The sequence below is a fragment of the Leisingera aquaemixtae genome (assembly GCF_019801145.1).
GTDB classification, from domain to species: domain Bacteria; phylum Pseudomonadota; class Alphaproteobacteria; order Rhodobacterales; family Rhodobacteraceae; genus Leisingera; species Leisingera aquaemixtae_A.
Window position 1 is genome coordinate 165,705 of sequence record NZ_JAHVJQ010000005.1, and the last position, 56,246, is coordinate 221,950.

Below are 56,246 nucleotides of genomic sequence, written 5' to 3' on the forward strand. Positions count from 1 at the left end.
TATTCCGGCGCCGCGCACAGCACCCGGGCGCAATCGGCGATCTTGCGCATCTTCAGGGTAGAGTCGTGCGGGGTGCCGATAAAGAACGCCACATCCAGCCCGTCAGCCAGAATGTCGACCTTGCGGTCCGACATCCGCATCCGGATTTCGGTGGCGGGGTAGTCCTCGACAAAGCCCGGCACCAGCGGCGCGATGATGCGGCGGCCCACGCCCAGCGGCGCGGTCACCCGGATCACCCCGCGCGGCGCGGCGGAAAACTGCGAGACCACCGCCTCGGCGTCCTCAATCGATTCGAGAACCTTCTTGGCTTCGGCATAGAACAGCTGCCCGACCTCGGTCGGGGTCAGTGATCTCGTGGTACGGTTGAACAGGCGCACGCCAAGGTGCTTTTCAAGCTCCTTGATCCGCTTGCTGGCAACCGCCGGCGTCAGCCGCAAGTCACGCCCGCCAGAGGTGATGCTGCCCAGTTCGACGACTCGGGTGAAGACCCGCAGGGATTCCAGATATGACATGGTTCACAGACCTTTACGGGGCGTATCTGCCGCTTGCACAGCGCGGCGGCAGGCGGCAAACACGCCGGTTCCGGCACCTATTAGCCTAACCATTTTCAACAGGGTGTTGAAAGCCTTTCGCGATTGCAGCCGTTAACCGAGGCAGTCAGACAAGGTAAAAATGACATAAGCGGGCCAGCTCGGCCCAAGAGACATTCGGGAGGCCCCATGGCACATCAAACCGGCATACGCTTTCTTCTGAACGGCAAGGACATTGTGCTGGAGGACGTGAAGGCGACCACCACCCTGTTGGATTTCCTGCGCCTGGAACAGCGCCTGACCGGCACCAAGGAAGGCTGCGCCGAGGGCGACTGCGGCGCCTGCACAGTGCTGGTGGGCCGCCTGCAGAACGGCGCCCTGCGCTATGAGGCGGTGAACGCCTGCATCCGTTTCCTGGCATCGCTGAACGGCTGCCACGTGGTGACGGTGGAGCACCTGTCCGGCCCGAACGGCCGTCTGCACCCGGTGCAGCAGGCGATGGTCGAATACCACGGCAGCCAGTGCGGCTTCTGCACCCCCGGTTTCGTGATGTCGCTCTATGCGCTGTGGATGGAAAACCCGCAGCCGAATGAGGCCGAGGTGGAAACCGCCGTTCAGGGCAACCTCTGCCGCTGCACCGGCTATGAGCCGATTGTGAAGGCAGCACTTGCGGTGAACCAGTACGGCACACCGGCCAATGATTACCTGACCACCGAACGCGACGCCCTGACCGCCAAGTTGAAGGCAATCCAGCCCGAGGCCCGCGTCGTGACCGGCCCCGAGGACGACCGCGCCATCCTGCCGCTGGACGTGGCGGATCTGGCGCAGGTGCTGGCCGAGAACCCCAAGGCGACTATTGTGGCAGGCTCCACCGATGTCGGCCTGTGGGTCACCAAATTCATGAAGCCGATCTCGCCGGTGGTGTTTGTCGCCCACCTGGAAGAGCTGAAGGCGGTTGAGCTGACCGACGAGGCGCTGATCATCGGCGCCGGCGTCACCTATACCGAGAGCGAAGCGGCGATCCGCGATGCCTTCCCGCACCTGAGCGCCTACTGGGACCGCATCGCCGGCTGGCAGGTGCGCAACATGGGCACCATCGGCGGCAATATCGCCAACGGCTCCCCCATCGGGGACACCCCGCCGGTGCTGATCTCGCTGGGCGCCGAGGTGACGCTGCAGAAGAAAGGCGGCTCGCGCACCCTGCCGCTGGAGGATTTCTTCATCGACTACGGCAAGCAGGACCGCGAGCCGGGCGACTTTGTTGCCTCGATCCGCATCCCGCTGCGCCGCGACGGCCAGATCGACGCCGCCTACAAGATTTCCAAGCGCCGGGACGAGGATATCTCCTCGGTCGCCGCCGGGGTCAGCGTCACCGTGAAGGATGGTGTGATCACCGCTGCCCGGATCGCCTTCGGCGGCATGGCGGCAACGCCCAAGCGCGCTGCGGGCGCTGAGGCCGCGCTGGTGGGCCAGCCCTGGGGCGAGGCCGCGTTTGACGCGGCAGCGGAAGCGGTGAAGCAGGACTTCACTCCGCTCAGCGACTGGCGCGCCTCCGCGGAGTACCGCGCGCTTACGGCCAGCAACCTGCTGCGCCGCTTCTACCTGGAACATGATGCGGGAACCGCCGGTGCTGTCCGGCTGGCCGTCGCCTGAGGAGATTTTGAGATGAAAGACCATCAGACCATCAGCGGCGCCGTACACCATGACCGCCAGCACGACAGTGCCATCAAGCATGTGACCGGCCGCGCCGAATACACCGACGATATCGCCGAGCCCTATGGCACGCTGCACGCTTACCTTGGTGTCTCCACCGTGGCCCACGCCAATATCAAGGGCATCGACCTGTCTGCCGTGCGCGCCGCGCCCGGCGTGGTGGATGTGCTGACCGCCGATGACATTCCCGGCGTCAACGACATCAGCCCCACCGGCAAGCATGACGAGCCGGTGTTCCCGACGGAGAAGGTCGAGTTCCACGGCCAGCCGATGTTTGCGGTGATCGCCGAAACCCGCGATGCCGCCCGCCGTGCCGCCGAACTGGCGCAGGTGGACTACGAGGTGCTGCCGCACGCGCTGGACCCGGTTCAGGCGCAGGAAGCCGGCTATCCGATGATCACCGATCCGCTGAAGCTGGAGCGCGGCGATGTGGAGGCCGGCCGCAAGGGCGCTCCGCACCGCATCCAGGCGCAGATGACCGTCGGCGGCCAAGACCACATGTATCTGGAAGGCCATATCGCCTTTGCCGTCCCTGGCGAGGATGAAGATGTGACCGTGCATTGCTCCACCCAGCACCCCAGCGAGGCGCAGCATATGGTGGCGCATGTCCTGGGCGTGGCGAACAACGCGGTGACCGTCAACGTGCGCCGCATGGGCGGCGGCTTTGGCGGCAAGGAAAGCCAGATGAACCTGTTCTGCGCGGTGGCCGCGATTGCCGCGAAGAAGCACAACCGCCCCGTCAAGATCCGCCCGGACCGCGACCAGGACATGACCGCCACCGGCAAGCGCCATGACTTCGTGATCGACTATGACGTGGCCTTTGACGACGCGGGCCGCATTCAGGCGGTCGAGGGCGGCTTTGCCGCGCGTTGCGGCTATTCCTCGGACCTGTCCGGTCCGGTCACCGACCGCGCGCTGTTCCATGCGGACAACGCCTATTTCTACCCGAACGTGCTGCTGAAAAGCCGCCCGATGAAGACCAACACCGTCTCCAACACCGCCTTCCGCGGCTTTGGCGGCCCCCAGGGTGTGGTTGCAGCGGAGCGGATGATCGAGGAAATCGCCTATGCCCTCGGCAAGGACCCTCTGGATGTGCGTAAGGCCAACTTCTATGGCGAAGAGGGCCGGGATCTGACGCCCTACCATCAGAAGGTGGAGGACAACATCCTCGACCGGCTGATCACGGAGTTGGAGGAAAACGCAGAGTACCGCAAGCGCCGGGAAGAGATCATCGCCTTCAACAAGGAGTCGAAGATCATCAAGAAGGGCATTGCCCTGACGCCGGTGAAATTCGGCATCTCCTTCACCGCGACCTGGTACAACCAGGCGGGTTCGCTGATCCATGTCTATAATGACGGCTCGATCCACCTGAACCACGGCGGCACCGAGATGGGGCAGGGCCTCAACACCAAGGTGGCGCAGGTTGTGGCCGATGCCTTCCAGGTGGATTTCGAGCGTATCAAGATCACCAAGACCACCACCGAGAAGGTGCCGAACACCTCCGCCACCGCGGCCTCGTCCGGGTCGGACCTCAACGGCATGGCGGCGCTGGATGCGGCGGAGCAGATCATTGCCCGGCTGACCAAGTTCGCGGCCGAAAAACACGGCGTGTCCGAGGCGGAAGTTGAATTCCTGCCCAACCGCGTGCGCGTCGGCGGCGAGGTGATCCCCTTCGACACGCTGGTGAAAGAGGCCTATATGGCCCGCGTCCACCTGTCGGCGGCGGGGTTCTACAAGACACCGGAAATCCACTGGGACCGCGCGGCAGGTAAGGGCCAGCCGTTCTTCTACTACGCCTATGGCGCGTCCTGCTCCGAGGTGTCTGTCGACACTCTGACCGGCGAATACCGGGTGGAGCGCACCGACATCCTGCATGACGTGGGCCGCTCGCTGAACCCGATCCTGGACAAGGGCCAGGTGGAGGGCGCCTTCATCCAGGGCATGGGCTGGCTGACCACCGAGGAACTGTGGTGGGACGGCGAAGGCCGCCTGCGCACCCATGCGCCCTCGACCTACAAGATCCCGCTGGCCTCTGACCGGCCGCGCATCTTCAACACCCGGCTGGCCGAATGGTCGGTGAACAAGAAGCGCACCATCAAGCGGTCCAAGGCCGTGGGCGAGCCGCCGTTCATGCTGGGCATCTCGGTGTTCGAGGCGCTGTCGATGGCTGTTGCCAGCACCGCGGACTACAAGGTCTGCCCGCGCCTGGATGCGCCGGCCACGCCGGAGCGCGTGCTGATGGCGATCGAAACCCTCAAAGGGCAGGGCTGAGCCATGACCCGCCGCCTCTCCCTCCAGGACTTTCTGGCCAGCCACAAGCATGTGGTGCAGGTCGCGCTGACCCGCGTCCGCGGATCCTCCCCGCGCGAAACCGGCACCTGCATGTTTGTGGCGGCGGAAGGCCTGTGGGGGACCATTGGCGGCGGCCAGCTAGAATATATCGCCATCGACCATGCTCGGCGGATGCTGAAGCAGGATGTGATCAGCGACACGCTGGATGTGCCGCTGGGGCCGGAGATCGGCCAGTGCTGCGGCGGCCGCGTGGAAATGTCGCTGGCGCAGATGCGCCAGGCCGACCGCGACGATGCCATTGCCCGCCAGCAGGCCGAGGAACAGGCGCTGCCGCATGTCTATGTGATGGGCGCGGGCCATGTGGGCCGGGCGCTGGCGGATCTTTTCCAGCACATGCCGGTGCGCTGCATCCTGGTCGATCAGCGCGCCGAAGAACTGGCCTTGTGCAACGCGGATGTGGAAATCCGCCAAAGTGCAATTCCTGAGATCGACATTGCCACCGCACCCGCGGGCAGCGCCTTTGTCGTTCTCACCCATGATCACGCGCTCGACTTCCTGCTTGCTTCCGCTGCCCTGCAGCGCGGCGATGCAGGCTATGTCGGCCTGATCGGATCGGCCACCAAGCGGGAGAAGTTCCGCCGCTGGTGCCGGGACCATTGCGACGGTCTGGGAACCGACCGTCTCATCTGCCCCATCGGGGCAAGCGGTAGCCGCGACAAGCGGCCCAGCGTCATCGCGGCCTTCGTGGCGGCGGAAGTGATCGCTGATTTGACCTCTGAAACTGCCGCGTCCGCTCCATCACGGAGCACTGACCTGCCCCAAGCGGGTAAGCAACCGGACGCAGAGGGAGACACGGCTGGAGCAATCAGCCGTTAAGACTGCGTCCTCTTGACAGGAGGAGGCCGCCATGACCGGGCGGAGCTACACGTACAAACTGTTCGCGCGGAATGACTTCAGTGCATTCTGGGCGCTGTTCACCGACAACCTGATCAATCTGATCGTGCTTTCGGGCATCTGTCAGTTTGTCTTCAACATGCCTGCCGACATCGTGTTCGGCCGCATCGTGCCCGGCGCCGCAGTGGCGATCCTGGCCGGTATCGCGGTCTACACCTGGCTGGCCAAGCACACCGCCGAGAAAGAAGGCCGCGACGTGACCGCGCTGCCCTATGGCATCTCGACCCCGGTGATGTTCGTCTATCTGTTCGGCGTGATCGGGCCGATCTACTGGTCCACCAATGACGCCATGCTGGCCTGGCAGGTGGGTATCGGCGCGGGCTTCATGGGCGGCATCGTTGCCGGTCTTGGCGCCATCGTCGGCCCCTGGCTCAAGCGGGTGACGCCGCGCGCCGGCATGCTGGGCACGCTCTGCGGGATCGCGCTGGTGTTCATCGGCACCGTGCCGCTGGCAACGATTTTCGAAGATCCGTTCATCGGCTTTGCCTCGATGATCATCATCCTGTGGGGTCTGGTGGGCCGCCACCGGCTGCCGTTCAACATCCCCGCGGGCCTCTTGGCGCTGATCGTCGGCACCGTTGTGGCGCTGGCGATGGGCAAGGCCTCGGTCTCGATCGAGGGCGTGGGCGTCTACCTGCCGGTTCCCTACTTCGGCGACCTGGTTGCGGGCATCCAGCATCTGTTTGCCAACCCGGAGCTGTTCCTGGTGCTGGTGCCGGTGCAGATCTACAACTTCATCGAAACCATGAACAACGTCGAAAGCGCCGAAGCGGCAGGCGACCACTATCCGGTGGCCCTGTGCCAGGTGACCGACGGTGTCGGCACCATGATCGGTGCGGTCTTCGGCTCGCCGTTCCCGACCACCGCCTATATCGGCCACCCGGCCTACAAGCGGATGGGCGCGCGCTCCGGCTATATCATCGGCGTTGGCATCGTGATCCCCTTTGCCGCCTTCTTTGGCCTGCTGGCGTTCCTCAACACCCTGATCCCCGTGGCCGCTGCCGCGCCCGTGCTGGTGTTCGTGGCGCTCAGCCTGGTGACCAATACCGCGCATTCGGTGAAAACCGACCATATCGCCGCCGTGACCATCGCGATGATGCCGCATGTCTCGGCCTTCCTGGTGATCAAATGGGGCGCACTGGCAGGCGCACTGGGCGCACTAGGTGCCACCGGCATGGCCCAGCTGGGCGATCCGGAACTGACCGCAGCGCTGCTGCAGCAGGGCGCCCATTACGAGGGCCATCTGGCACTGAGCCAGGGTGCGATCCTGACCGGCCTGATCTGGGGCGCCATCGTCGCCAGCGTGATCGACGGCGATTTCCGCAACGCGGGCGGCTTTGCCCTGGCGGCTGCGGTGATGTCGCTGGTCGGCGTGATCCACTCTGCCAGCCTGCATTGGCCGGAGTTCAGCGGTGTCGCCATGGGCTACCTGATCGCCGCCGGCTTCCTGTTCATCTACCCGATCTTCCACAAGGCGGATGAGCACGAGGAAGAAAAGGACGACGGTATCAAGCCTCATGTGCCGCACCTGCCGGCAGGCGAATAATCCAACATGACACCCAAATGATAATGGGCAGGGGGCTGCGCGCCCCCTGCCTGCGAACCAAGGACATCAAAGACATGACATCGAAACAGACGCTGCTGCGCGGGCGGGTGCTTTCCTTCACCGCCGAACCGCAAGGGGCTGAGGACACCAGCGCCTATGAGTTCATCGAGGACGGCGCGCTGCTGGTCGCGGACGGCATGATCCTGGCCAAGGGCAGCTATGGCGATCTGGCCCAGCAGGCCGCAGAGGCGCAGGTGATCGACCACCGCCCGAACATCCTGATGGCCGGCTTCATCGACACCCATCTGCATTTCCCGCAGGTGCAGGTGATCGCCTCCTGGGGCTCGCAGCTCTTGGAATGGCTGAACAACTACACCTTCCCCGAAGAAACCCGCTTTGCCGACGCAGGCCACAGTGCCGAGATGGCCGGGCATTTCTTCGACCTGCTGACCAGCCACGGCACCACCACCGCAGTGGCCTACTGCTCGGTCCACAAAACCTCAGCCGAGGCCTATTTCACCGAGGCCGCCCGCCGCAACATGCGGATGATCGGCGGCAAGGTGCTGATGGACCGCAACGCGCCCGAGGGGCTGCTGGATACGCCGGTCAGCGGCTATGACGACACCAAGGCGCTGATCGCGAAATACCACGGCAAGGGCCGCGGCATGTATGCGATCACCCCGCGCTTTGCCATCACCTCCACCCCCGATCAGATGGAGATGGCCGGCGCGCTGGTGCAGGAACACCCGGACTGCTACGTGCAGACCCACCTGTCGGAAAACCACGACGAAATCGCCTTCACCGCTGAGCTGTACCCGCAGGCGCGCGACTATCTGGACGTCTACCAGTCCTACGGGCTGCTGACGGAAAAGATGCTGCTGGGCCATTCGATCCACCTGCAGCCGCGCGAGATCGACGCGCTGGCCGAGACCAAGGCCAAGCCGGTGTTCTGCCCGACCTCCAACCTGTTCCTGGGCAGCGGATTGTTTGACGACGCAGGCCTGCGCAGCCGCGGCATCACCAATGCGATTGCCACCGACATCGGCGCGGGCACCAGCTATTCGATGCTGCAGACCCTGAACGAGGGCTACAAGGTACTGCAGCTGCAGAACCAGAAGCTGCACCCCTTGCGTGCCTTCCACTGGATCACCCGCGGCAACGCCGTGGCGCTGGGGCTGGAGGACAAGGTCGGCACGCTGGAGGCCGGCACCGAGGCCGATATCGTGGTGCTCGATTCCCGCGCCACACCGGCAATGGACCTGCGGATGCAGCGGGCAGAAACCCTGTCGGAGGAGCTGTTCATCCTGCAGACCCTGGGCGACGACCGGTCGATTGCGCAGACCTATGTTGCCGGGAAGCCGATGAAAGGCTGAGCCTTCTTCCTGGCAGCCGGCCCCTTGTTGCCCGGCCGGCCAGAACACCGCCCGCGCCGCAGACATCCGTCTGCGGCGCTTTCTTATGCCTTTCATTTAACATAACTCACATTACAGGCAGGAATGCCAGGCCAGGCTCCGGGTGGAGCCTGGCCTGGGGACATCGCGGGCTGCCGCCGGTTTGCCGGTCCTGGCACGAGGGGATTGTGCGCGGCATCCCCGCCGGGGTGCTGATCGCCGCGCTGGTCTGGATGCTGCCGCGGGCCAACGGCTCTGAACTGGCGCTGATCGTTCTGTTCACCTGGCTGATTGCCCTGGGCGATTTCACCCATATCATCGCGGGCTCGGTCGAAATGGCCTTTCTCATGGTCCAGGGCGAGCTGGGCCTGTTCCCGGCGGTGTTCCGCTTCTTCCTGCCGGTCTTGCTCGGCAATGTGATCGGCGGCACGGCGGTGTTCACGCTGCTGACCTGGGCACAGATCCGGCCCGAGGTGAAAGAGGCTGAAGAACCGGAGGGGGACAGCCCGAACAGCTGAGCCGCCCTGGCACTGCAAACAGCGGATTCGGCATCCGGGCTTGCCCGGCGGCGGCCTGCGCCTGCGGGCTTCCTTGCTGCTGCTCAAACAGCGGCGGCAAAAAAACACGAAACCTCACGGAACCTTTTTCCGGGTCAGGCGTCTTACCTGTGATAGCAGCCTGTAACTGCTTCTGGACCCGTCCCCATTGGTCCGCCGACTTTGCCCCCGCAGCATTTCTGCGGGGGCTTTTTCCTTTGTGTTCAGACAGATGCGGAAAGCCGGTTTCGGCGGTTTCCGGCGCAGCCTTGGCAAAAGACGGGAACCAGCCCGCTTTGCCGTGCGTTGATCCGCCAATGCAACCCGAGAGGAACGAGTTATGAAACCTTCCGTTATTTTCGCCGCCATTGCCGCAGTTGTTGTGCTGGTGTTTGCAATCTACATGATCGACATCGATCAGACCGAGGAAACCCGCCTGCCTGACGTCGACGTCAGCGTCGAGGGCGGTCAGCTGCCCGAATTCAAGGCCGAAGTCGGCGACATCGATACCGGCACCAAAGAGGTGACCGTGACCGTCCCGACCGTCGACATCCAGAGCCCGGAAGAAGAGGCCGCCGAGGAAGGCAGCACGGAAGCCGCTGAAGAAACCGCGCAGGACACAGGTACGGAACCGGCTGAGGAAGACGCCACCAAGGAAAACTGATCCGGCCCCCGGACACAGACCGCAGTTTGCAAAGCCGCGCCCGCAGCGCGGCTTTGCCGTGTTCCGGCCCTATCTAACGACGGGAGAGCTGTCATAAAATCAGCCACTTGCCGGACTTCGGGAACCAAAGCCCGGCAGCCCGCGTTACCCTGCCACAGCGCCTAGCCGAAGGGAGAACACTATGGAATATGGTCTGATTGGCCTGCTGGTCCTGGCTGCCGACATCTACGCAATCATCCAGGTCCTGGGGTCCGGGGCTTCGACTGCCGCAAAAATCATCTGGGTGCTGGTCATCCTCATCCTGCCGGTGCTGGGGTTCATCGCCTGGCTGATCGCAGGCCCGCGGTCTTCCGCTGCGAGCATCTGAACGGCCCGTTCCTGACACCGCCCGGCCCGGCTCGCGCAGCCGGGCCGTTTTTCTTTCGTTGAGGGAACCCGCCGCCGCCCCGGCACGTTTCCCCAGTACACGCTCACCTGTGACAGCCCGACAGCAGAAAGGCATATGACATGACCGATACGTCCGAACTGGAACAGCAGGCCCGCCGCCAGGCCGCCGATCTGGGGCGCCGGGCCAAGGGTACCGTGGAGGAGAAGCTTCACGAAAGCGCAGCCGCCGCGCAGGCGCAGGCCGCCGCCGAGGCGGCCGCGTCCGCGGCGCAGGCCTTTGATCCCGGCAGCATGCAGGCGCAGGCGGCGCAGGCGGTGGCCGGCCGTCTGGAGGACGCCGCCCGCCAGGTGCGCAGCCTCGATCTGGAGGAAACCGTGCAGGAGGTCAGCGCCTTTGCCCGCCGCAACCCGCTGCTGTTCCTGAGCGCCGCCGCCCTGGCCGGCTTTGCCGCCACCCGCTTCCTCAAGGCCAGCGCGCCGGAGCCCGCCGGGCCCGCCGCCGCACCGATCCATCCGGAGGCGCCCCATGCCGGATCCTGACCTGCGCCAGGCCCCCGAGCTGTTCACCGAAACGCTCCGCCGCTTTGCCGCGCTGCTGCGCAGCGAGGCCGCCCTGGCCAAGGCGGAGCTGAAGGAAAACGCGGCCCGCGCCGGCACCGGGCTGGCGCTGATCGCCGGGGCCGCGCTGCTGGCCCTCGCTGGCGTGCATGTGCTGGCCGCGGCGCTGGTCGCCTGGATCGCCGCCGCGGGGATCGCCCCCGGGCTGGCGGCGCTGATCGTCGGCGGTGCGCTGCTGGCCGCGGCGCTGGCGCTGGTGCTGGCCGGCCGGGCGCGGCTCAGCCGCAGCGCCTTGCTGCCCTCGCGCACGCTGCGCAATGTCAAACAGGATGCCGCCAGCATCAAGGAGGCCGCCGATGCCCAGCACTGACACCCTCGAACAGCAGGTCGAAGCCGACCGCCGCCGCCTCGCCGCGTCGCTGTCCGGCCTGACCGGCGCGGTGGCGCCGCAGGCCGCAGCGCAGCAGCTGGCCGCCGCCGCCAGCGGTTATGGCGGCGCATTGGGCCGCCAGGCCATGGCCGCCGCCCGGCGCAACCCCGCAGGCCTGGTCCTGGCGGGCGCCGGGCTGGCCTTGATGTTCACCGGCACCGGCCGCCGCCCGCGCCGCACGGAGCCCGCCGCCGCGGCGGTGCCGCCCGCGGCGGCCATGAGCGGTTTTGACGCCCGCGTTGCGGCGGCGGACGCCGCCATCAGGAAGGAGATGACAGGAATGAGTGACGAAAGCTTCCGCACCAGCAAGATGCGCGAGACCCTGAACGCCGGCCTCGATGCGCTGCCAGACGCGGCCCGCAAGCGGGTGCTGGCGGCACGCACCGCCGCGCTGCAGGCGCAGGAAAAGGTCGAGGCCCACGCCGCCAAGGCCGCGGCGCGCGGCCGCAGCTTCTATGACGACAACCCGCTGGCCGCAGGCGCCATCGCGCTTGGCCTCGGCGCCCTGATCGGGGCGCTGCTGCCCGCCACCCGCCGCGAGGACGAGCTGCTGGGCGCGCACCGCGATGCGCTGGCCGCCAGGGCCGAAGCCGCCCTGCGCGAGGAGATGGACCGGCTGCACCGCGAGGCTACCGGCCGGCTGGACGCCGCAGGGACATAGCCTGCGGCGCCCCCTGACTCGCGTTGAGCCATCATGTCCCGCAAACCGGAGCCAGCGATGACAGCACCAGAAAGCCGCCAGCAGTCGTATTCCGCCCCGAAATCCGGCCTTTTCAGCCTGGCCCGCGGGGTGTGGTCCCGGCAGGCTGACGCCGACGCCGGGCTTCTGGCTGCGGGCATCGCTTTCTACGGCCTCCTGTCGCTGTTTCCGGCCATCACCGCAGGCGCGGCACTGGCCGGGATTGCGCTGCCGCCCCGCGTTGTGACCGAGAACTCCGAGGCGCTGGCCCTCATACTGCCGGCCTCGTGGAACGCGCCAAGGAAATCCGCTGGCGCCTCTGCAAGGATTGCTAAAGCCGGCGCGGCGGCGTGCCGAACGCAAAGGCCGGCAGCCGCCGGACACTTCCGGCACTGCAGGGCCTCGTCGCTGCGTCCCGGTGAAAATCCTGTACAGTTGCATCTATGGACATTTCGCATTTTTTTGAGTTTGCCCCGTATCACGTCATGCTGGCTGCGGCGGGCGGCGTGATCATCCTGGCCCATTGGATGCCCAGACTGGTCTCCACGCGGGAGCCGGCCGCGCCGCCGCTGCTGATCCTGCTGGGGATGGCAGCCTACTGGCTGGTGCCGGACAGCCCGGCTGCGCCGGACCCGCGCCTGCACCCGAAACCCTGGGAGGTGGTCAGCGAGCTGACGGTGATCGTGGCACTGTTTGCAGCCGGGCTGCGGCTGGACAGCCTGCGGCCCTGGAGGCGGTGGGGCGCAACCCTGCGGCTGCTGCTGATCGGCATGCCGCTGACCATTGCCGCGGTTGCCCTGCTGGGGTGGGGGATCGGCGGCATGACCGCGGCGGGGGCAATCCTGCTGGGCGCCGTGCTGGCCCCGACCGACCCGGTGCTGGCAGGCGACGTGCAGGTCGGCCCGCCGATGGAGGGGGACGAGCACCCGGTGCGATTCACCCTGACAACCGAGGCGGCGCTGAACGACGGGCTGGCGTTTCCCTTTGTCTACCTGGGCCTGATCGTGGCCTTGCAGGGACTCGACCCGCAGGGCTGGCTGCTGGACTGGCTGGCAATCGACGTTGTTTACCGGATTGCCGCAGGCGCCGCGATGGGGATCTGCGGCGGCTGGGTGCTGGGGCAGGTGCTGTTTGTCTATCCCGCCCATGCTGCGCTTGCCAACACCGGCTCCGGCGTGGTGGCGCTGGCCGGGGTGCTGCTGTGCTACGGCTCCACCGAACTGGTCGAAGGCTACGGCTTCATCGCGGTGGCGGCGATGGGGCTGACCCTGCGCCGGATCGAGAACGAACACCGTTTCCACCGCCGCCTGCACGACTTCTGCGAGACCATCGAGCACGCCCTGACGGCGCTGCTGCTGGTGGCGCTCGGCAATGTGCTGCCGGTCATTCTGGGCGACCTGTCGCCGGCCCTGGTGCTGATCGCGGTGCTGCTGATCGTGTTGATCCGCCCGCTGGCCGGCTGGCTGTCGCTGGCCGGCTCGCGCATCACCCGCCGCGACCGTCTGGTGGTCTCCGTCTTCGGCGTGCGCGGCATCGGCTCAATCTACTACCTGTGCTATGCCGGCGCCCACATTGAATTCGTGAACGAGCCGGAGCTGTGGTCGCTGATCGGGCTGACCATCCTGCTGTCGACCATGCTGCATGGCTTCACCGTCGGCCGCGCCATGGATGAGATCGCCAAGTAGGCAGGCGGCGGCACCCCTGCCGCCGCCCGCCCCCGCGGCACCGCCAGGCGGCGCCTAGGTTTGCGCCCTGTACTGCTCCACCGGCAGGCCGCCGATGCCCCAATCCGCAAGCGCCACCTCGTCGATCACCACAAAGGTCGTCGCCGGGCTCTTGCCCAGCACCTCCTGCAGCAGGCTGGTCACGCCGCCGATCAGCCGCGCCTTTTCCTCGGTCGAGGGGCCGGTGCCGTCCGGTCCGCCCTCCCGTGTCACCTTGATGTTCACATAGGGCATGGCTCAGTCCTTTCGCGGCAGATAGGTGAAGGCCTTGGTGACGATCCGCCATTCGCCGGCATGGCGCACCAGGGTCAGGAAATCGAGGTAGTCGCGCCCCATCATGCTCATCCGCGCGGTGACGCGGGCGATGCGGGGGCTGCCAAAGGCGATCTCCAGGATCGCCTCGTCGCGCGGCTCGCCGCGCCCGGCAGGCGGCGCGCGGCCGTCGACCCGCGCCATGTAGGTATCGAGATCCAGGTACAGCTCATCCCCTTCGGTCGCGCAGACATAGGAGAGCTGTGGGTGGAAGACGCGGCGAAGCATGGTGCTGTCGGCCTGATGGAGCCCCTCGAAATAGGCCTCCATCAGCGCAGCCACCTGGGCATGATCGGCGGCGGTCACTGGATCAGCCCTTCCGCCTTCATCGCCTTCCGCGCGGCAGGCCGCTCGGCAACCCGCGCCGCCAGCGCCGCAACGGCGGGCCAGCGGCTGAGGCCGATGCCGGTGAAATTGGCCCAGTTGGCAACGGCAAAGAAATAGGCATCCGCAACCGAGAACCGCCCGTCCACCAGCCAGTCGCGGCCGTCCGACAGCATTGCCTCGGCCCGGTCGAAGCGGGCGGCTACCGCCAGCTTGGCAGCGGCCTGTTCCGCCTCCGTGCTGCCTGCGCGGAACAGCGGCCCGAACGCCTTGTGCATTTCCGCCGAAATCCAGTTCAGCGCCTCGTGCAGGCGGGTGCGCGCCAGGGTGCCCGGCTCCGGCGCCAGCCCGGCTTCCGGGTGGCGGTCGGCGATATACTGCAGGATCGCTGCGCCTTCGGTCAGCACGGCGCCGTCCTCCAGCTCCAGCGCCGGCACATAGCCGTTGGGGTTGATCTCGGCAAAGTCGCGGCCGCTTTCTGTGCGCCCCTTGTCCGTATCGACGGCCTCAATCTCAAAGGCGGCGCCGGTCTCATACAGGGCAATATGGCTGGCCAGCGGGCAGGCTCCGGGTTTGTAGTAAAGCTTCATGGTCAGTTCTCCTGTTGACATGATGGCTTTTGCTACCCCGCACTCTCATCTATTGATAATATTGAGTTCTCACCAACATGATCGAAAAATAGCATCATTATGAAACACGACCAGCTCCTCGCCTTTGAGGCCATCGTGCTGACCGGCACCTTCCGGCAAGCCGCCGAACGGCTGCACAAATCGCAAAGCGCCGTCAGCCATGCCATCCGCCTGCTGGAGGAGGAGCTGGAGCTGACCCTGTTCTCGCGGGACGAATACCGGCCCCGGCTGACCGCGGAGGGGGAGGTGTTCTACCGCGAAGCCACCCGCGTTCTCGGCCAGATGCGGGCGCTGCAGGCAACCGCCGCCCGGCTGCGGGCACGGGAGGAGGCGGAGCTGTGCCTTGCCGTCACCGCAACGCTGCCGCTGGACATTCTGCTGCCGGTGCTGGAGCGAACCGGCCAGGCCTACCCCGCCACCCACATCCGCCTCAGCACCGAAATGATGGGCGGCCCGATCGCCCGGCTGATGGAGGGCGCCGCCGACCTCGCCATTGCCACCCTGGACGGCGTCCCGCTGGAGGAGGTGGAGACCCGCAAGATCGCCGAGGTTGTAATCCGCCCCGTCGCCGCCCGCGGGCTTGCCAGACAGCTGGGGCCGGGTCCGCATCCCCTGCAGGAGATGCAGGCCCTGCCGCAGATCGTGGTGGCTGGCACCGGCGGCCCGGACAGCAGCCAAAGCCGCGACCTGCTGCCCGGCGGGCGCAAATGGACCGTCTCCGACTTCGCCGCCAAACGGCAGGTGATCCTCGCCGGGCTGGGCTGGGGCGGCATGCCGGAACATCTGATCCGCCGCGACCTCGAAGCCGGCACGCTGGTGCCGCTGCAGGTGGAGGGCTTCCCGCCGCGCCGCTCGGAGCTTTTTGCCCTGCGCCGCCGCGACCAGGCGCCCGGGCCGGTGGCCGCCAGCCTGTGGGCGCTGCTGACGGAGGCTGGCCAGTGACACCGGCCGCGGCCGGCAGACAGCGGGCGGATTCCCCGGATATCAGCGAAAACCTGCCGCGCACAGCTGCCGGGCCTGCAGCGATCCCGCGCAGCGCAACGCCGGGTCAAAAAGACCGCCCGGCAATAATTGACAAAATTAGTAAATTATAATACCCGCCGCGCTCGAAGGAGTTGCGGATGTTTTACGAGCTGGCCAATTTGCGCGCATTCGGCGCCCGTCCCTGCCTGATCGCGGCGGACGGAACCACATTGTCATATGCCGCGCTGGCGGATGCTGCCGAACAGTTTGCCCGCCAGCTGCCGCTGGACCGGCGGCTGATCGCAGTCGAGGCCGCAGCCGAACCGGACGCCATCACCGCCTATCTCGGCGCCCTGGCTGCCGGCCATGCGGTGATGCCGCTGCCGGCCGGGGATGAGGCAACCGCGGCACGGCTGGAAGAACGCTTCCGCCCCGCCGCCAGCTTCCGGCGCGCAGGCGGCAGCTGGCAGCTGCTGTCGCATTCCCACGATCCCGCCGCGGTGCATCCGGACCTGGCCCTGCTGCTTCAAACCTCCGGCAGCACCGGCCACGGCCGCGGCGTGCGCCTGTCCGGCACTGCGGTGGACAGCAACGCCCGCGCCATTGCAGATTACCTGGAGATCCGCCGCCAGGACCGCGCCGCGCTGATCCTGCCGCTGCACTATTCCTACGGCCTGTCGGTGCTGCATTCGCATCTGGCGGCCGGCGCCAGCCTCTGGCTTGCCCCCGGCTCGGTGCTGGATGCCGGTTTCGCCGCTGCGCTGGCGGCCTCCGGCGCCACCAGCCTGGCCGGCGTTCCGCATCATTTCCGGCTGCTGGAAAGCGCAGGCCTGTCGCACACGCTGCCCGAAAACATCAAGACCCTCACTGTTGCCGGCGGCGCCATGGAACCGGATCAGGTCCGCGCCTGGGCCACCCGGATGCAGGCCCGCGCCGGCCGTTTCTTCGTCATGTACGGCCAGACCGAGGCCACAGCCCGGATCAGCTACTTGCCGCCGGAACAGGCGCTGGATGCCCCCGGCGCGGCCGGCCGCGCTATCCCCGGCGGCCGCCTGCTGCTGCGCGGTGCGGGCGGCAGGGAAATCACCGCGCCCGAGGGCGAGGGCGAACTCTGCTATCAGGGCCCGAATGTGATGATAGGCTATGCTGAGGACAGCGCCGATCTCGCCAAGGGCGCGGAACTCAGCGAACTGGCCACCGGCGACCTGGCCCGGCGCGATGCCAGCGGCCTCTACCACATCACCGGGCGGCTGTCGCGCATGTCCAAGATCGCGGGCCTGCGCATCGGCCATGACGCCATCGAGCGCGCCCTGGCCGCCCAGGGGCACGAGGCCGCGGTCTGGGGCGATGATGCCCGCATCTCCATCGCCATCTGCGGGCCGCAGGACGGCATCGCCGCGCTGGCGGCCCGGCTCACTGGCGTCGGCCAGCAGCATTTCACGGTGCTCCCGCGCAGCTCGCTGCCGCGGCGCGCCAACGGCAAGATCGACTATCCGGTGCTCAAGTCGCAGTCCGCCAAGCTGCAACCGGCCAAGGGCGTGCTGGCCGCCTACCAGGCCGCCTTTGCACCGCAGACCGTGGGCCGCAACGACAGCTTTGCCTCGCTCGGCGGCGACTCGCTGCGCCATGTGGAGCTGTCGCTGGCGCTGGACGAGGCCCTGGGCGGCGCCCCCGCGGGCTGGGAAGAGATGCCGGTCAAGGATCTCGAGCAGGCCGCCCCGGCGCCCTCCGCCAGCCTGCCCTTCGATCTGATTGCCCGGGTGATTGCCATCCTGGCGGTGGTCACTGCGCACCAGACCTTCTGGCCGGTCTACGGCGGTGCTGCCGCAATGGTGATCCTGATGGGGATGAGCGTCGCAGGCTTCCGCTGGGAGGCGCTGAAATCCGGCAGTATGGGCAGCTTCTTCAAGCCGGTGGCGGCGGTGCTGATCCCCTATTACCTGATCCTGGCGGGCTATGCCGCGGCTTGGGAGCAGGTGCCCTGGGTCTCGGTCTTCCTGACGGGGAACTTTGCCCTGACCACGCCTGAAACCCATCTGATGCTGCCCTATCTCTACTGGTTCATCGAGGCCTATCTGCAGATGACCCTGCTGGTGGCGCTGCCGTTTGCGCTGCCGCCGGTGCGGCGCTGGCTGGTGCAGCAGGGCGCTTTCCGCACCGGGCTCTGCTTCCTGGCATTTGCTATTGCCATCCGTCTGGCCGCACCGGAAATCTGGCAGATCGGCGGGCGGGCGCAGTTCACCGTGCCCTGGGTCTTCTACCTGTTTGCCCTCGGCTGGTGCATCACCGCCGCCGATACGCTGGGGCAGCGGCTGATGGTGCTGGGGGCGGCCTGCGTGATCATGCCCTCAGCCGCCTATCTCGGCGGCAACTGGTACGGCGGCTGGATCAAGTACATGTGGCTCCTGGCGCTGATTGCCGGACTGCTGTTCATCACCCGCCTGCCGGTACCGCGGTTTGCCGCCCGCCCGGTGATGCGGCTGGCGCAGGCGGCCTTCCCCATCTACCTGCTGCACCGCTTCGTGCCGGAGCTGCTGATGCCGATGATCGGGCTGGAGGGCCGCAGCCCGCTGAACGATGCGCTGGCGATCTTCGGCGGCATCGCCCTGGGCCTCGCCGCTGCCGCGCTTCAGCGCCAGCTGGTGCAGGCCTGGTCCAACGCCCGCAACCGCCGCCAGCTAGAAATGGCGCAGGCCTAAGACGCTGACGGCAGTGCCCGGCCCCGGGTGGGTGCGAAGCGCCCTCCCGTGGGAGAGGCCGGGCGGAACATTTTGAACCGCTTAAACCAGCGCCGACACCGCCCTGCCGATCCGGCTCAACGCCTCGCGCAGTTCCGCCTCGGAGGTGGCATAGGAAATCCGGAAATAAGGCGAGATGCCAAAGGCGCGGCCCGGCACCACCGCCACATGGTGCTGGTCCAGCAGATAGGCGCAGAAATCCGCATCTGTCTCCAGCACCGCGCCCTCTGGCGTCCTCTTGCCCAGCACGCCTGCGCAATTGGCGAATGTGTAGAACGCCCCCTCCGGCACCGGGCACGCAATCCCCTCCATGGCATTCAGTGCCTCCACCACCAGATCGCGGCGCGCCTGGAAACTGGCCCGCCGCTCTGCCAGCACTTCCTGCGGGCCATTGAGCGCCGCCGCAGCCGCCGCCTGCGAAATGGACGAGGGATGCGAGGTCGATTGCGACTGCACCACCTTCATCGCGTCGATCAGCGCCTTCGGCCCGCCCGCATAGCCCAGCCGCCAGCCGGTCATCGCATAGGCCTTGGAGACGCCGTTGACCGTCAGCACCCGGTCTTTCAGCCGCGGTTCCAGCTGCGCGGGCGCTGCAAACTCAAAGCCGCCATAGGTGATGTGTTCATACATGTCATCGGCCATCAGCCAGACATCCGGGTGCCGCAGCAGCACCTCCAGCAGCGGCTGGTAATCGCTGGCGCTGTAGCCCGCGCCAGCCGGGTTCGATGGCGAATTCAGCAGCAGCCAGCGGGTGCGCGGGGTGATCGCCACCTCCAGCTGCTCCGCCGTCAGCCGGAAGCCGGTATCATCGCCGCAGGGCACCAGCACCGGCTCCCCGCCAGCGATGCGGATGATGTCGGAATATGAGGTCCAGTAAGGCGTCGGCACAATCACCTCATCACCGGGGTTGAGGCTGGCCATGAAGGCATCAAACAGGATCTCCTTGGCGCCGGTGCCGGCGATGATCTCATCCAGCGCATAGTCCAGACCGTTGTCGCGCTTGAACTTGGCCTGGATGGCCTGCCGCAACGCCAGCGTGCCGCCGAGCGGAGTGTATTTGGTCTCCCCTGCCCGCATCGCGGCAGCCGCGGCTTCCTTGATGTGGTCCGGCGTGTCGAAATCCGGCTCCCCCGCGCCGAGGATGATCACCGGTGCGCCCTGCCGCTTCATCTCCGCGGCCTTGGCGCCGATGGTGAGGATTTCCGAGACTTCAATAGGGTCGAGACGGCTGGCGCGGCGGAACTGGGCCATGGCAAAGGCTCCCTGCTGGTTTTGGCAAAGCCAGAATGAAACGAAAGCCGGTCTTGAAATACCAGCCCATTACGACACGACTAATTCCAGATTGTCATGGTACATGCATAAGCCACTTAGGGCTGCACCTGCCTGGGTAGGTGCGAATGCACCTGCCGGGGGGGCAGGCAGGTGCAGCCCGGCCTGTCGGCCGGGCAAAACATCTCAATCTCACTTCGAACGCAATTGCTTCTTTAGCCACCTTTCGAATTTCTGCACCGCCTCCGGCACAACCCCTTGCGGACGCACGAGAAAATAACGCTTGCGCGACTCCAGCGCTGGCCCCGGGATGCGCATCAGATCGCCTGCCGCGATCTCCCGCGCCACCATGTCATAAGGCACGATCGCCGCGCCCAGGCCCGCCGTGGCGGCTGCAATCACCATCGAGTGCTGGTCGAAATAGCGCCCGTCCTGCCGCGGCGCGCCCGCCAGCCCTGCGCGCTCGAACCACTCCGCCCAGGAGCCCGAGCGGCTTTCCAGGTGCAGCAGCGGCGCCTGCGCCAGATTGCCCCCCTGCTCCAGCTGATGCGCGGCAAAGAATCCGGGCGCGCAGACCGGCACCATTTCCTCGCCGAAAAGCGGGGCCATATGGGTGCCGGGCCAATTATCCAGCCCGTAGTGCACCGCCAGGTCAAAGTTCTCGCGGGCAAAATCAAATGGCTCCAGCCGGGTGGAAAAGCTCAGCTCCACCTCCGGGTGGCGGGCAAAGAAATCCGGCAGCCGCGGGATCAGCCAGAGGTTGGCAAAAGCGGGCAGCACCGCAATCCGCAGGGCCGACCGCCCCGCCCCGGCCGCCGCTGCCTTTTGCAGGGTGGCGCGCAAGCCGGCCAGATCCAGCTCCAGATCGGCCGCCAGCCCCTGCCCGGCCGGCGTCAGCACCACCCCGCGGCCCGCCCGCTGGAACAGGTCGAATCCCAGATCGGCCTCCAGCTCCTTCACCTTCTTGCTGACCGCGCTCTGGGTCAGCCCCAGTTCCTCCCCCGCGGCAGTGAAGCTTTGATGCCGCGCGGCGCTTTCAAAACAGCGCAGATGGGTCAGGCTCGGCAATCGCATGTCAGGTCTCCTCCAGCTGCGCCATCAGCCACTCGCGGAACTTGATCAGCGGATAGTCCTCCGCCTGATCCGCGGGCCAGACCAGGAAATATTCACCCAGACTCACCGCCTCACCCTCCATCGCCAGCGCCAGCCGCCCTTGCGCAATCTCGTTCTCCGCCAGGAAGTCCGGCAGCAGCGCCACCCCCAGCCCATGCACCGCCCCCTGCGTCATCGCAGACGACTGATCAAACAGCATCCCCCTCAGCTTGGCCGCAGGCACATCATGCAGATGAAACCATTGCTCCCAGCAGTCCGGATGCGTCTCCAGATGCAGCAGCGGATAGTCCAGCAATTGCGCCGGGCGGGACACCGGCCCCGCCATCAGCCCCGGCGCGCAGACCGGCAGCACATGTTTCGGCATCAGGGGCAGATACTCCACCCCCGGCCAGTCGCGGGTGCCGTAGTGGATCGCGGCCTGCGCCGTGCCCCCGTCAAAGCTGAACGGCAGATTGTGGGTGTGCAGGTTCACGGTGATGCCGGGATGCGACGCGGCAAACCCCTTCAGCCGCGGCGCCAGCCAATGCAGGCCAAAGGACGGCAGGATCGACAGGGTGAAACTGCCGCCATCCGGATTCGCCCGCAGCTTGACCGAGGCCTGCGCCAGCCGGGTCAGGATTGCCCTAGCCTCCTTGGCAAAGCCCGCCCCCGCCGGCGTCAGCTGCATCCGCATCTGGTCGCGGGCAATCAGATCGACCCCCATCTGCTCCTCCAGCTGCTTCAGCTGGCGGCTGATGGCGCTTTGCGTCAATGACAGATCCTCCGCCGCCGCCGAGGCGCTGCCCAGCCGGTCCACGGCCTCCAGCGCCAGCAGCGACGGGATTGAGGGCAGAAAGCGGCGCGGGGCAATCATATGATCTTTGCTCATGGCTTCAGGATTTAGTTTCAATAGCAATCCGCGCCCGACGGTGCAATTTCTATATCAGACCGACGCCCGGCGGGACATTGATGCAAAGCGGGCTAAAGTTTTGCTCATGACCTGCCCTCGCATCATAAGGACTCCGACATGCCCCATTCCGACATCCTCGCCGCTGCAGGCCTGACCGAGGCCGAACTGACCGGCGGCAGCCTGACTGTCACCACGCCGGTGGACGGCAGCGAAATTGCCCGCCTGAAAACCCACACCGCGGCAGAGGCCGAAGCGCAGATCGCCGCTGCCAAGGCTGCCTTCAAATCCTGGCGCCTGGTGCCGGCTCCGCGCCGCGGCGAGCTGGTGCGCCTGCTGGGGGATGAACTGCGCAAAGAGAAGGAAAACCTGGGCCGCCTTGTCACCCTGGAATGCGGCAAGATCTACCAGGAGGGCCTGGGCGAAGTGCAGGAGATGATCGACATCTGCGACTTCGCGGTGGGACTTTCACGCCAGCTCTACGGCCTCACCATCGCGTCTGAGCGCCCCGGCCACGCGATGCGCGAGAGCTGGCACCCGATGGGCACCTGCGGCATCATCACCGCCTTCAACTTCCCCGTCGCCCCCTGGTGCTGGAACGCGGCGCTGGCGCTGGTCTGCGGCGATCCGGTGATCTGGAAACCGTCGGAGAAAACCCCGCTGACCGCCCTTGCCGTGCAGAAAATCTGCGAGCGCGCCATGGCAGCCTTTGGCGATGACGCGCCCGAGGGCCTGATCCAGGTGCTGATCGGCGAGCGGGACCTGGGAGAGGCGCTGACCGCCTCCAAGGATGTCGCCATCATCTCCGCCACCGGCTCTGTCCCGATGGGCAAGGCGGTCTCCGCGGACATGTCCAAACGCCTCGGCCGCACCATTCTGGAGCTGGGCGGCAACAACGCAATGATCGTGGCGCCCTCCGCCGATCTGGAAATGGCCCTGCGCGCCATCGTGTTCTCTGCCGTCGGCACCGCCGGCCAGCGCTGCACGTCGCTCCGCCGCCTGATCGTGCATGAGGACATCTATGACCAGCTGATCCCGCGCCTGATCAAGGCCTACGAGGGCCTGCCCATCGGCGACCCGCTGGCCGACGGCACGCTGGTCGGCCCGCTGATCGACCGCCATGCGATGGACGCGATGCTGCGGGCGCTGGAAAAGGCGCAATCCGAAGGCGGCACCGTGCACGGCGGCACCCGCGCGCTGGCGGACAGCCACGGGGATGCGGCTTATGTGCACCCGGCCATCGTCGAAATGCCCGCCCAGACCGCCATCATGCACACCGAAACCTTTGCCCCGATCCTTTACGTGGTGAAATACTCCGGCCTGGACCAAGCCATTGAAATGCAGAACGAAGTGCCCCAGGGCCTCTCCTCCTGCATCTTCTCCACCGACGTGCGCGAAACCGAATATTTCCTCTCGGCAGCGGGCTCCGACTGCGGTATTGCCAATGTGAACATCGGCCCCTCCGGCGCGGAAATCGGCGGCGCTTTCGGGGGCGAGAAGGAAACCGGCGGCGGCCGCGAAAGCGGCTCTGACGCCTGGAAAGGGTACATGCGCCGGCAGACCAACACCGTGAACTACTCACGCGAGCTGCCGCTTGCTCAGGGGATCAAGTTTGACATCTGATCTGGCGTCCTGCCTCTGGCACCAAACCTGCCAGGAAAACCCCGCCTTCCCGGAGCTTTCCGGGGAGGCAGAGGCCGATCTGGTGGTGGTCGGCGGCGGCTACACTGGCTGCTCCGCGGCCTTGAAAGCCGCGGAACTGGGCGCCTCGGTCCGCCTGGTCGAGGCTGATGAAACCGGCAGCGGCGGTTCGGGGCGCAACGTGGGGCTGGCCAATGCCGGCCTCTGGCTGCCGCCCGAGGACATCAACGCCGCACTGGGCGCAGGGACCGGCAGCCGCCTTTCCCAGCTGCTGGCCGGCGCACCGGCACTGGTGTTTTCGCTGATCGCCAAACACGCCATTCAATGCGAGCCGGAAAACAACGGCACCCTGCACTGCGCCCATGCGCCTTCAGGCCTGAAGGACTTGCAGCGCCGCCACGCCCAACTGACAGCTATCGGCGCGCCGGTGGAACTGCTGTCGCGCGAAGACGCCATTCAGCGCACCGGATCCGGCGCCGTGCACGGCGCGCTGTTCGACCCGCGCGCAGGCACCATCCAGCCGCTGGCCTACGTCCGCGGCCTAGCCCGCGCTGCCGCCGCGGCTGGCGCGCAGCTGCATGAGCGTTCCCCCGCCACGGCCATCAGCCGCGAAGGCAGCAGTTGGCATGTGGCGACGCCCAAGGGCAGCATCCGCGCCAAGCACCTGATCATGGCGACCAACGCCTATGCCCGCGACATCACCGGCTACAGCGCGCCGCAGGTCATTCCAGTGCATTACTTCCAGGCCGCCACCGACCCGCTGCCTGGCCCGCTCCTGGACAGGATCCTGCCAAACAAGGAAGGCTGCTGGGACACCGCGCTGGTGATGTCGTCGTGGCGGCTGGATCAATCCGGGCGGCTGGTGATCGGCGGCATGGGCGCGCTCAATCACTTCGGCAGTGCCCTGCACCGCAGCTGGCTGCCGCGCAAACTGGCAGCGCTGTACCCGGAATTGAAAGATGCGCGGCTCCGCAGCCACTGGCACGGCCGCATCGCCATGACCTCCGAACACCTGCCCAAGATCCTGGACCTGCAGGGCGGCTATGCCTGTTTCGGCTACTCCGGCCGCGGCATCGGCCCCGGCACCCTGTTCGGCGCCGCCATGGCCGAGGCGCTGCTGACCGGTGACAGCGCCTGCCTGCCGGTGCCGCCCGCCCAGGGCCACAGCCTGCCCTTTGCCGGACTGCGCAGCGCCTACTATGAAACCGGCGCCACCCTGACCCATCTGATCAGCAACAGATGAAAAAGGCGGGCCAAATGGCCCGCCCGGAATGATCAGCAGCCGGCAATCGCGGAGCCGATCTCCTGCAGCAGCGCCGGATAAAACTGCGGCCCCGGCTCCAGCCCCGCCCCCAGCGGATCCAGCACAGCGGTGCCAGCCGCGGTGCCGTCCAGCACGGTGGCAACCAGCCCCGGATTGAACTGCGGCTCCGAGAACACGCAGGCCACTTTCAGATCCGCCACTACATCCCGGATTTCAGCAACCCGCGCCGGGCTGGGCTTCACCGCATCGCTCAGCGAGATCGCCCCGGCTGCTCTCAGCCCGAAGCCCTGCTCGAAATACTGGTAGGCATCGTGGAACACGATGAACGGCTTGGTCCGGAACGGCTCCAGCACCGCCGAGACGCTTGCCACGGTTTCCGCGATCTCCTGCTTGCCGGCTTCGGCATTGGCCCGGTAGGCCGCCGCATTGTCCGGGTCGTGCTCCGCCAGCTCTTCTGCGATCACGTCCAGCCACACTTGCGCATTTGCGGGCAGCAGCCAGGCATGCGGATCAGCGCCTTCATGGTCATGCCCATGGGCATCGGCGCGGTCTTCGTGGCCCTCGTGGCCTTCCTCTCCGGCATGGTCTTCGTGATCATGATCCTCGTGGCCGTCATGATCCGCATGATCGTCATGTCCATCGCCATGCTCAGCATGGTCTTCGTGCTCCGCGTGATCATCGTGATCGCCGTGGTCTTCATGCTCCTCATCATGCCCATGCGCCTCGAACCGGGCCCCTTCGCGGAACGGCAGCACCACTGTGCCCTCTGCCGCCAGCAATTCCACCCGGTGCGCGTCGCCGGCCAGTTCCTCCAGCGGGCCTGCCAGCCAGGGGGTCAGCGGTTCGCCCAGCCAGAACACCAGATCCGCCTGATCCAGCGCCCGCGCTTCGGAAGGGCGCATCGCATAGCCATGCGGCGACGCACCCGGCGGCACCACCAGCGCCGGTTCGCCCAGCCCCTGCATCACCCGCGCCACCAGCCCGTGTACCGGCGCGATATCCGCCGCCACCTGCGGCACCTCCGCCACGGCCGCCCCTGCCCCGGCCAGCAAACCCGCCGCCGCTGCACCACTCTTCCACATGCCAGCTCTCCGCATTTCACGCCCCATGTAATCTTATAACATCACGCCGCTTGATAAACGTCATAACATAACATATCAAGAGGCAAATCCGCCGCCGCCCAGAAGGACCCCCGCATATGGATTCCATCGGCTTCGCCCCGCACGACCACACCAGCTGCATCCAGGACGGCATCGCCGCCGTGGATGCCCAGTGCCGGGCAGAAGGCCTGCAATTCACGCCGGTCCGGCGCCGGGTGCTGGAGATTCTCCTGCAGGAGCACCGCGCGCTGGGGGCCTATGAAATCCTCGACCGGCTGCGCGAAGAGGGGCTCGGCTCGCAGCCGCCTGTCGCCTACAGGGCCTTGGATTTCCTGGTGAAAAACGGCTTTGCCCATAAGATCGAGCGGCTCAACGCCTTCATCGCGTGCACCCATCCGGGCGAGAGCCACGCGCCGGTCTTCCTGATCTGCCGCGCCTGCGACGCCGTGGCCGAAGCGCAGCGCGAACCCACCCAGGGCCAGCTCGGCCAGGCCGCCCGCGACGCCGGCTTCGTGATTGAGCGCGCGGTGATCGAGGCCGAGGGCCTTTGCCCCAAATGCCAGGGGAAACCGGCCGCATGACCAGCCTGATTACCCTGGACGGCCTCACCGTCGCGCATGGCGGCAACACGGTTCTGTCCGGTGTCAGCCTGTCGATTGCCCCCGGTGAGATCGTCACCGTGGTCGGCCCCAACGGCTCAGGCAAGTCCACCCTGCTGCGCAGCGTGATCGGCGCGCAGAAACCGTCCCGCGGGACCGTCACCCGCGCGCCGGGGCTGCGGATCGGCTATGTGCCGCAGAAGCTGCACATCGACCCAACCCTGCCGCTGACGGTGCGCCGCTTCCTCAGCCTGCCGGAGCGGGTGTCCGACGCCCGCGCCGCGGAGGCATTGCAGCAGGCCGGCGCCGGCGATCTGGCGGCGCGGCAGATGTCGAGCCTGTCCGGCGGCCAGTTCCAACGGGTGCTGCTGGCCCGGGCCCTGCTGTGCAATCCGCAGCTGCTGATCCTGGACGAAGCCACCCAGGGCCTGGATCAGCCCGGCTCTGCCGCTTTTTACCAGCGCATCGAGAAGGTCCGCCAGGAGCTGGGCTGCGCGGTGCTGATGGTCAGCCACGAGCTGCATGTGGTGATGGCGGCCTCGGACCGGGTGATCTGCCTCAACGGCCATGTCTGCTGCGAGGGCGCGCCGGAGCATGTTGCTTCCGCCCCGGAATACCGGGCGCTGTTCGGCACCGGCACGCAAGGCGCCCTGGCGCTTTACCGGCATGAGCACAATCACAGCCATGATCACGACTGCAAACACGATCACCACCATGAGGCAGCGGAATGACCCTGCTTGACGATTTCCTGATCCGCGCCGCCCTGGCCGGCATCGGCGTGGCGCTGGCTGCGGCCCCCTTGGGCTGTTTCGTGGTCTGGCGCCGGATGGCCTATTTCGGCGATGCCACCGCGCATGCCTCGATCCTCGGCGTGGCGCTGGCGCTCAGCTTTGATGTCTCGGTCTTTGCCGGCGTTCTGGCCACCGCGCTGGCGATGGCCACCACGGTTTCGGCGCTTGCTGGGCGCGGCTATGCGATGGACACGCTCCTCGGCGTGCTGGCGCATTCCTCGCTCGCCTTCGGCCTGGTTGCCGTCTCCTTCCTGCAGGGGGTGCGGATCGACCTGATGGCCTATCTGTTCGGCGACATCCTGGCGGTGGGGCGCGCCGATCTGGCGGTGATCTGGGGGGGGGCGGTTTTGGTGCTGGCACTCTTGTGGTGGCGCTGGTCCGCATTGCTGACCGCTACGCTGAACCCGGATCTGGCCCATGCAGCCGGCATCGACCCCAGGCGCGAGCAGATGGTGCTGACCATTGCGCTGGCGCTGGTGGTGGCGGTGGCGATCAAGGTGGTGGGGGTGCTGCTGATCGCGGCGATGCTGCTGATCCCGGCCGCTGCCGCCCGCCCCTTTGCTGCCACCCCGGAGCGGATGGCCGCGATCGCGGCGCTGCTGGGCATGCTGGCGGCCGTTGGCGGCCTGCAGCTGGCTTTTGCGCTGGACACCCCGGCAGGCCCCAGCATTGTCTGCCTGGCAGCGGCGCTGTTTGCCGCCTCCAGCCTGGCCGGGCTGCTGCTCCAGCGCCGCCGCGGCTGACCGCCGCCGCGCCGGGCTTGCGCTTCACCTCAGCCCAGGCCGCCCGGCCGGGGCCGGCCGCTCAGCTGCCGGTGCGCTGCAGGTCTTCGGTGCCCGTCCACTTGCTGATCGCTTCGGTCAGCGCCTTCTTGTTGATCGGCTTGCTCAGGAAATCATCCATCCCGGCCTGCAGGCATTTCTCCCGGTGGGTCTGCAGCGCATTGGCGGTGAGCGCCACGATCGGGGTTTTGCGGCTGCCGCTCTCGGCTTCGATGCGGCGCATCTCGGCAGTCGCCTCGATGCCGTCCATCTCCGGCATCATCATGTCCATCAGCACGATATCCGGCCGCGCCGAACGGAACTGCGCCACCGCTTCCATGCCGTTCTTGGCTATGCTGATCTCCAGCGGCGCATCCTTCAGCATCTTGGTGACCACCAGCTGGTTGGTGCGGTTGTCCTCCGCCAGAAGAACTTGCAGCAGCCGGCTCGCCGGCTGATCCCCGGCATCGGCGCCGTCCGCGGACACCGCCTTTGGCGCAGGCAGGCTCAGCACCCGGTCGAGCACCTGCCGCAGCTGCACCGCCCGCACCGGCTTGAGCGCGAACTCGCAGGCGCCGATAGCCTCGCAATCCGCCCGGCTCAGCGCGTGCTCCACCGACGACAGGATGATCAGCGGCACGGCTTCGAACCCCGGCATCGCCCGGATCCGCCCGGCCAGGGCGCGCCCGTCCATCGCCGGCATCTGGAAATCGAGGATGACAAAGTCGAACCTGCGCCCGTCCAGCTGCGCATCCGCCAGGATCTCCAGCCCCTCATGCGCCGAGGCCGCCAGAGTGCAGGACACGCCCCAGGCGCTCAGCCGTTCCGACAGGATCACCCGGTTCAATTCCAGGTCATCCACCAGCAGGCCGTTCAGCCCGGCAAAACTGTGCCGGCCGCCAGCCGGCTGCGCCGCCACCGGACCGCCCGCCTGCAGCGGAATCTCGATGGTGAAGACAGATCCCTTGCCCGGCTCCGATTCCACCTGCACCGATCCCCCCATCAGCGACAGCAGCCGGGAGGAGATCGCCAACCCCAGGCCGGTGCCCTCGAAGTTGCGGGTGGCGGCATTGTCGGCCTGCTCGAAGGCGCGGAAGATCTTGCCGATCCGGTCCGGCGCGATGCCGACCCCGGTATCGCGCACCCGCAGCCGCAGAAGATGCCTGCCGGTGTCCTGGCGCTCTCCCGTCACCTCGATATAGACATAGCCTTCGCGGGTGAACTTGACCGCATTGCCGGCCACATTGGTGATCACCTGGCGGATCCGGCCGGCATCGCCCTCAAACACTTCCGGCAGGGCCGGGTCGTAGCGCATGGTGATCTCGACCCCCTTCTCCGCCGCTTTCGGCGACAGCAGCGTCACCACGTCCTCGACCGCGGTCTGGAGGTTGAACGGGGCGATGCTGAACTCGACCTTGCCCGCCTCGATCTTGGAGAAGTTCAGGATGTCGTTGATGATGGTCAGCAGCGCCGAGCCGGATTTGGCGATGGTTTCCGCATACATCTTCTGGTCTTCATCCAGGTCGGTGTCCTGCAGCAGCTCCGCCATGCCGATCACCCCGTTCATCGGGGTGCGGATTTCGTGGCTCATATTGGCGAGGAATTCCGACTTCGCCCGGTTGGCGATATCCGCCACCTCGCGGGCCTGCTCCATCGCAAATTCGCGCTCGTCGCGCTCGGCAAAGGTTTCCTCAAGCACCCCGACCGAGAAATCCAGCGCCCGGAATTCGCGCGAGGCATACCAGGGCAGCCGCTGCGCCGGGCTGCGCAGGCCGGAGATCGCGTCCGACATCCGCTTGTGGATCATCTGCAGCGGGCGCAGCGCCAGCACATGCACCAGCAGGAGCACCAGCAGCGACAGCGCCAGCACCGGCACCACCGTCCAGATGATGATCTGGCGCACCTTGGCGGCCACCAGCACCTCGCCGTCCCGGGTCGACCATTCCACCACCATGGTGCCGAAGGCCGCGCCCTCCAGCTCGATCGGCCGCTCATACATCACCCGGCCGCCGTCCGGCTGCGCCGCCGGCGCCTCCGCCGAGGCCAGCAGCTTGCCCGCCGGGTTGCGGATCTGGATCGACACGATCTGCGGTTTGCGGCTGACCGCTTCGATCAGGCCGGTTTCCAGCACCGGCACGTCTTCGACGATGATCGATTCCAGCATCAGCCCGCTCAGCAGGGACACCGTGAGGTCGGCCTGCTCCGCCAGCTGCTCTTCCAGCCGCTGCACCTCCTGGCGCTGCGCCAGGTCGCCGACCGCAAAACCGACCGCCGAGGCTGCCAGCAGCAGCGACAGCACAATCTGAAACAGGATGCTTGTACGTTTCATGGTGTCACGCGGCGCCTCAGAAGGCCAGGCTGCGCTCCATCGCCCGGCGGATGATGTCATAATCCTGGTCTTCGCCCAGCAGGAAGCCGTTCCGTGAAATCCTGCGCACGATCTCCTCATGCTCGGAGGACAGCATCACCCTGCGCATTGCTTCCAGCACATTCTCCGGCATGTCCGCCGAAGCCAGCCAGGGCTTGGTGACATTGTCGAAGGAGGCCAGCACCCGGATCGGCACCCCCTTGGCAACCAGCTTCTTGTAGGTGCTCTCTTTCAGCGCGCCGGCCGTGTACCGGCCTGCGCCGACCGCTTCCCCCACCAGGTCGTGGCGGCCGAGATAGGCGAACTCATGCAGGTCCGCACTGCTGATTCCAGCTTCCAGAAGGTATTCCTGCGCCAGGTAGCGCCCGATCGTCGACAGTTCATCCCCGAAGGCAAAGGTCAGCCCGGCCAGTTCCTCGACCGACTGCACGCTGCTGTCGTGGTGGACCACGATGACCCCCTTGAACCGCTTCTGGCCGTTCTTGGATTCCATCGCGATAATCCGGATGCCCGGGTTTTCCTTCATCACATGCACATAGGAGGCGGGGCCGAAACGGGCGAAATCCACTTCGCCGCTGGCCAGCTGGCGGATGCCCTCCTCGTATTCCTTGGCGATCTTCAGCCGGATCGTCACCGGCTCGCCCAGCTCCTCGCTCATCCGCCCGGACAGGTAAGAGAGGAACGGCTGGTATTGTTTGACCGTTGCGGTTGGTTTATCCGCCGCATAAGTTCCGAAAACCAGGTCCGTCCCTGCCAGGGCGGCACTGGGAAGCAATGCCGCAAGCCAGGCAGCCAGCAGCGCACCGGAAATTGCCGGCCGCAGCCGCTTCCGGAAAAGCTCAATGATACCAAAGGTGCACTCAAACAGTTTCACGAGTCTAGCCTCCTGACTGACTTCGGCAGGCACGGCAGACACGCCGCACCCCTTGGTTACATGGCACATAGTTGAAAATACAATGTTAACGCACCTGCAATTCTCGGAAAAATTTTGCGGTTCTTTTATTCTTCGGCCTCTATATTAACCCTTCTGAAAGGTTTTCGTAATCTTTTAGGCAAATTCGCCATAAATTAAGACAAACACTCAGCTGGCCCGACAGGAACCACCGTGAAGACAACCCTATTGCATGCCCGGACCGCCCGGTCCCTCCGCCGCTCAGCACAACTCCTTGTGCTCACGCCGCTATTTGCGGTCCTCCCGGTTGCGGCGCTGGCCATCCCATCTCCAGAACTTGTCATCGGCTCGGTCTCTTCACTGTCGCAGGTCCTGGCCGTTGGTATTGCCATGATTTCCGGCCTGGGCGCTGTCATTGCGGCGAAACTGGGTTTTACCCCTAAGCCGGGCAACACGCCGCGCCGCTACCCGGTCAAGCTGATATCCGTGCTGGTCCTGGCGGCCATGGCACTGGCGGCCGGGAACTATTGGCAGTATTCCTCGCATGCGCAGGCTGAGCTGGCAAGGCTGCAGGCCACTTTGACGCGGCCGGCGCAGTTTGACGGCACCACCATCAAGGACGCGTCGCTCAAGGAGACCAGCTTCTCCAAGCAGGAGGACCATCCGCTGGCGATGAGCACGGCGGACGCGGCGGCGGCGCTGGAGGACGGCTCCACCCTGTTCTACGACATCCGCGAAACCGGCGAGAATGCCATGGGCACCCTGCCCGGCGCCACCCATATCCGTTTCCCGGACTTCGTCCAGAGCCAGCCGGTGCAGCCCGGCCAGAAGGTCGTTCTGTTCTGCCACAACGGCAACCGCAGCTCGGAAACCTGCGCCAAGCTGGCGGCAATGGGCATCGACTGCAGCTTCATCGCCGGCGGCATCGAGAAATGGATCGTCGAGGGGCGCGAGTTCTCCGACAAGGACGTGCAATCCCTCTCCGACCTGCGCGCGATCCCGGAATACCCGGGCAAGGACGTGCTGCTCAGCACCGCCGACTTCGAAGCGCTGCTGACCACCGAGGACCTGCAGATCGTCGACACCCGCTATCCCGGCGACTTTGAAACCGGCCACCTGCCCGGCGCGATCAACATCCCGATCCGCAAGATGACCACCGCGGACCTGATGGCGCGCATCGCGGAGCTGGACCCGAACAAGCCCACCATCGCCGCCTGCTACGACCGCCGCAGCTGCTTCATGAGCCAGGTGCTGGGGCTGGAGCTGTCGCAGCAGGGCATCGACTTCCGCGGCCGTTACACTCTGCCGTGGGAATACTTCGTCGCGCCCAAGCCGAAACCGCATGTGCAGGCCTGGCTGGCAGATCAGCAAACCGGCCTCTGGGACAAGGCGATCTCGGCGCTGGCCACAGCGCTGCTGTGGGTGCATGAGCGCAGCCATATCCTGCTGGGCCTGCTGGCGCTGTCCATCGCGACCCGCATCCTGGTGCTGCCGGTGGCGCTGAAATCCGAACGCGACCAGATCGTCACCGCCGAAACCGCGGATGAAATGAAGGCTCTGAAGGAGAAACTGGTCCACGACCCGGTGCGCAAGGCGCGCGCGGTGCAGGCGTTCTACAAGGACAAGGGCCTGACCCCGATGAAGAACCTCACCGCGCTCTTGTTCCTGCCGGTGATGATGCTGGGCGTTTCCGCCGCGCAGGAGGCCAGCGCCAGCCTGCAGACCCCGTTCCTGTGGATGGCCGACCTCGGCCTGCCCGACCCGCTGTTCATCATGCCGGTGCTGTTCTGCGCGCTCGCCGCTGTCTACCTCTTGTGGGCCGTGGCCAAGACACCGCGCCAGAAAACCCTGTGGATGGTGCTGGGCATGCCTGCGCTCTTTGCCATGGTGTTCAGCCTGTCGGGCGCCGCCAATACCTATCTCTGCTTCAGTCTGACGCTCCTGCTGGTGCAGCGCGCCTATGTCACCGGCATGCACCGCCAGCTGGGCGAAGCCATCGCCTTGCGCGCCCACAAGCGCCGCCTTGCCAAGCTGCCGCGCGGCGTGATCCCGATGGGCTACACCGAGGAGCTGGAGCATGCCGGCAACAAGGCCCTGCGCCTGTCGATCCTGCGCAATGCCGGCCTGCCGGTGCCGGGTGGCGTGATCGTCCGCTCCGACGCAATCCACGATTACCGCGAAATGTCCGACGCTAAAAAGGACGCCTTTGCGGCACAGGTCTTTGCCCTTGCAGGCGGCAAGCCGGTTGCCGTGCGCTCCTCCGCCAGCAACGAGGACGGCCACGACCAAAGCTTTGCTGGCGTCTTTGAATCGGTGCTCGACGTGACTGCAGAGACCATGCGCGCCGCGCTGGATGAAGTTGTGACCAGCTTCTCCTCGGAACGCGCCGCCAGCTACTCCGGCGAGGGCGACAGCACCGACCAGGGCAATATCGTGGTGCAGGAAATGGTGCAGGCGGAATACGCCGGCGTCCTCTTCACCCAGGACCCGATGGCCCCCGGCATGTGCATGATCGAATGGGTCGAGGGCTGCGGCGAGGATCTGGTGTCCGGCCGCGTCACCCCGACCTCCCTGCGCTTTGGCCGCTACACCGGCCTGCCCGCGTCCGAAGATCAGGACCAGACGCTGAACATGGCGCCGCTGCTGGCGCTTGGGAAACAAATCGAGGACACCTTCGGCTGCCCGCAGGACGTCGAATGGGCCTATGCAAACGGCCAGTTCCAAATCGTCCAAAGCCGCGACATCACCACCCTGAGCCTCGGCACCGAGCAGGAACAGGTCCGTCTGGGAGAATGGCGCGATCTGCTGGACCGCTATGCGGACGCGGACCCGGATCAGACCATCCTGGAGCAGGACGAGATGTCCGAAGTCCTGCCCCGCCCCACCCCGCTCTCCTTCTCGCTGATGAGCGAGCTGTGGGCGCCGGGCGGCAGCGTTGACCTGGCCTGCCGCGAGCTGGGCGTGCCCTATGGCCTGCCCGAGGGGCGCGACGGCCATCTGGTGAACCTGTTCGGCAAGACCTACGTCGATGTGGCGCTGAAACAGGGCATGACGCTCAAGCTCACCGCCGCCAAGGCCAAGCAGCTGCGCAAGCAGGCGCATCCGATGATCACCCGCTTCCGCAGCGACGTGATGCCTTCCTTGCGCGATAAGCTGGCGATCTGGCAGGCCGTGGATTACGCCGCGCTGCCCCAGGACAAGCTGCTGGAGGCGATCTCCACCCTCAAGGACATGTTCATCCGCGAGGTCTATCTGGAGGCCGAGAAGATCAACATCCTAGCAGGCTTCACCATGGGCGAGGCAGGTTCGGCGGCGGCCGGCGACCCGGCCCTGCGCGCGCATCTCATGCACGCGGAACTGCCCAACGCGCCCTCCAGCCTGCTGGCTTCCTGCACCGGCAAGGATGCCCAGACGCGCGCCATGCAGCTGATGGGCCACCGCTCGATCTTCGACTACGAGCTGTCCTCGCCCCGCTACGCCGAGGCGCCGGCGCTGCTCCACTCCCTGCTCGACAGCGCGGTGGAGCCGATCGGCGCGGTGCCGGTCCCGGCCAACCTGCCGGATGAGCTGGACGATACCATCGGCATCGCCATCGCCTATCAGGACCTTAAGGAACAGGCCAAGCACGAAGCCCTGCGCGTCGTCGCCGAACTGCGCCGCGCCCTGCTGGCGCTTGGGAAAACCAGCGGGCTGGATGATCTGGTGTTCAGCCTGACCTTCGCGGAGGTGCTGGACAGCAACTGGTCCAACCCGGCCCCCCTGCGCGACCTGGCTGAGGCGCGGGCAGAGAAGGAAGCGCTGCGCAAGAAATCCGCACCGACAGATGTCACCCTCACCCTGCGCGACTGCGAGCTGTTGTCGCTCGGCGCCCAGGCCCAGGCGGGCGACGGCACCATGGGCGGCACCTGCGTCGCGGGCAGCGGCAGCGCCACCGCCCGGGTGTTCTGGATGGAGGACGACAGCTGCATCGACCCCGCTGCCTTTGCAGACTTCCAGGACGGCGACATCCTGGTCTGCCGCATGGTCAACCCGGCCTGGCTGCCCTACGTCCAGCGCTCTGGCGCGGTGCTTTCCGAGGTCGGCGGCTGGCTCAGCCACATGGCCATCGTCGCCCGCGAAAAGGACGTGCTGATGCTGGTCGCCTGCAAGGGCCTCGACAGCCTCGATCACGGCGAGCGGGTGACCATCAGCGAAGACGGCTCGATCCAGCCGCTGGAAGAAAAGGGCCTCAAGGTGGTTTCCGCCTGATCCACCCGGACAAGTTAGAAAAGCCCGCAACGACTGGTTGCGGGCTTTTTTTACGTAGGGTGGGCGATTCCGCCCACCATTCCGCTCCTCTTGCAAGTATGGCAAAGATTGCCATATCCTGTTCCAGCGAAAGGAGCCTGCCAATGGCCACAATGAACGTCTCCCTGCCGGACCAGATGAAAACTTGGGTCGAGGAACAGGCCCGCGCCGGCACCTATGCCAATTCCAGCGACTATGTCCGCGATCTGATCCGCCGCGACCAGGCCCGCGCCGCCGCCATAGCAGAACTGCAATCCGCCATCGACGCTGGCCTCGCCAGCGGCCCGGCGGAGGCGCTGAGCGCCGAAGATTTCAAGGCCGCCATGCGCCGCAATGGCTGAGCCGCGCTGGCGGATCCGCCCCGCCGCCCGCACCGACCTTGCCGCTATCTGGCGCTATGGCAGGGACACCTGGGGCGAAACACAGGCCGATGCCTATACCGACAGCCTGTTTGCCCTCTTCGACCTGCTGGCAGATTTCCCCGAAATGGCCCGCGAACGGGATGAGTTCACTCCGCCGGTCCGCATCCACCCCACAGGCGCGCATCTGGTGATCTACCGCCTGCAGAACGGCCGCCCAGAGATCATCCGCATCCTGCACGCCCGCCAGGACCTGATGGCTTTCCTCTCGGAATAACACCCGTTCCGTCCTTGCCATTTTCCGCACATCTGCTCTGATACGGCGCATGGACCCGCATCTCGACCCCAGGAAAACCGCCCGGCTGATCCAGCACCTCAAGGACCGGATGGAGGAACTCCCGCCCAAGCTCAAGGCGGCGGCGAAATACGTGATCGACAACCCCGGCGACTTCGGCCTCGATACCGTGCGCACTTCGGCTGAGAAAACCGGCATCAGCGCCAACGGCTTTGTCCGCCTTGCCCAGCACCTGGGCTATGACACGTTTGAGGCCTTCCGCGCCCCCTTCCGCGCCGCCCTGACCACTGCGCATGAGGCAGACCTCGGCCAGGACTGGCTTGACCGGATGCAGGACGAAGGCCCCGCAGGCGCACTGCAGGCCGCCGCCGCGCGCAACCAGCTCAACATCACCTCGCGCTCTTTGCGGCTGATGACGGCAGAGCGCACCCAGGCCATCGTGGACACCCTCACCGCCGCCCGCCGCAGCTATGTCACCGCCACCCGGTCGTCTTATGCGCTGGCCTATTACTTCCACTACGTCGGCCGCATGGCGCTGCCGGCGCTGGAGCTGGTCCCCCGCCACATGGGTGCGGCGCTTGACGACCTCGTGGACATTGGCCCCGAGGACTGCCTGATCGCCATCACCTTCGCCCCCTACTCCGCCGGCACCATTCAGGCGCTGCGGCTGGCAGGCGAACGCGGCGCATCGGTGATCCTGATCTCCGACAGCGAGGTCATCGCCCCCGGCATCCGCACCGACCACGTGCTGGCCGTGGCCGCCAACTCGCTGCACCCGTTCGGCGCCATCGGCGGCGCCATGGCAGTGCTGGAATGCCTGCTCACCCATCTGATCGGCGCCGGCGGCGAGGACGCCCGGCGCCGGATTGAGGCCTATGACGCCCTGCGCCAGGACAGCGGCGCCTATTGGAGCGGCCCGAAACTGCCGCGGATTGGGCGGTAGCTCCCCGGCAGCCGCTTGAAAAAGAGTTGCAAGCCTCCATGTCCGCGAGTCTTATGCCTGCTCAACAGGCGGAGGGCATTCCCATGGAATTGACGATGGCACTGGCGCTTGCGGGCGCAACAGCGGTTCTGGTTGCGGTTCCGGGGCCGAATGTGGCGCTGATCATCGCCAATACGCTGGCCCGCGGCTTCCGCCTTGGGGCGGTCACCGTGCTTGGCACCACCGCGGGCGTGGCCCTGCAGCTTGCCGCGGTGGTTCTGGGTCTTGCCGCGGTGCTGGAATTCGCCGCCTCCGCCTTCCTTTGGCTGAAATGGGCCGGCGTCGCCTATCTGCTCTATCTCGGCGTGCACTCCTGGCGGCAGGGCGTTGCCGGCATGGAAGAGGCCAAGGCCAGCCGCAAACCGCGCCGCACCATCTTCTGGCAAGGCCTGCTGCTGGCCCTGATCAACCCGAAAACCCTGCTGTTCAACGCCGCCTTCCTGCCGCAGTTCATTGCGCCCGGCGCCGGATCAGCGGCCCTGCTCACCGCAGCGGCGATCTACCTGGCAGTGATTTTCGCAGGCGACATGATCTGGGCGGCCTCCGCGCAATCCGCCCGGCCCGCAATCCTGAGGCTCGGCCGCCTGCGCCACCGCCTGACCGGCGCGCTGTTCATCACCTCCGGCCTCGGCCTGGCACTGGCCCGCACAGACCGCTAAGGCAGCCCCTGCGCTCAGACATCGCCGTCAATGAACGGGTTCTGCGCCTCATACGCGTCCCGCGTTGTCCGCTGGTGATCCCCTTCCAGCCGCACCGCCGCCATTGCCCGGTCGGCATAGATCTCCGACCTGAGCGGCCAGCCCAGGGCAGCATCAAACAGCCCCGGCATCAGGTCGTAGGGCGCGCCGTCCTCATCCACATCCCGCATCCACAGGTGCGAGCCGCAAGTCGCGCAGAACGCGCGCTCGGCAAAGGCGGTGGATTGATACCGCACCGCCGGCCCCTCAACCGTCACCGCTTCCGCAGCCGCCTCGAAACACAGGAAAAGCCCGCCGGTCCAGCGCTGGCACATGCGGCAATGGCAGGCCCCGGCGCGCGGATCATGCGCCCCTTCAACACGGATTTTCACAGCGCCGCACAGGCAGCGGCCTTCCAGAACATCACTCATCACAGACCTCCTCGCCGTCACCGGCAAGGATACAGCAATCCGGAACAAAGCGGGAGATCGCGCCCGGATCAGAGCCGCAGGTCCGCCTCCTCCGGCGCCAGCACGTATTTCAGGTCATAGACCAGCGCACCCTCGGACCCCAGGGCCCGGACCGCTTCTGCCCCCATCGCGCGGAATTCGGAATGCGCCACCGCCAGCACCACCCCGGCATAGGCCCCCTGCCCCGGCTCCGGCACCAGCGAAATGCCGTATTCTTCCTGCGCCTCTTCCGGGTCGGCATGGGGATCGTGCACATCCACCACCGCGCCGTATTCCTCCAGGCTGCGCACCACGTCGATCACCCGCGTATTACGCAGGTCCGGGCAGTTCTCCTTGAACGTCAGCCCCATTACCAGCACCCGCGCGCCGGCCACCGGCAGGCCGCGCTTCAGCATCGCCTTGACCATCTCGCCCGCAGCATAGGCGCCCATGCCGTCGTTCAGACGGCGGCCCGCCAGCAGGATCTCCGGGTGATAGCCCAGCTGCTCCGCCTTGTGCGTCAGGTAATAGGGGTCCACGCCGATGCAGTGCCCGCCCACCAGACCGGGGCGGAACGGCAGGAAATTCCACTTGGTGCCCGCCGCTTCCAGCACCGCCTGGGTATCAATCCCCATCCGGTTGAAGATCTTGGCCAGCTCATTCACCAGCGCAATGTTGATATCCCGCTGGCTGTTCTCGATCACCTTGGCCGCCTCGGCGACCCTTATGCTCGCTGCTTTGTGAGTGCCGGCCGCCACCACCTCGCGGTACAGCGCATCAACCCGCTCCGCCACTTCCGGCGTCGAGCCTGAGGTGACCTTGACGATATCCTTCAGCCTGCGCGCCTTGTCGCCGGGGTTGATCCGCTCCGGGCTGTAACCCGCAAAGAAATCCCGGTTGAAGGCCAGGCCGGAGCGCGCCTCCAGCACCGGCACGCAGTCTTCCTCGGTGGCGCCGGGATAGACGGTGGATTCATAGATCACCAGATCGCCGGGTTTCAGCACCCCGCCCACAATCGCCGAGGCCGCCAAGAGCGGGCTCAGGTCCGGGCGGTGGCTGGCATCCACCGGCGTCGGCACGGTGACGATGTAGATGGAGCAGTCCGCAATCTTCGCCGGGTCGGAGGTAAAGCGCAGGAACTCCGCCGCGGCCAGTTCCTCCGGCTCCAGCTCCCGGGTGCGGTCCTCGCCCTTGCGCAGTTCGGCAATGCGCGAGGGATCAATGTCAAACCCCACGACCTCCCGCTGCTGCCCGAACGCCGCCGCCAGCGGCAGCCCCACATAGCCGAGGCCAATGACACAGATCTTGTCTTGCGCGCCGCTCATGCCCGGCTGCTCCTTGTTCCGCGGGGCCTATCACGCCAAGCCCCCTGCCCGCCCACATAATGCCTTGGCCCCAAAGGGTTCAACCGCAGGCGTGCCGTTTCCGCCTCACGCCTCCACAACAATGGCGGAGACCTCGCCATCGACATCGCGGCAGGCGGCCAGAAGCCGCGGCATCAGATGCGACATCACGTAATTGGCATGGAACCGGCTCGGCGCCTTCAGCACCAGCCTGCCCCCTGCCCTGCCCGCGCGCTCCAGCCCCTGCACCCAGGAGGCATAGTTGGCGGGATCCTCCGCGTGCAGCACCGCCTTCGCGAGGCTCCACTCATGGCCGTCAGACACATCCGGCGCAGGCGGCACCGCACCGGGGCGCAGGGGCACCACATTCGGCGCAGGCTCATCCGCACCTTGCATCCGGTGCTCGAAGTCCGGACCAACAGCCCCCCAGCGCTCTTGCGTGTCTGCCAGCAGCCGCTCCAGATCAATCCCGTATTCGGTGACCCGCCCGCGGGCGCCCTGGCGTTTCACCACCAGCCAGCCCCAGCCGCGCAGCTTGGCCATCTCGCGCTTCACAGTGCGCTCGTCCACATCCCACAGCCGGGCAATCTCCCGCTGGCCGACGGCCAGTTCATCGCGCTGCCAGTTGTAGCGGGCGGTCATCAGTGTCATGAAACGCAGAACCAGCTTCTGCGCCCCCTTGCCCTGGCCAAGCGCATAAGCCCCCATCGCCGTGAGGATATCATACTTCAGTGCAGAGGCGTTGCGCCCCGCAGGCCGTTTGGCAAGCATTGCTGCCCCCGTTTCTCCCTCCCTGCCCTCCTGGGCCGGGATATGCTGCCTCAAGTGCTCCCGGAGAGTTTGCCGGGAATTACGCTGGCCGGTTTTGCTCCGAACTCAACGCTATTCGTTTGTTGTATCCGATTTGCGTCCGGAATTCCGATTCTGTCAAGCGCCGGCGGGAATTGAATTCAGCCCCAATCCCTTTTTCGAAAGAAAAATTGGTATCAATGGTATTGGGGGACATCTTGGGTGACCCCTATTTGCGCCAAAATGTCCCCCAATCTGCTGTGTCCCGGTCCCGGGTGTCCCCCTAAATCTGGGAGGCAACCACCAGAAAAACCCAATGAATCGAATCGTTTGGCCTCAGCCTTCCGAATCGCCCTGCGCCTTATTTCACTGGGCCTTCCGCAAATGTGTCCCCGCGGGGACAGGACGCTCTTTCCGACCATATTAGCTTTTGCGTTTTTTGCAAATTCGGCGTAAATGAATATTGAGGCTGAATTAGCGTCCGCAAGAAAATGGACGCCGCCAAATAACAACAACGTGCAAGGCCAAGGAGCAGCGATGTTTACGCACGAAGACCTGTCCAAAATGCAGGCCCAATCCCTCAAGATGCAAAGCTGGATCCGCCAGCAGACCTTCTCCCCCGAGATGGAAAAGACCCTGCGCCGGTTCTCTTCCTGGGAAGTGGCGGAGCTGATCTTCCGCGTCAACCAGTCGACCCTGCGGGGACGGCTCTCCACCGACCCCTCGCTGCCGCAGGGCCATGTCGAGGAGGACGGCCGCCAGCGCTGGTACTCGCTGGAGGAGATCAACGAGCTGCGCCGCCGCATCAAGATCAACCGCAAATCGCTGCTGCCCAAGCGCCCCGCGGGGAAACGGGCGCTGCGGGTGGCGATCTCCAACTTCAAGGGCGGCGCCGGCAAGTCCACCGTGGCGCTGCACTTCGCCCACGCCGCGGCGCTGGACGGCTACCGGGTGCTCTGCGTCGACTTCGACCCGCAGGCCACCCTGTCGCATTCCATGGGCCTCAGTGACGTCACCGAGGATTACACCGTCTGGGGCATCATGGCCCGCGATCTGGTGCGCGAGACCGAGCGGATGAACGCCTCGCTGCAGGGCGCGGAATCCGGCACCTCCCTGCCCCAGCGCCAGCTGCCCGACGCGATCACCGGCATGGGGCTGCAGGATCTTCGCACCAGCGACTTCGTCAAGCCGACCAGCTGGCCGACCATCGACATCATCCCCTCCTGCGCCAATGCGGCGTTTGTGGAATTCGCGTCCGCCCAGTACCGCCACCTGAACCCGGAATGGTCGTTCTTCGCTGCGGTCTCCCGCTACCTCGACCAGCTGCCGGCCGAGGATTACGACCTGATGATCTTCGACTGCCCGCCTGCGATTGGCTACCAGTCGATGAACGCGGTCTTTGCCGCCGACATGCTCTATATCCCCTCCGGCCCCGGCTACTGGGAATATGACTCCACCACCTCCTTCATCGGCCAGCTGTCCGAGGCGCTGGAGGATCTGTCGGCCTTCAACGGGGTTGTCCCCGCGGGGACATTCGCCCTGCCCAAGGTGTTCCAGGACGTCCGCTTCCTGCTGACCCGTTACGAAAGCGGTAACGATTTGCACCGTGCGATGCGTTCGGCATTTATGAAGGTTTTTGAGGGTAGAATGACCGAGCACCCGATCGAGATGACCCGCGCAGTCGAACAATCGGGCCGCTTCCTGAGTTCCATCTACGAAATCGATTACCGGGACATGACACGCGAAACCTGGCGGCGTGCGCGGGCGTCGTTTGATCAGGCCTATGACGAATTCAAGGCCTACGCGCTGGAAGCCTGGGAAAAACTGGAGGATGAGGCATGAGCAAACGCAGAGTCTTCGACATCGACTTCACCCCTGACACCGCCGCTGTCCCCGCGGGGACAGCGGCGGAAGCACCGGCTGAGAAACCTGCCGTTTCCCGCCGCGGGCCGATGGCCACCGCGATCTCCGAGAACGCCGACGCATTGCGCACCCGCGCCGAGGCGGAGGAGAAGATCCGCGCCGAGAACGACCGGCTGGCGCATGAGTTTGTGCGGCTGAAAAAGCTGGGCCTGATGGTCGACCGGATCCCGATCGGCCGGATTGGCGCGACCAAGCTGATCCGGGACCGCAGGGAAGGCCGCGACCCGGACCTGGACGAACTGAAGGCCTCGATCAAATCCATCGGCCTCTCAAACCCGATCCGGGTCGAGGAGAACGAGGACGGAAGCTATGAGCTGATCCAAGGCTACCGCCGGCTGCGGGCCTATCTGGAGCTGCTGCGGGAGACAGAGGATGAAGCCTATGAGCATATCCCCGCAGGTCTGGTGGCCAAGGGCGACACGCTGCAGAGCCTCTACCGCCGGATGGTAGACGAGAACCTGGTGCGCCGCGACATCTCCTTTGCAGAGATGGCCCAGCTGGCGCTGCGGTATGCCGAGGACGCGGGCACCAGAGCGAAGACTCTCGAGGATGCGGTCAACGACCTCTATGCCTCTGCAGGCCGTCAGAAGAAGATCTATATCCGCCATTTCGCTCAGGTGCTGAAGGCGGTGGGCGATGCGCTGAAATACCCGGAGGCGATCCCGCGGGCGCTGGGGCTGGAGCTGAAGAAACGGCTGGAAGCCGATGCGATGAACGCCCAGGTGCTGCGCGATGCGCTGGCACGGGTGCAGCCCTCCACCGAGGAGGCGGAGCTGGAGGTGCTGCGCAGCTTTGTCGAAGGCAAGCGCAAGAATGCCCCCCGCAGCCCTGCCGCGCCGCGCCCCGGTGTCGCCAAGACCACCCTGCGCTGCACTGTCCCCGCGGGGACAGTCCGCTGCCAGGCGCGCGACGGCAAGATCGAGATGGCGATGGAGCGCGACTTTTCCGGGATCGACCGGCACAAGCTGGAGGACGCCATCGCCGCGTTCTTTGCCGCCTTGGAAGATGACGACTGACGCAACTGTCCCCGCGGGGACAGCACCAGGAAACCGCAAAGGCTCGGCAGTGATGCCGGGCTTTTTTTATGTCTCATGTCAGCCTGCCGCTGTGTTGTTCACCGCTGTCCCCGCGGGGACAAAACAGCGGGCAGGGCAGAAACTGCCCGGTGACCTGGTGTCTAATCCGGCTGTTCGGGCCTGTCTGCTTCACCTGTCCCCGCGGGGACAGGTGAAGCAGACAGGCATACAAACCGGAATACTTCTGGCCTGCGGCCTTAGAGGCGGGCGGCAAATAGAGGGCAGGGTGCTGGAAAATCTCTGTCTGTCCCCGCGGGGACAGACGTATGGTTCTGCGGGGCAAAGGGCGGAAACAGACAGCCTGATGACCGGCGGCGATCCCGGAGGATGCCCAACGGCCCGCCATATGCCGCCCGGAATGTGGCCTGTCCCCGCGGGGACAAAGAAATAGAACGGGCAGGGCAATAGTGGAAAGCCACGGCTGTCTTCGCGGCGACAGGAGGGAAAAGCACCTGCCAGAGCGGACCTCCCGGCAAAAGAAAGACCCGGCGCCGGGCCGGGTCTTGCTGCGATTTCTGCTGCTGTCCCCGCGGGGACAGCGGTGGATTCTGCCGGGTCAGCGGCGGGTCAGTTCAGAACCTTGAACTCGATCCGGCGGTTCTTGGCCCGATTCTGCACCGTGTCGTTGGGGACCAGCGGCGTGGTTTCGCCGTAACCGACCGCAACCAGGCGCTCTGCCGGAATGCCCTTCTGCCGCAGATACTGGTTCACTGCCGCGGCGCGCTTCTCGCTCAGTGCCATGTTCCATGCTGCCTTGCCCTGGCTGTCGGTGTGGCCGCCGACCTCAACCACCATGCCGGGGCAGCGGCGGATGATGTCCGAGAGGCTGTTGAGGAAGTCGCGCGAGTTGGCATCCAGACGCGCGGTGGAGGGGGCGAAGTTGACGCTGCGGCCCTGCGACAGAATCTCAAACCGGCCGGTGCAGGCCTCGCGGCTGAAATCGCCGCTGGCCTCCAGCGCGGTGGCGGCGCCTGAGGCGGCTGTCCCCGCGGGGACAGAGGCGGTGGCGGCGCCGTTGCGGTCAAACAGCAGGTCCATGCTGACAAGGCCCACGGGGGTGATGGTCACGCCTGCCGCTTCTTCCAGCTTTTCGCGGCCCGCGGTCAGGTTGAAATCTTCCAGCTTGAGGATCACCGGTTGCACGGTGGCCACGGCAACGCGGTTTCCGTTCAGCAGTGTTACCGCTACCGGAATGGTCAGCGCGGCCTCGACCCCGTGCAGCGACAGGGTGACGGGCAGGTCGATCTGCTTGCGCTGCACTGCGGCAAGATCCGCGATCTGTGCCGGATCGATACGGGCTGTCACCACGGCCTCGGGGTAGGTGAAGGTTTCAAAGAACAGGAACCGCATCCGCACGTTGCGCAGGTCGATGGAGGTGTCGACGGAGTCGAGTGCGATGCGGATCTTCGCCTCGCCGGCCTCCGAGATGCTGCCGGAAAAGGCGGCAAAGCGGCTGGATTCCGCAATGCTGCCCTTTTTGATCGATATGAAACGGATGGCGGAGGATTCGGCATTGAGCTGCCAGCCGCCCTCAAACGGGCCGGCGGCCAGGGCCGGGCGGATGAGGAGCAGGAAAACTGTTATGATTGAGAGGGTTAAGCGGAACATGCGGAATCCAGTCAGGTTGCCGAAAAGGATATCCCGGCGCAAATGCCGGGCGGGAAACGATGTGCCCAGACTAACAGCAGTCTTGCTGCCGGGTGCAAGGGACGCGATAGTTTGGTAACCAAATACCCTTAAGAATTGGGAAGCTGCCCGGCGGGACGGAACCCGCAGGCGAGAATTGGAGCAGGTGCGTGCGAATTTTGTGATCCGGGTCCGGCTGATGCTGCTGGCGGCTGTTGCGGCCTTGTGGGGCGCGATGGCCCTGGCGGAGGAGCGGCTGGCGCTGGTGATCGGCAACTCGGCCTATGGCGCGGTGTCGTCGCTGGACAACCCGGTGCGCGATGCCCGGCTGATCGCCGAGACGCTGGAGGGGCTGGGGTTCGAGGTGACGCTTGCCGCCGATGCCAGGCAGATCGAGATGAAACGCGCGATTGCCCAGTTCGGGCACAAGCTGCGCGGCGCCGGGCCGGATGCCACCGGATTGTTCTACTATGCCGGCCACGGGGTGCAGAGCTTTGGCAGCAACTACCTGCTGCCGGTGGATGTGGCGCTGGAGGATGCGGCGGACCTGGACCTGATGGCGGTGGAGGCGCAGTCGGTGCTGCGGCAGATGGCCTCGGCCCGGAACCGCACCAATATCGTGATCCTGGACGCCTGCCGCAACAACCCGTTCAAGACGGTGGCGGATCTGAATGAGAGCGGCCTGGCGGAAATGAAGGCGCCGACCGGAACCTTCCTTGCCTATGCCACCGCGCCGGGCGACGTGGCGCTGGACGGGGAGGGGGAAAACAGCCCGTTCACCGAAGCGCTGGCGCGCGAGATCATGGTGCCGGGGGCGCCGGTCGAGCAGGTGCTGAAACAAGTGCGCCGGGCAGTGCTGGAGCAGAGCGGCGGAAAGCAGACGCCCTGGGATACGTCCTCGCTGGTAAGCGATTTTGTCTTTGCCGAGGCGGCGCCGGAGCCGGTGCTGAGCGCGGCGGAGATCGAGGAGGCGCAGATCTGGGCCTCTGTCGAGGCGTCGCGAGATGCGGTGCAGATCATGCTGTTCCTGCGCGGCTACGGCGATGGCAAATATGCCGGTGCGGCCCGCGCGCTGCTGGCGGAGCTGATGGAAGAGGAGCTGCACGGCGGCGCCGGGGCGGATGTGGCAGCGGCGCCCGCGCCTGTACCTGCGCCTGCGCCCGTTGCGGCGCCGGATGCGGAAACCGCGATGTTCCAGGCGGCGCAGGCGGATGGCAGCAAGGCCGCCTATGAGGCCTATCTGATGGCCTATCCGGAGGGGAAGTTTGCGGAAATTGCGGCGGCGGAGGCGGCAGCGCTGAAAGCCGGGGCCGGGCAGGACCCGGCGGCGGGCGAGGCTGCGCCGGACATTGCAGAGAAACCCCAAGCTGAGCCTGCGAAACTGGCGGAGGCCGGCCCGGTGACCTATGCCAGCCCGCTGTACAGCGACATTGCGGAGATTTCCGGCCTGACAATTGCCGAGGTCGTGACCCGCGCGCCGTCCTTTCCGCCCGTCGATGGCCTGCCGGACAGCTATTGGAAAGGGCAGTCCTGCGGCAGCTGCCACCAGTGGACGCGGGAGCGGCTGTGCACGCAAGGAAACACCTACCTGAGCCTCAACATGCAGCGCTCATTGGGCAAGCAGCATCCGTTTGGCGGCGCCCTGAAGCAGGCGCTGAAGAGCTGGGCCGCGGGCGGCTGCCAGTAGACCGCCAGCGGCCTGCCTGCGCAGGGCAGGGGAGGGCTCCCGCCCGCGCGGGCGCATTTGCGAAATGCGCCTGCCCGGTTGGGCGCGGCGCTGTGCTGCGCACAGCGCGGGGGGGGCACCTTCGGCGCTGCGGGCCTGCGGGTGCGGGAGTGCTGCCTGTTCAAGCTGGCGGTTACGGGGCGTGGGTGGTGATCAGGAAATAGACCCATTCGCCTTTGAAATCAGCATGTTGTCTGCGGGCGGCAGCGACCTGGCTTCGCAGGAATTCCAGATAGGGTTCGGCAGGTTCGCTGAGCGGGCGGGTGCCGCCGTAGAGCGGGTGCGAGGCGGCGAAGGCCACCGCGATCTCCTGGCCGTAGGGCGGGCCGACGGTGATTTGCAGGCCGGGGTCCCCGGCTTCTTTGGCGCCGACACGCAGGGCGGTTTTGGGGGCGGCTTCAGCCAGCGGCACCAATTCGTTCGGGGACAGGTGCAGCACCGCGCCGCCGGCATCGAAATAGTCCACGTAGACAAAGGCCGGGTAGTCCGGTGCCGTGAGATCGAAGAACAGCCGTTCGCCGCCGGAATAGTCGAGCACCCGGGCGTGGGCGTCGCTGCCGACCAGCAGCGGGTTGGTGATCTGGTCGGTGCTTTGCGGCAGGCCGACGTTTGAGATGCCCGCCAGCGCGCCGCATTGGGGGCGCGGCAGCAGGCGCATCTGGTCGGAGACGGTGATGTCACCGCCCATCTGCGCCTGCAGCGCCGCCAGAACAGGAGAGCGCATGCCGTCCTCGGGCAAGTGTCCGCGGACCTCCAGCGTGGCGGTTTCCGGGACAAAGGCCACCTGCAGGCGGGAACAGGGCACCGCGGAGAGGATGCCGGATACGCCATCGCGCAGGGGATCGCCCTGTGCCGCCGCGTCGCCGGGCAGCATGAAGCTTTGGAAGGCGGCGAGGGAGACCGGGTCGATGTCGCCGGAGCCGCCCTGGAAGGCCAGCGCGGCCTTGATGCGGGGGGCATCGGGGACGGCGGCCGGGGCGGGCTGCGGGTCGGGGTCGGTGCCGGGCAGGGCGGCGGTCTCAGGCTGCGCCTCCGGGCTGGGCTGGCTGGCCGGGACCGCCTGCGGCAGGGCTGCCGGGGCGGGTTGCACGGCTGCGGCGGAGGCCAGCGGGGCAGCAGCGTCGGGCAGCGGGACAGCGGGGCCTTCTGCGGCGGCGAGCAAGACCGGCTCCGGCACTGCGGAGGGTGCCTGCTGGACGGCAGCGGCCGCCTGGACGGCCTGTGCTGCGGATGGTTCGGCGGTTTCAGCAGGCGTGCTTTGCAGGCGGGCAACGGGCAGGCTGGCGGCGGGCGCCGCAGTGCTGGCGAGCCTGCTTGCCGCCGCCGGAGGCAGGCTGTCCGCCGGCGGGGCAGCGGAGGCGAGGCTGTCTGCCGCGGGGGCTTGGGGCAGGGCCTTGGACTGCGGGATGCTGCCGGCGGCGAGGCCCTGGCTTTGCGGCTGGGATTCAGGGGCCTGCGCGCCTTCGGCCGCTTGCGGCACCGCCTCGGACCGGGGAATGCGGTGGGCCTGCAGGTTGAGGCTGCTTTCCGGGGTTGGCTGCTGCGGCAGCGGGTCCGGGGTGAGCGAGATCAGAAGCGCGCCGGCGCCTGCGGCGTGCACCAGCGAGGAGGCCGCAAGCCCCAGCGCCCATATGGCAGGCTGGCGCGTCACCCGTCGGTTTCCGGGGTGACCACCAGCACCACGTCCTTGAACCCCAGCGCCTCGCCCTCGGCCACCAGCGGCAGCACGTTGCGCAGCTCGGCGGCGCGGTGGGCGTTGATGCGCAGGCGCAGCTCCGGATCGTCTGCCAGCAGGGCGGAGAGGGCAGGGGAGAGAGCCGCGCGGGGGAGTTCGTTACCGTCCAGCGCCAAAGCGCCTTGCGCCGAGATGGAGAGAGTGATGCCGCCGGCGGGCATGTCGCGGCCGGTGACGGCGGTGGCGGGGCGGACGTCGAACGGCGCGGTGGCGTCCATCCGGCCGATCAGCATGAAGAACACCAGCAGGAAGAACACCACGTCGATCAGGGCGATGATGGTTTCGGTATGGGGGCTGCGGGCCGGGCGGTTGAGCTTCATTGCGCCGCCTCCAGCCGCAGGACGCGCAGGCGGGTGACGCCGGCCAGGACGGCGCTGTCCATCACGGCGATCAGCGCCTGGGTCTGCGCCGCGCCGGAGGGCAGGATCACCACCTGGGTCAGCGGTTCCTCTGCCACCGCTGCGGCGAGGGCGGCGCGCAGGGTTCCGCCCTCCAGCGCGGTGCCGCGCAGCACCGGCACGCCGTCGGCGCCGAGCCGGATCATCAGTGTGCCGGCCGGGGATTGGCTGCTGCCGGCCGAGCCTTCGGAAGGTTTCACCGCCGGGATCATGTCGAGGTTCAGGTAGGTGGAGGTCACCATGAAGAACACCAAGAGGATCAGCATGACGTCGATCATCGGCACCAGCGAGATCAGGGCGCGGGGGCGTGCGGGCCGGTTGATCATCATGGCGGCGTTCCCCCCGTGTCAGCGCGACCCGTCGATCAGCAGCAGGCGGCCGGCGGCGCTTTCGATGGTCTGGGCGGCGGCGTCGATGCGGGCGGCGAACAGGCCCGCGGCAACGGCGGCGGGGATTGCCACAAGAAGGCCCGCGGCAGTGGTCAGCAGCGCCTGCCAGATGCCGCCGGCCAGCACCGAGGCATTGGCGGCGCCCTGCGCCAGCTCCAGTTCCTGAAACGACTGGATCATGCCGAGAACGGTGCCAAGGAGGCCCAGGAGCGGCGACACCATGGCGATGAGCTCCAGGAGGCGGATGAAGGAATTCATCCGGTTCACCTCCTCATTGCCGCGGCGTTGCAGCTCGTCCTGCAGCAGCGGGCCGCGCAGGCCCTCCTGCAGCGCCTGCATGGCGTAGCCCATCACCCTGTCGGCCGGGGATCTGCCGCCAGCAATGCTGTCCTGCGCCTGCTTGCGGTCGCCGTCCTTCCACAGGGTCAGCGCCTGTTCGCGGGCGTCCTGGCCGGAGCGCACCGGCCAGAGCTGGATCAGCTTGACCGCAATTACGGTGACCGACAGCAGCGACATCAGCGCCAGAAGCGCAATCACCGGGCCGCCGGTGCCGAGCATGTCCCAGGTGCCGCTCATGGCTTACTTCACCAGCTGCGCGGCAGCGCGGGAGCCGAGCTCGAGGATCGGGAAACAGTCCATCTGCTCCTCGTTCTGGGGCTGGCAGGAAGTGATGTCGTGCAGCAGGATCTCGGAGATGTTGCTGCAGGCGATCTCGGGGATTTCGAACAGTTTCAGGGTGGTGCGCTGGACGGGCAGGGGGGCGGCGTCGATCGACAGGAGGCGGTCGATCACCCCCTGGCTGTCGAGGATGGCGAGCGACATCTCGAAGCCTTCGAAGCTTTTGCCGGTCTGGTTGCGGAACAGGAAGAAGGCGCGGCAGCCGCCGCCCTCGATTTCCTCGGCCTTGTTCAGCTCGACCCGCAGCGGGCCGGTCTCCGCCGCGGCGGCCAGCGGCAGGCAGATCAGGGCGAGGGCAGTCAGCAGGCGTTTCAGGGGCATCACTGTCTCCGGGTTCCGGTGGGATGCCCAGCCCGCAACCGCTGCGGGCCGGGCTGTTTTCGAAGGTCAGACCAGGGCGGTCAGGGCCTTTTCTATGCGGTCCATGGCGTCGCGGGCGGAATCGAGGTCGCGGCGTTTCAGGTGGCGGGCGGCCACATGCAGGGCGCGGCCCAGGCGGTCGCGGACCTTGCCCGGGGCGCGGGCGACATTGGCCTGCAGGGACTGGGCGCGCTTGACCTGGGCGCCAAGCGAGCGCTGGTCCATCTCGCGCTGGCCGCGTTTCATCGTCGTGGCCTCATCCTCACGGTCCTTGCCGATGCGGGCGACGGCGCGTTCGATCACCACGATCATGGTCTCGGCCTCCTGCAGGCGGCCGTCGTTGATCAGGCTGACGGATTTGGCGAGCGCGCGTTTCAGCTTCAGTTCCAAGGGACCGGGAGCGAGGCCGATGCGCGGCTGGATCCGCTTCAGCCGCCGTTTCAGCGGCGCGATGGCGTTGGGGTCGATGCCGGTGGCGGAGATGTCGGAGGCGTCCTCCTCTGTCACTTGGCCGTCAGGGGCTTCGGGCTTGAGGCTGTCCAGCAGGTTGCCGCCGTCATCGTAGAACAGCACGTTGACCTTGGCCGGGTTGCGCTTGAGGAACTTCTTGAGCTCCGTGACCATGCGCTGCGGCGCGCTTTCGCAGATCACCTCCATCTCCCCGGAGCGCACCACATAAGTGCCCCAGGCCATCGGCGGGCCACCGCCCGCGTTCTTCATCGGGGTCTTGAGGGTTTCCGGTTTCTTGCCGGGCTGGATCATCAGCAGCGGGTCCTTGCCCTGGTCCAAGCAGAAGGCGAAGCTCATCCTCTTCTTGGCCCCCTCGCGGACCATCTCTTTGACTTCCTTGCCAGAAATACGATCAATACTCATCATTCAGCCGCGGGTAAGAGCTTGGAAAAGGTTTGACTTTAGGATGGCGATAAGGCTCACTTGGGGTCAAGTTATTGTTTGAGGTTTCCGCGGGTTTAACCACCAGGCACGAAAAGAGTGGCTCCCGCTTTACGTTGCGTTACCTGAGGGTTGCGTGACCAATAATCAAAGCACCCAGGGGGGCGAAAGACGATGGATCCTGCAGTATTGCTGCAATCCAAAGGGGATGATGCCCCAAGCGGCGAAAATCTGGAATACGATCCCGCCTTCACCGACATGGAGCTGGCGGCCCAGCCGGGCGAAGAGTCGGTGGTGGGCGATGAGAAGATCGAAGCCACCGATCCGGATTACCGCGAAGTTCAGAAGAAAGCGCTGGAAGTGCTGGAGCGCAGCCACGACCTGCGCGCGGCGGTGTTCCTGGGCGATGCGCTCTTGCATTCCGAGGGGCTGACCGGCTTTGCCGATGTGACCGCCTATATCCGCGGCTGCCTGGAGGACTTCTGGGACACCTGCCATCCGGAGCTGGATGAGGACGACGGCGACCCGACGATGCGGATCAACGCCATTCAGGACCTGTGCGGCCAGCCGGACGGGATGGCGGGGGCGTCGCCGCTGTACCGCTCATTGCGCCGGGCGCCGCTGAGCGAAAGCCGCGGCTTCGGGCGGTTCTGCCTGCGCGACATCGAAATTGCCGAAGGGCTGATGACGGCGCCGTCGGACATGGAGCACGTGCCGGATTCCGCCACCATCGGCGCAGCCTTTCAGGACAGCGACGGGGACACCGTTGCGGAACGGCTGGCAGCGGTGGAGAAGGCGGAGGAGAATGTGCGGGCGATCTCGGCGGTGTTCGACGAGCAGACGCCGGGGCAGGGCCCGGATCTGAGCGCGCTGATCAAGCTGCTGCAGCAGATCGCCAAGCGCATCCGCACCTATGCCAATGTCGGTGCGGGTGAAGCGGTCGAGGACAGCGGCGACGAAGATGAGGCCGCGGAGGCCGGGGCGGCTGCCCCGGCTGCGGCTGCCGCCGGGCGTCCGGGCGGCGCGCCGGGGGCGATCAACTCGCCCGCGGATGTGTCCAACGCGCTGGACCGGATCATCGGCTACTACCGGCGCGCGGAACCGTCGAGCCCGCTGCCGATCCTGCTGGAGCGGGCCAAACGGCTGGTGGGGGCCGACTTCCTCACCATCATGAATGACATGGCGCCGCAGGGGGTGGACAACGTCAACCTCATTGGCGGCATCGAAGACGACGAAGACTGACCGACACGGGGCAGGCCGCGGCCGGACCGGCTGCGGTACCCGTGAAAGCAAGACGAGTAAGGAGACCTAGATGGCCGGAAGTTCACAGAAATTCATTGCCCGCAACCGGGCACCAAGGGTCCAGATCGAATATGACGTGGAGCTGTATGGCGCCGAGAAGAAGGTGCAGCTGCCGTTCGTGATGGGCGTGATGAGCGACCTGGTGGGCAAATCCGAAGTGGAGCAGCCCGCGGTGGCGGACCGCAAGTTCCTGGAAATCGACGTGGACAACTTCGATGACCGGATGAAGTCGATGGCGCCGCGCGCCGCCTTCACCGTGCCCAACACGCTGACCGGCGAGGGCAACCTGGCGGTCGACATCACCTTTGAGAGCATGGACGATTTCCAGCCCGCCGCGATTGCCGCCAAGGTGGAGCCGCTGCGCGAGCTTCTGGAGGCGCGCACCCAGCTTTCGAACCTGATGACCTACATGGACGGCAAGACCGGCGCCGAGGATCTGATCTCCAAGATCATCCAGGACCCGAGCCTGCTGAAGACCCTGGCGGCGCAGCCGAAACCCGGCAACGAAGCCGACAGCGAAGAATAATAGGGGAGGACAAAGATGGCTGAAGAAGAACTCCAGGCGGAAGCCGCTGCCGGTGAAGCCGCCTTTGGCTCTGCCGAATTCGCAAGCCTGCTGCAGAAGGAATTCCGCCCCAAGTCGGACCAGGCCAAGACGGCCGTGGAAAGCGCGGTCAAGACCCTGGCCGAGCAGGCGCTGGCAAACTCCGCGCTGATTTCCGATGACGCGTTGCGCTCGATCGAGAGCATCGTGGCGGAGATCGACAAGAAGCTGACCGAACAGGTCAACCTGATCCTGCACAATGAGGATTTCCAGCAGCTCGAAAGTGCCTGGCGCGGCCTGCACTATCTGGTGAACAACACCGAAACCGACGAGATGCTGAAGATCCGGGTGATGCCGATCACCAAGAAGGAAATGTCGAAGACCCTGAAGAAGTTCAAGGGCACGGCCTGGGATCAGTCGCCGATCTTCAAGAAGATCTACACCGAGGAATTCAGCCAGCTGGGCGGCGAGCCCTACGGCTCGCTGGTGGCGGATTACCATTTCGACCACTCGCCTCCGGATATCGAGCTGCTGGGTGAAATGTCCAAGATCGCCGCGGCCGCGCATGCGCCGCTGATCACCGGCGCCAAGCCGACGCTGTTCCAGATGGACAGCTGGGCGGAACTGTCGAACCCGCGCGATCTGACCAAGATCTTCCAGACCCCGGAATATGCCGCCTGGCGCAGCCTGCGCGAAAGCGAGGACGCCAAATACGTCGGCCTGGCAATGCCGCGGTTCCTGGGCCGTCTGCCCTATGGCTCCAAGACCGACCCGGTGGAGGAGTTTGCCTTTGAGGAAGACACCGCAGGCGCGACCAGCGACAAATACGGCTGGGTCAACGCGGCCTACGGCATGGCGGTGAACATCACCCGGTCGTTCAAGATGTACGGCTGGTGCTCGCGCATCCGCGGGGTGGAAAGCGGCGGCACGCTGGAGAACCTGCCCAGCCACACCTTCCCGACCACCGATGGCGGCGTCGATCAGAAATGCCCGACCGAAATTGCCATCGACGACCGGCGCGAGGCGGAACTCGCGAAGAACGGCATGATGCCGCTGATCCACCGCAAGAACACCGATGTTGCCACCTTCATGGGGGCGCAGTCGCTGCACAAGCCGGCCGAATACGACGATCCGGACGCCACCGCCAACGCCAATCTGGGCGCGCGGCTGCCGTATCTGTTCGCCACCTGCCGGTTTGCGCACTATCTGAAGTGCATGGTGCGGGACAAAGTCGGCTCGTTCAAAAGCCGTCAGGACATGGAGTCCTGGCTGCAGGACTGGATCAACAACTATGTTGATTTCAACGCGGATATCTCCTCGGAGAACGAGAAGGCGCGCAAGCCTCTGGCTGCAGCCGAAGTGGTTGTGGAAGAGGTCGAGGGCAACCCGGGGTATTACACCTCAAAATTCTTCCTGCGCCCGCATTACCAGCTCGAGGGGCTTTCGGTCTCGCTGCGGCTGGTATCGAAACTGCCCTCGGAAAAAGGAGGCTGATTACCCACTCCCCAGCCTTAACCAAGCATAGTGCAGTAGAGTTCTAAATTTTTGAAAGGATAGCAAAATGGCTGCAAACATGTTCGTACAGATCTCGGACATCGAAGGCGATGCAACCGAGGAGAACCACAAGAAGTGGATCGTGGTCCAGTCGGCAAGCTGGAACGTGGAACGTGCAGTTGAAATGACCGATCTGGGTTCGACCCAGCGGATGCACGCGAACTCGAACTTCGGCAAGGTTGAGCTTACCTCGCAGATGGGCAAGGCGTCGAACGACCTGGCGCTGTCGGTGGCCAACGGCACCGTGCGCCCGGAAATCATCATGCACTGGTGCCGTTCCGGCGACAGCGCCAGCCAGGGCCTGCTGGTCTATTCGATCTGGAAGTTCAAGGATGTGGTGGTTGACAGCTATTCCATCTCTGCCAGCGAAGACGGCATCCCGGAAGAAACCTGGTCGCTGGCCTATGCTTCGCTGGAGCATGAGTACAAGTCGACCAACCAGAAAACCGGCAAGCTCACCACTGAAGGCACCTTCAAGTGGAACGTGCAGACCGGCAAGGTCGAGTAAGACCCATGGCCGGCCCCGGGCGTCTCTGCGCCCGGGGTCCGTTTTTCTGATCCCGTTTGCAGCAGCCAGCCCTAGTTCCGGAGTAAAGCCCCATGACACCCGAAGAGCATCTGAAAGCCGGTGATCCCAGGGCGGCGCTGGAGGCGCTGCAGGCCAAGATCCGGGCGGACGCAAGCAATGCCAAGCTGCGGGTCTTCCTGTTTCAGCTGCTGTGCGTGCTGGGGGACTGGAACCGGGCGATTGCCCAGCTGAAGGCGGCCGCCGGGCTGGACGAAGGCGCCACGGTGATGGCGCAGGCCTACCGCGAGGCGATCATCTGCGAGGTCTACCGCGAGAAGGTCTTTGCCGGGGAGAAGTCGCCGCTGATCCTGGGCGAGCCGGAGGAGTGGCTGGCGCATCTGATCGAGGCGCAAAAGCTGCTGGCGCACGGCAAGGTGAAGGAAGCCGCGGAGCTGCGCGCCAAGGCCTTTGATGCGGCGCCGGCCAGCCCGGGCGAGGTGAACGGCAAGCGGTTCGAATGGATCGCGGATGCCGACATGCGGCTGGGCCCGGTGCTGGAGACGATTGTGAACGGCAAATACTACTGGCTGCCGTTTTCCAAGATCGTCTCGTTCGAGGCGGAGGAGCCGAGCGACCTGCGCGATGCGGTCTGGACCGCCGGCACGCTGACGCTGGCGGGCGGCGGCGCGATGGCAGCGCTGATCCCGACCCGTTACCCCGGCAGCGAGAAGGCTGACGGGCTGTCGATGCTGGCACGCGCCACCGTGTGGCAGGATGCCGGCGAGGAAACCTATACCGGTCTGGGCCAGCGGCTGCTGGCGATCGGCGACGAGGACATTGCCATCATGGATGTGCGCACACTCCGGATGGATGGGCACGGCGTAGAGAATGGCTGACAAGACACTGGCCGAGCGCCTGCAGCCTTCGCTGCTGGACCGGCTGACCGACAATGCGCCCGGCGATCTGAAGGAAACCCGCGAGAGCCGGGTGATCGACCTGGTGCGGCTGCGGGAAATCATCCAGCGGGATCTGTCCTGGCTCTTGAACACCCAGAATGTCGAAAGCCATTTCGATGCGGAGAAATACCCGTCGGTGTCGGCCTCGGTGCTGAACTACGGGCTGGTGGAAGTGGCCGGCGAGGCCTCGACCTCTGAAAAGGCGGAGGCGATCCGGCGCTCGATCAAGCAGGCGATCGCAACATACGAGCCGCGGATCATCGACGGTTCGGTGGATGTGCGGCTGCAGGAGGGGACGGATGCCACCGAGATGACCGTGGGGCTGGAGATCCGCGCCGACATGTG

At 66.1% G+C, this 56,246-nt stretch carries 53 protein-coding genes and 1 pseudogene (2 of these 54 cut by a window edge); 34 read left to right on the top strand and 20 right to left on the bottom strand.

What is annotated here, in order from left to right; translation table 11 throughout:
* Positions 1 to 512 carry the 5' portion of a LysR family transcriptional regulator gene (locus KUW17_RS13780; protein WP_222480070.1) on the bottom strand. The gene continues 406 nt to the left of window position 1, outside the view, so only the first 512 of its 918 coding nucleotides appear in the window; it begins with the start codon at positions 510 to 512; the stop codon falls past the left edge of the window.
* A gap of 207 nt (positions 513 to 719) precedes the next feature.
* On the opposite strand from KUW17_RS13780, the gene xdhA reads away from it, so the two are divergent.
* The 13 genes and pseudogenes from xdhA to KUW17_RS13845 all read left to right on the top strand — a co-directional run bounded on the left by xdhA (position 720) and on the right by KUW17_RS13845 (position 13,365).
* Positions 720 to 2,183, top strand: coding sequence for a xanthine dehydrogenase small subunit (gene xdhA / locus KUW17_RS13785; RefSeq protein WP_222480073.1), 1,464 nt, complete (start codon positions 720 to 722; stop codon positions 2,181 to 2,183).
* Between the two features lie 12 nt (positions 2,184 to 2,195).
* Entirely contained in the window at positions 2,196 to 4,514 is a 2,319-nt protein-coding gene (xdhB, locus tag KUW17_RS13790) for a xanthine dehydrogenase molybdopterin binding subunit (protein WP_222480074.1), read from the top strand.
* 3 nt (positions 4,515 to 4,517) lie between these two features.
* Positions 4,518 to 5,411 carry a xanthine dehydrogenase accessory protein XdhC gene (gene xdhC / locus KUW17_RS13795; protein WP_222480077.1) on the top strand — a complete coding sequence of 298 codons (894 nt, stop codon included), beginning with the start codon at positions 4,518 to 4,520 and terminating at the stop codon, positions 5,409 to 5,411.
* Between the two features lie 31 nt (positions 5,412 to 5,442).
* Positions 5,443 to 7,035, top strand: a complete 1,593-nt coding sequence (locus KUW17_RS13800) for a xanthine/uracil/vitamin C permease (protein WP_222480079.1) — start codon at positions 5,443 to 5,445, stop codon at positions 7,033 to 7,035.
* Between the two features lie 74 nt (positions 7,036 to 7,109).
* Positions 7,110 to 8,408 carry a guanine deaminase gene (gene guaD / locus KUW17_RS13805; protein WP_222480081.1) on the top strand — a complete coding sequence of 433 codons (1,299 nt, stop codon included), beginning with the start codon at positions 7,110 to 7,112 and terminating at the stop codon, positions 8,406 to 8,408.
* Positions 8,409 to 8,605: 197 nt separating this feature from the next.
* Positions 8,606 to 8,944, top strand: a pseudogene (locus KUW17_RS23345) (formate/nitrite transporter family protein); the annotation flags it as partial.
* Positions 8,945 to 9,302: 358 nt separating this feature from the next.
* Positions 9,303 to 9,626: a hypothetical protein gene (locus KUW17_RS13815; RefSeq protein ID WP_261397207.1), complete on the top strand. Its 324-nt coding sequence runs from the start codon at positions 9,303 to 9,305 to the stop codon at positions 9,624 to 9,626.
* Between the two features lie 181 nt (positions 9,627 to 9,807).
* The gene (locus tag KUW17_RS13820; RefSeq protein WP_222480083.1) at positions 9,808 to 9,993 is read left to right on the top strand and encodes a PLDc N-terminal domain-containing protein; all 186 of its coding nucleotides are present in this window, start codon (positions 9,808 to 9,810) and stop codon (positions 9,991 to 9,993) included.
* Between the two features lie 140 nt (positions 9,994 to 10,133).
* Complete coding sequence (locus tag KUW17_RS13825; protein WP_222480085.1) at positions 10,134 to 10,553, top strand: hypothetical protein; 420 nt, start codon at positions 10,134 to 10,136, stop codon at positions 10,551 to 10,553.
* A complete protein-coding gene (locus KUW17_RS13830) occupies positions 10,540 to 10,941 on the top strand; it encodes a phage holin family protein (protein WP_222480087.1) in 402 nt (133 codons plus the stop codon). Before KUW17_RS13825 ends, KUW17_RS13830 begins: the two co-directional genes overlap by 14 nt.
* Entirely contained in the window at positions 10,928 to 11,662 is a 735-nt protein-coding gene (locus KUW17_RS13835; RefSeq protein WP_222480089.1) for a hypothetical protein, read from the top strand. Before KUW17_RS13830 ends, KUW17_RS13835 begins: the two co-directional genes overlap by 14 nt.
* Before the next feature lie 57 nt (positions 11,663 to 11,719).
* Complete coding sequence (locus tag KUW17_RS13840) at positions 11,720 to 12,190, top strand: hypothetical protein (protein WP_222480091.1); 471 nt, start codon at positions 11,720 to 11,722, stop codon at positions 12,188 to 12,190.
* On the top strand, positions 12,166 to 13,365 hold the full coding sequence (locus tag KUW17_RS13845; protein ID WP_261397208.1) for a cation:proton antiporter: 1,200 nt from the start codon (positions 12,166 to 12,168) through the stop codon (positions 13,363 to 13,365). Before KUW17_RS13840 ends, KUW17_RS13845 begins: the two co-directional genes overlap by 25 nt.
* A gap of 54 nt (positions 13,366 to 13,419) precedes the next feature.
* On the opposite strand, the gene KUW17_RS13850 is transcribed toward KUW17_RS13845, so the two are convergent.
* From KUW17_RS13850 to gstA, 3 genes are read right to left on the bottom strand one after another with little or no spacing between them, the layout of a single operon-like run.
* Positions 13,420 to 13,638 carry a tautomerase family protein gene (locus KUW17_RS13850; RefSeq protein ID WP_222480095.1) on the bottom strand — a complete coding sequence of 73 codons (219 nt, stop codon included), beginning with the start codon at positions 13,636 to 13,638 and terminating at the stop codon, positions 13,420 to 13,422.
* A gap of 3 nt (positions 13,639 to 13,641) precedes the next feature.
* Positions 13,642 to 14,022: a nuclear transport factor 2 family protein gene (locus KUW17_RS13855; protein WP_222480097.1), complete on the bottom strand. Its 381-nt coding sequence runs from the start codon at positions 14,020 to 14,022 to the stop codon at positions 13,642 to 13,644.
* Positions 14,019 to 14,630: a glutathione transferase GstA gene (gstA, locus tag KUW17_RS13860; protein WP_222480099.1), complete on the bottom strand. Its 612-nt coding sequence runs from the start codon at positions 14,628 to 14,630 to the stop codon at positions 14,019 to 14,021. Before gstA ends, KUW17_RS13855 begins: the two co-directional genes overlap by 4 nt.
* Before the next feature lie 99 nt (positions 14,631 to 14,729).
* Between gstA and KUW17_RS13865 the strand changes: the two genes are divergently transcribed.
* Both KUW17_RS13865 and KUW17_RS13870 read left to right on the top strand, forming a co-directional pair.
* A complete protein-coding gene (locus KUW17_RS13865) occupies positions 14,730 to 15,611 on the top strand; it encodes a LysR family transcriptional regulator (protein WP_222480101.1) in 882 nt (293 codons plus the stop codon).
* 179 nt (positions 15,612 to 15,790) lie between these two features.
* Positions 15,791 to 18,331, top strand: coding sequence for an AMP-binding protein (locus KUW17_RS13870; RefSeq protein WP_222480103.1), 2,541 nt, complete (start codon positions 15,791 to 15,793; stop codon positions 18,329 to 18,331).
* A gap of 81 nt (positions 18,332 to 18,412) precedes the next feature.
* On the opposite strand, the gene KUW17_RS13875 is transcribed toward KUW17_RS13870, so the two are convergent.
* From KUW17_RS13875 to KUW17_RS13885, 3 genes are all read right to left on the bottom strand, one after another.
* Positions 18,413 to 19,621 (bottom strand): pyridoxal phosphate-dependent aminotransferase, encoded by a 1,209-nt coding sequence (locus tag KUW17_RS13875; RefSeq protein ID WP_222480105.1) that lies wholly within the window; start codon positions 19,619 to 19,621, stop codon positions 18,413 to 18,415.
* 210 nt (positions 19,622 to 19,831) lie between these two features.
* A complete protein-coding gene (locus KUW17_RS13880; RefSeq protein WP_222480107.1) occupies positions 19,832 to 20,713 on the bottom strand; it encodes a LysR substrate-binding domain-containing protein in 882 nt (293 codons plus the stop codon).
* Between the two features lies 1 nt (position 20,714).
* The gene (locus tag KUW17_RS13885; RefSeq protein WP_261397209.1) at positions 20,715 to 21,620 is read right to left on the bottom strand and encodes a LysR substrate-binding domain-containing protein; all 906 of its coding nucleotides are present in this window, start codon (positions 21,618 to 21,620) and stop codon (positions 20,715 to 20,717) included.
* Positions 21,621 to 21,758: 138 nt separating this feature from the next.
* On the opposite strand from KUW17_RS13885, the gene KUW17_RS13890 reads away from it, so the two are divergent.
* The gene (locus KUW17_RS13890; protein WP_222480109.1) at positions 21,759 to 23,261 is read left to right on the top strand and encodes an aldehyde dehydrogenase family protein; all 1,503 of its coding nucleotides are present in this window, start codon (positions 21,759 to 21,761) and stop codon (positions 23,259 to 23,261) included.
* The gene (locus KUW17_RS13895; RefSeq protein WP_222480111.1) at positions 23,251 to 24,522 is read left to right on the top strand and encodes an NAD(P)/FAD-dependent oxidoreductase; all 1,272 of its coding nucleotides are present in this window, start codon (positions 23,251 to 23,253) and stop codon (positions 24,520 to 24,522) included. Before KUW17_RS13890 ends, KUW17_RS13895 begins: the two co-directional genes overlap by 11 nt.
* A 32-nt stretch (positions 24,523 to 24,554) precedes the next feature.
* Here the strand turns inward: KUW17_RS13895 and KUW17_RS13900 are convergent, their stop codons facing one another.
* Complete coding sequence (locus tag KUW17_RS13900) at positions 24,555 to 25,625, bottom strand: zinc ABC transporter substrate-binding protein (protein WP_261397210.1); 1,071 nt, start codon at positions 25,623 to 25,625, stop codon at positions 24,555 to 24,557.
* A 116-nt stretch (positions 25,626 to 25,741) separates the two neighbouring features.
* Here KUW17_RS13900 and KUW17_RS13905 point away from each other — a divergent pair, with 116 nt between their 5' ends.
* The 3 genes from KUW17_RS13905 to KUW17_RS13915 are packed head-to-tail and all read left to right on the top strand — an operon-like array spanning position 25,742 to position 27,776.
* Complete coding sequence (locus tag KUW17_RS13905) at positions 25,742 to 26,224, top strand: Fur family transcriptional regulator (protein ID WP_222480115.1); 483 nt, start codon at positions 25,742 to 25,744, stop codon at positions 26,222 to 26,224.
* Positions 26,221 to 26,973, top strand: a complete 753-nt coding sequence (locus tag KUW17_RS13910) for a metal ABC transporter ATP-binding protein (protein WP_222480117.1) — start codon at positions 26,221 to 26,223, stop codon at positions 26,971 to 26,973. The genes KUW17_RS13905 and KUW17_RS13910 overlap by 4 nt, the downstream gene beginning before the upstream one ends.
* Positions 26,970 to 27,776, top strand: coding sequence for a metal ABC transporter permease (locus tag KUW17_RS13915; protein ID WP_222480119.1), 807 nt, complete (start codon positions 26,970 to 26,972; stop codon positions 27,774 to 27,776). Before KUW17_RS13910 ends, KUW17_RS13915 begins: the two co-directional genes overlap by 4 nt.
* A 61-nt stretch (positions 27,777 to 27,837) precedes the next feature.
* On the opposite strand, the gene KUW17_RS13920 is transcribed toward KUW17_RS13915, so the two are convergent.
* On the bottom strand, positions 27,838 to 30,123 hold the full coding sequence (locus KUW17_RS13920; protein ID WP_222480121.1) for a response regulator: 2,286 nt from the start codon (positions 30,121 to 30,123) through the stop codon (positions 27,838 to 27,840).
* A 16-nt stretch (positions 30,124 to 30,139) separates the two neighbouring features.
* Positions 30,140 to 31,036, bottom strand: coding sequence for a PhnD/SsuA/transferrin family substrate-binding protein (locus tag KUW17_RS13925; RefSeq protein ID WP_222480123.1), 897 nt, complete (start codon positions 31,034 to 31,036; stop codon positions 30,140 to 30,142).
* A 408-nt stretch (positions 31,037 to 31,444) separates the two neighbouring features.
* Here KUW17_RS13925 and KUW17_RS13930 point away from each other — a divergent pair, with 408 nt between their 5' ends.
* The 5 genes from KUW17_RS13930 to KUW17_RS13950 all read left to right on the top strand — a co-directional run bounded on the left by KUW17_RS13930 (position 31,445) and on the right by KUW17_RS13950 (position 37,636).
* A complete protein-coding gene (locus KUW17_RS13930; protein ID WP_261397211.1) occupies positions 31,445 to 35,302 on the top strand; it encodes a PEP/pyruvate-binding domain-containing protein in 3,858 nt (1,285 codons plus the stop codon).
* A gap of 143 nt (positions 35,303 to 35,445) precedes the next feature.
* Positions 35,446 to 35,682: a type II toxin-antitoxin system ParD family antitoxin gene (locus tag KUW17_RS13935; protein ID WP_222480125.1), complete on the top strand. Its 237-nt coding sequence runs from the start codon at positions 35,446 to 35,448 to the stop codon at positions 35,680 to 35,682.
* Complete coding sequence (locus KUW17_RS13940; protein WP_222480128.1) at positions 35,675 to 35,977, top strand: type II toxin-antitoxin system RelE/ParE family toxin; 303 nt, start codon at positions 35,675 to 35,677, stop codon at positions 35,975 to 35,977. Before KUW17_RS13935 ends, KUW17_RS13940 begins: the two co-directional genes overlap by 8 nt.
* Before the next feature lie 49 nt (positions 35,978 to 36,026).
* Positions 36,027 to 36,938: a MurR/RpiR family transcriptional regulator gene (locus tag KUW17_RS13945; protein ID WP_222480130.1), complete on the top strand. Its 912-nt coding sequence runs from the start codon at positions 36,027 to 36,029 to the stop codon at positions 36,936 to 36,938.
* An 83-nt stretch (positions 36,939 to 37,021) separates the two neighbouring features.
* Entirely contained in the window at positions 37,022 to 37,636 is a 615-nt protein-coding gene (locus KUW17_RS13950; protein WP_222480133.1) for a LysE family translocator, read from the top strand.
* A 14-nt stretch (positions 37,637 to 37,650) separates the two neighbouring features.
* On the opposite strand, the gene KUW17_RS13955 is transcribed toward KUW17_RS13950, so the two are convergent.
* The 3 genes from KUW17_RS13955 to KUW17_RS13965 form a co-directional block, all read right to left on the bottom strand.
* A complete protein-coding gene (locus tag KUW17_RS13955; protein WP_222480135.1) occupies positions 37,651 to 38,085 on the bottom strand; it encodes a GFA family protein in 435 nt (144 codons plus the stop codon).
* 68 nt (positions 38,086 to 38,153) lie between these two features.
* Positions 38,154 to 39,428 carry a Vi polysaccharide biosynthesis UDP-N-acetylglucosamine C-6 dehydrogenase TviB gene (gene tviB / locus KUW17_RS13960; protein WP_222480137.1) on the bottom strand — a complete coding sequence of 425 codons (1,275 nt, stop codon included), beginning with the start codon at positions 39,426 to 39,428 and terminating at the stop codon, positions 38,154 to 38,156.
* 105 nt (positions 39,429 to 39,533) lie between these two features.
* Entirely contained in the window at positions 39,534 to 40,217 is a 684-nt protein-coding gene (locus KUW17_RS13965) for a DnaA N-terminal domain-containing protein (RefSeq protein WP_222480139.1), read from the bottom strand.
* A 555-nt stretch (positions 40,218 to 40,772) separates the two neighbouring features.
* On the opposite strand from KUW17_RS13965, the gene KUW17_RS13970 reads away from it, so the two are divergent.
* Both KUW17_RS13970 and KUW17_RS13975 read left to right on the top strand, forming a co-directional pair.
* Positions 40,773 to 42,077, top strand: a complete 1,305-nt coding sequence (locus KUW17_RS13970; protein ID WP_222480140.1) for an AAA family ATPase — start codon at positions 40,773 to 40,775, stop codon at positions 42,075 to 42,077.
* Positions 42,074 to 43,174: a ParB/RepB/Spo0J family partition protein gene (locus KUW17_RS13975; RefSeq protein ID WP_222480143.1), complete on the top strand. Its 1,101-nt coding sequence runs from the start codon at positions 42,074 to 42,076 to the stop codon at positions 43,172 to 43,174. The genes KUW17_RS13970 and KUW17_RS13975 overlap by 4 nt, the downstream gene beginning before the upstream one ends.
* Positions 43,175 to 43,801: 627 nt before the next feature.
* Here the strand turns inward: KUW17_RS13975 and KUW17_RS13980 are convergent.
* Positions 43,802 to 44,842, bottom strand: coding sequence for an OmpA family protein (locus KUW17_RS13980; RefSeq protein WP_222480145.1), 1,041 nt, complete (start codon positions 44,840 to 44,842; stop codon positions 43,802 to 43,804).
* Between the two features lie 184 nt (positions 44,843 to 45,026).
* On the opposite strand from KUW17_RS13980, the gene KUW17_RS13985 reads away from it, so the two are divergent.
* Positions 45,027 to 46,547, top strand: a complete 1,521-nt coding sequence (locus tag KUW17_RS13985; RefSeq protein WP_315899400.1) for a caspase domain-containing protein — start codon at positions 45,027 to 45,029, stop codon at positions 46,545 to 46,547.
* Between the two features lie 172 nt (positions 46,548 to 46,719).
* Here KUW17_RS13985 and KUW17_RS23475 read toward each other — a convergent pair whose 3' ends face one another.
* The 6 genes from KUW17_RS23475 to KUW17_RS14015 all read right to left on the bottom strand — a co-directional run bounded on the left by KUW17_RS23475 (position 46,720) and on the right by KUW17_RS14015 (position 51,019).
* Positions 46,720 to 48,237 (bottom strand): DUF4384 domain-containing protein, encoded by a 1,518-nt coding sequence (locus KUW17_RS23475; protein ID WP_222480147.1) that lies wholly within the window; start codon positions 48,235 to 48,237, stop codon positions 46,720 to 46,722.
* Positions 48,234 to 48,641: an ExbD/TolR family protein gene (locus KUW17_RS13995; protein ID WP_222480149.1), complete on the bottom strand. Its 408-nt coding sequence runs from the start codon at positions 48,639 to 48,641 to the stop codon at positions 48,234 to 48,236. The genes KUW17_RS23475 and KUW17_RS13995 overlap by 4 nt, the downstream gene beginning before the upstream one ends.
* Positions 48,638 to 49,048, bottom strand: a complete 411-nt coding sequence (locus tag KUW17_RS14000; protein WP_222480150.1) for an ExbD/TolR family protein — start codon at positions 49,046 to 49,048, stop codon at positions 48,638 to 48,640. Before KUW17_RS14000 ends, KUW17_RS13995 begins: the two co-directional genes overlap by 4 nt.
* Before the next feature lie 18 nt (positions 49,049 to 49,066).
* Complete coding sequence (locus KUW17_RS14005; protein ID WP_222480151.1) at positions 49,067 to 49,684, bottom strand: MotA/TolQ/ExbB proton channel family protein; 618 nt, start codon at positions 49,682 to 49,684, stop codon at positions 49,067 to 49,069.
* Between the two features lie 3 nt (positions 49,685 to 49,687).
* Positions 49,688 to 50,107: a hypothetical protein gene (locus KUW17_RS14010; protein WP_222480153.1), complete on the bottom strand. Its 420-nt coding sequence runs from the start codon at positions 50,105 to 50,107 to the stop codon at positions 49,688 to 49,690.
* Positions 50,108 to 50,173: 66 nt separating this feature from the next.
* Positions 50,174 to 51,019 (bottom strand): hypothetical protein, encoded by an 846-nt coding sequence (locus KUW17_RS14015; protein ID WP_222480156.1) that lies wholly within the window; start codon positions 51,017 to 51,019, stop codon positions 50,174 to 50,176.
* A 192-nt stretch (positions 51,020 to 51,211) separates the two neighbouring features.
* On the opposite strand from KUW17_RS14015, the gene tssA reads away from it, so the two are divergent.
* The 6 genes from tssA to tssE all read left to right on the top strand — a co-directional run.
* Positions 51,212 to 52,279, top strand: a complete 1,068-nt coding sequence (tssA, locus tag KUW17_RS14020) for a type VI secretion system protein TssA (RefSeq protein ID WP_222480158.1) — start codon at positions 51,212 to 51,214, stop codon at positions 52,277 to 52,279.
* Between the two features lie 70 nt (positions 52,280 to 52,349).
* A complete protein-coding gene (gene tssB, locus KUW17_RS14025) occupies positions 52,350 to 52,865 on the top strand; it encodes a type VI secretion system contractile sheath small subunit (RefSeq protein WP_222480161.1) in 516 nt (171 codons plus the stop codon).
* Between the two features lie 15 nt (positions 52,866 to 52,880).
* Positions 52,881 to 54,377 (top strand): type VI secretion system contractile sheath large subunit, encoded by a 1,497-nt coding sequence (gene tssC / locus KUW17_RS14030; RefSeq protein ID WP_222480163.1) that lies wholly within the window; start codon positions 52,881 to 52,883, stop codon positions 54,375 to 54,377.
* Between the two features lie 79 nt (positions 54,378 to 54,456).
* A complete protein-coding gene (locus KUW17_RS14035) occupies positions 54,457 to 54,945 on the top strand; it encodes an Hcp family type VI secretion system effector (protein ID WP_226431464.1) in 489 nt (162 codons plus the stop codon).
* A 92-nt stretch (positions 54,946 to 55,037) separates the two neighbouring features.
* Positions 55,038 to 55,841, top strand: a complete 804-nt coding sequence (locus KUW17_RS14040) for a type VI secretion system accessory protein TagJ (protein WP_222480167.1) — start codon at positions 55,038 to 55,040, stop codon at positions 55,839 to 55,841.
* Positions 55,834 to 56,246 carry the 5' portion of a type VI secretion system baseplate subunit TssE gene (gene tssE, locus KUW17_RS14045; protein ID WP_222480169.1) on the top strand. It continues 85 nt past the right edge of the window, so 413 of the gene's 498 nt are visible here — the first part of the coding sequence; its start codon is at positions 55,834 to 55,836; the stop codon falls past the right edge of the window. The genes KUW17_RS14040 and tssE overlap by 8 nt, the downstream gene beginning before the upstream one ends.

Coding starts and splice junctions, on each gene's coding strand:
- xdhA (WP_222480073.1), top strand. CDS start 720: ATGGCACATCAAACCGGCATACGCTTTCTTCTGAACGGCAAGGACATT.
- xdhB (WP_222480074.1), top strand. CDS start 2,196: ATGAAAGACCATCAGACCATCAGCGGCGCCGTACACCATGACCGCCAG.
- xdhC (WP_222480077.1), top strand. CDS start 4,518: ATGACCCGCCGCCTCTCCCTCCAGGACTTTCTGGCCAGCCACAAGCAT.
- KUW17_RS13800 (WP_222480079.1), top strand. CDS start 5,443: ATGACCGGGCGGAGCTACACGTACAAACTGTTCGCGCGGAATGACTTC.
- guaD (WP_222480081.1), top strand. CDS start 7,110: ATGACATCGAAACAGACGCTGCTGCGCGGGCGGGTGCTTTCCTTCACC.
- KUW17_RS13815 (WP_261397207.1), top strand. CDS start 9,303: ATGAAACCTTCCGTTATTTTCGCCGCCATTGCCGCAGTTGTTGTGCTG.
- KUW17_RS13820 (WP_222480083.1), top strand. CDS start 9,808: ATGGAATATGGTCTGATTGGCCTGCTGGTCCTGGCTGCCGACATCTAC.
- KUW17_RS13825 (WP_222480085.1), top strand. CDS start 10,134: ATGACCGATACGTCCGAACTGGAACAGCAGGCCCGCCGCCAGGCCGCC.
- KUW17_RS13830 (WP_222480087.1), top strand. CDS start 10,540: ATGCCGGATCCTGACCTGCGCCAGGCCCCCGAGCTGTTCACCGAAACG.
- KUW17_RS13835 (WP_222480089.1), top strand. CDS start 10,928: ATGCCCAGCACTGACACCCTCGAACAGCAGGTCGAAGCCGACCGCCGC.
- KUW17_RS13840 (WP_222480091.1), top strand. CDS start 11,720: ATGACAGCACCAGAAAGCCGCCAGCAGTCGTATTCCGCCCCGAAATCC.
- KUW17_RS13845 (WP_261397208.1), top strand. CDS start 12,166: ATGCTGGCTGCGGCGGGCGGCGTGATCATCCTGGCCCATTGGATGCCC.
- KUW17_RS13850 (WP_222480095.1), bottom strand. CDS start 13,638: ATGCCCTATGTGAACATCAAGGTGACACGGGAGGGCGGACCGGACGGC.
- gstA (WP_222480099.1), bottom strand. CDS start 14,630: ATGAAGCTTTACTACAAACCCGGAGCCTGCCCGCTGGCCAGCCATATT.
- KUW17_RS13865 (WP_222480101.1), top strand. CDS start 14,730: ATGAAACACGACCAGCTCCTCGCCTTTGAGGCCATCGTGCTGACCGGC.
- KUW17_RS13870 (WP_222480103.1), top strand. CDS start 15,791: ATGTTTTACGAGCTGGCCAATTTGCGCGCATTCGGCGCCCGTCCCTGC.
- KUW17_RS13875 (WP_222480105.1), bottom strand. CDS start 19,621: ATGGCCCAGTTCCGCCGCGCCAGCCGTCTCGACCCTATTGAAGTCTCG.
- KUW17_RS13880 (WP_222480107.1), bottom strand. CDS start 20,713: ATGCGATTGCCGAGCCTGACCCATCTGCGCTGTTTTGAAAGCGCCGCG.
- KUW17_RS13885 (WP_261397209.1), bottom strand. CDS start 21,620: ATGAGCAAAGATCATATGATTGCCCCGCGCCGCTTTCTGCCCTCAATC.
- KUW17_RS13890 (WP_222480109.1), top strand. CDS start 21,759: ATGCCCCATTCCGACATCCTCGCCGCTGCAGGCCTGACCGAGGCCGAA.
- KUW17_RS13900 (WP_261397210.1), bottom strand. CDS start 25,625: ATGTGGAAGAGTGGTGCAGCGGCGGCGGGTTTGCTGGCCGGGGCAGGG.
- KUW17_RS13905 (WP_222480115.1), top strand. CDS start 25,742: ATGGATTCCATCGGCTTCGCCCCGCACGACCACACCAGCTGCATCCAG.
- KUW17_RS13910 (WP_222480117.1), top strand. CDS start 26,221: ATGACCAGCCTGATTACCCTGGACGGCCTCACCGTCGCGCATGGCGGC.
- KUW17_RS13915 (WP_222480119.1), top strand. CDS start 26,970: ATGACCCTGCTTGACGATTTCCTGATCCGCGCCGCCCTGGCCGGCATC.
- KUW17_RS13920 (WP_222480121.1), bottom strand. CDS start 30,123: ATGAAACGTACAAGCATCCTGTTTCAGATTGTGCTGTCGCTGCTGCTG.
- KUW17_RS13930 (WP_261397211.1), top strand. CDS start 31,445: ATGATTTCCGGCCTGGGCGCTGTCATTGCGGCGAAACTGGGTTTTACC.
- KUW17_RS13935 (WP_222480125.1), top strand. CDS start 35,446: ATGGCCACAATGAACGTCTCCCTGCCGGACCAGATGAAAACTTGGGTC.
- KUW17_RS13940 (WP_222480128.1), top strand. CDS start 35,675: ATGGCTGAGCCGCGCTGGCGGATCCGCCCCGCCGCCCGCACCGACCTT.
- KUW17_RS13945 (WP_222480130.1), top strand. CDS start 36,027: ATGGACCCGCATCTCGACCCCAGGAAAACCGCCCGGCTGATCCAGCAC.
- KUW17_RS13950 (WP_222480133.1), top strand. CDS start 37,022: ATGGAATTGACGATGGCACTGGCGCTTGCGGGCGCAACAGCGGTTCTG.
- KUW17_RS13955 (WP_222480135.1), bottom strand. CDS start 38,085: ATGAGTGATGTTCTGGAAGGCCGCTGCCTGTGCGGCGCTGTGAAAATC.
- tviB (WP_222480137.1), bottom strand. CDS start 39,428: ATGAGCGGCGCGCAAGACAAGATCTGTGTCATTGGCCTCGGCTATGTG.
- KUW17_RS13965 (WP_222480139.1), bottom strand. CDS start 40,217: ATGCTTGCCAAACGGCCTGCGGGGCGCAACGCCTCTGCACTGAAGTAT.
- KUW17_RS13970 (WP_222480140.1), top strand. CDS start 40,773: ATGTTTACGCACGAAGACCTGTCCAAAATGCAGGCCCAATCCCTCAAG.
- KUW17_RS13975 (WP_222480143.1), top strand. CDS start 42,074: ATGAGCAAACGCAGAGTCTTCGACATCGACTTCACCCCTGACACCGCC.
- KUW17_RS13980 (WP_222480145.1), bottom strand. CDS start 44,842: ATGTTCCGCTTAACCCTCTCAATCATAACAGTTTTCCTGCTCCTCATC.
- KUW17_RS13995 (WP_222480149.1), bottom strand. CDS start 48,641: ATGAAGCTCAACCGCCCGGCCCGCAGCCCCCATACCGAAACCATCATC.
- KUW17_RS14000 (WP_222480150.1), bottom strand. CDS start 49,048: ATGATGATCAACCGGCCCGCACGCCCCCGCGCCCTGATCTCGCTGGTG.
- KUW17_RS14005 (WP_222480151.1), bottom strand. CDS start 49,684: ATGAGCGGCACCTGGGACATGCTCGGCACCGGCGGCCCGGTGATTGCG.
- KUW17_RS14010 (WP_222480153.1), bottom strand. CDS start 50,107: ATGCCCCTGAAACGCCTGCTGACTGCCCTCGCCCTGATCTGCCTGCCG.
- KUW17_RS14015 (WP_222480156.1), bottom strand. CDS start 51,019: ATGAGTATTGATCGTATTTCTGGCAAGGAAGTCAAAGAGATGGTCCGC.
- tssA (WP_222480158.1), top strand. CDS start 51,212: ATGGATCCTGCAGTATTGCTGCAATCCAAAGGGGATGATGCCCCAAGC.
- tssB (WP_222480161.1), top strand. CDS start 52,350: ATGGCCGGAAGTTCACAGAAATTCATTGCCCGCAACCGGGCACCAAGG.
- tssC (WP_222480163.1), top strand. CDS start 52,881: ATGGCTGAAGAAGAACTCCAGGCGGAAGCCGCTGCCGGTGAAGCCGCC.
- KUW17_RS14035 (WP_226431464.1), top strand. CDS start 54,457: ATGTTCGTACAGATCTCGGACATCGAAGGCGATGCAACCGAGGAGAAC.
- KUW17_RS14040 (WP_222480167.1), top strand. CDS start 55,038: ATGACACCCGAAGAGCATCTGAAAGCCGGTGATCCCAGGGCGGCGCTG.